The 57,671-nt window shown below is 29.8% G+C and carries 56 protein-coding genes and 1 riboswitch (2 of these 57 cut by a window edge); of the genes, 4 read left to right on the top strand and 52 right to left on the bottom strand.

The genetic code is table 11. The features are described 5' to 3' along the window. The 19 genes from fliD to AYC61_RS17740 form a co-directional block, all read right to left on the bottom strand. On the bottom strand, nucleotides 1-44 hold the 5' portion of the coding sequence (fliD, locus tag AYC61_RS17650; protein WP_066505890.1) for a flagellar filament capping protein FliD. The gene continues 1,606 nt to the left of window position 1, outside the view; 44 of the gene's 1,650 nt are visible here — the first part of the coding sequence; the start codon lies at nucleotides 42-44; its stop codon lies off the left edge, out of view. Nucleotides 45-73: 29 nt separating this feature from the next. Continuing rightward, nucleotides 74-439, bottom strand: a complete 366-nt coding sequence (locus AYC61_RS17655) for a flagellar protein FlaG (RefSeq protein ID WP_066505893.1) — start codon at nucleotides 437-439, stop codon at nucleotides 74-76. A gap of 262 nt (nucleotides 440-701) precedes the next feature. Next, nucleotides 702-1,943, bottom strand: a complete 1,242-nt coding sequence (locus AYC61_RS17660; RefSeq protein WP_066505900.1) for a flagellin N-terminal helical domain-containing protein — start codon at nucleotides 1,941-1,943, stop codon at nucleotides 702-704. A gap of 121 nt (nucleotides 1,944-2,064) precedes the next feature. Continuing rightward, nucleotides 2,065-2,307, bottom strand: coding sequence for a carbon storage regulator CsrA (csrA, locus tag AYC61_RS17665; RefSeq protein ID WP_066505902.1), 243 nt, complete (start codon nucleotides 2,305-2,307; stop codon nucleotides 2,065-2,067). Next, the gene (gene fliW, locus AYC61_RS17670) at nucleotides 2,291-2,761 is read right to left on the bottom strand and encodes a flagellar assembly protein FliW (protein ID WP_066505904.1); all 471 of its coding nucleotides are present in this window, start codon (nucleotides 2,759-2,761) and stop codon (nucleotides 2,291-2,293) included. The genes csrA and fliW overlap by 17 nt, the downstream gene beginning before the upstream one ends. 23 nt (nucleotides 2,762-2,784) lie before the next feature. After that, nucleotides 2,785-3,336 (bottom strand): DUF6470 family protein, encoded by a 552-nt coding sequence (locus AYC61_RS17675; RefSeq protein WP_066505906.1) that lies wholly within the window; start codon nucleotides 3,334-3,336, stop codon nucleotides 2,785-2,787. Nucleotides 3,337-3,345: 9 nt separating this feature from the next. Next, nucleotides 3,346-4,380, bottom strand: coding sequence for a flagellar hook-associated protein FlgL (gene flgL, locus AYC61_RS17680; protein ID WP_066505916.1), 1,035 nt, complete (start codon nucleotides 4,378-4,380; stop codon nucleotides 3,346-3,348). 23 nt (nucleotides 4,381-4,403) lie between these two features. Further along, nucleotides 4,404-5,936: a flagellar hook-associated protein FlgK gene (gene flgK / locus AYC61_RS17685; RefSeq protein WP_066505923.1), complete on the bottom strand. Its 1,533-nt coding sequence runs from the start codon at nucleotides 5,934-5,936 to the stop codon at nucleotides 4,404-4,406. A gap of 29 nt (nucleotides 5,937-5,965) precedes the next feature. After that, nucleotides 5,966-7,984, bottom strand: a complete 2,019-nt coding sequence (gene flgK, locus AYC61_RS17690) for a flagellar hook-associated protein FlgK (protein WP_066505926.1) — start codon at nucleotides 7,982-7,984, stop codon at nucleotides 5,966-5,968. A 19-nt stretch (nucleotides 7,985-8,003) separates the two neighbouring features. Beyond that, nucleotides 8,004-8,495 carry a flagellar protein FlgN gene (locus tag AYC61_RS17695; protein ID WP_066505928.1) on the bottom strand — a complete coding sequence of 164 codons (492 nt, stop codon included), beginning with the start codon at nucleotides 8,493-8,495 and terminating at the stop codon, nucleotides 8,004-8,006. Between the two features lie 12 nt (nucleotides 8,496-8,507). Further along, on the bottom strand, nucleotides 8,508-8,774 hold the full coding sequence (flgM, locus tag AYC61_RS17700) for a flagellar biosynthesis anti-sigma factor FlgM (RefSeq protein ID WP_066505930.1): 267 nt from the start codon (nucleotides 8,772-8,774) through the stop codon (nucleotides 8,508-8,510). 196 nt (nucleotides 8,775-8,970) lie between these two features. Continuing rightward, nucleotides 8,971-9,378, bottom strand: a complete 408-nt coding sequence (locus AYC61_RS17705) for a TIGR03826 family flagellar region protein (protein WP_066505932.1) — start codon at nucleotides 9,376-9,378, stop codon at nucleotides 8,971-8,973. Nucleotides 9,379-9,509: 131 nt separating this feature from the next. Then, complete coding sequence (locus AYC61_RS17710; RefSeq protein ID WP_066505933.1) at nucleotides 9,510-10,256, bottom strand: ComF family protein; 747 nt, start codon at nucleotides 10,254-10,256, stop codon at nucleotides 9,510-9,512. A gap of 21 nt (nucleotides 10,257-10,277) precedes the next feature. Beyond that, complete coding sequence (gene recD2 / locus AYC61_RS17715; protein WP_066505935.1) at nucleotides 10,278-12,515, bottom strand: SF1B family DNA helicase RecD2; 2,238 nt, start codon at nucleotides 12,513-12,515, stop codon at nucleotides 10,278-10,280. 271 nt (nucleotides 12,516-12,786) lie between these two features. After that, nucleotides 12,787-13,479 (bottom strand): RloB family protein, encoded by a 693-nt coding sequence (locus tag AYC61_RS17720; RefSeq protein WP_066505937.1) that lies wholly within the window; start codon nucleotides 13,477-13,479, stop codon nucleotides 12,787-12,789. 2 nt (nucleotides 13,480-13,481) lie between these two features. Further along, on the bottom strand, nucleotides 13,482-14,831 hold the full coding sequence (locus AYC61_RS17725) for an AAA family ATPase (protein WP_066505945.1): 1,350 nt from the start codon (nucleotides 14,829-14,831) through the stop codon (nucleotides 13,482-13,484). 375 nt (nucleotides 14,832-15,206) lie between these two features. Continuing rightward, on the bottom strand, nucleotides 15,207-15,491 hold the full coding sequence (locus AYC61_RS17730; protein ID WP_066505947.1) for a hypothetical protein: 285 nt from the start codon (nucleotides 15,489-15,491) through the stop codon (nucleotides 15,207-15,209). Nucleotides 15,492-15,607: 116 nt separating this feature from the next. Next, nucleotides 15,608-16,795 carry a methionine adenosyltransferase gene (gene metK, locus AYC61_RS17735; protein WP_066505949.1) on the bottom strand — a complete coding sequence of 396 codons (1,188 nt, stop codon included), beginning with the start codon at nucleotides 16,793-16,795 and terminating at the stop codon, nucleotides 15,608-15,610. A gap of 123 nt (nucleotides 16,796-16,918) precedes the next feature. Next, nucleotides 16,919-17,033, bottom strand: a riboswitch (SAM riboswitch). Between the two features lie 123 nt (nucleotides 17,034-17,156). Then, entirely contained in the window at nucleotides 17,157-17,597 is a 441-nt protein-coding gene (locus AYC61_RS17740) for a COG2426 family protein (RefSeq protein WP_066505952.1), read from the bottom strand. 313 nt (nucleotides 17,598-17,910) lie between these two features. Between AYC61_RS17740 and AYC61_RS17745 the strand changes: the two genes are divergently transcribed. Together AYC61_RS17745 and AYC61_RS17750 are read left to right on the top strand one after the other, a co-directional pair. Further along, nucleotides 17,911-18,621 carry a tRNA 2-thiocytidine biosynthesis TtcA family protein gene (locus tag AYC61_RS17745; protein ID WP_066505958.1) on the top strand — a complete coding sequence of 237 codons (711 nt, stop codon included), beginning with the start codon at nucleotides 17,911-17,913 and terminating at the stop codon, nucleotides 18,619-18,621. Between the two features lie 148 nt (nucleotides 18,622-18,769). Continuing rightward, nucleotides 18,770-21,592, top strand: a complete 2,823-nt coding sequence (locus AYC61_RS17750) for a phosphodiester glycosidase family protein (protein WP_066505962.1) — start codon at nucleotides 18,770-18,772, stop codon at nucleotides 21,590-21,592. An 87-nt stretch (nucleotides 21,593-21,679) separates the two neighbouring features. Here the strand turns inward: AYC61_RS17750 and AYC61_RS17755 are convergent, their stop codons facing one another. The 11 genes from AYC61_RS17755 to AYC61_RS17805 all read right to left on the bottom strand — a co-directional run bounded on the left by AYC61_RS17755 (nucleotide 21,680) and on the right by AYC61_RS17805 (nucleotide 34,322). Continuing rightward, the gene (locus tag AYC61_RS17755; protein ID WP_066505964.1) at nucleotides 21,680-21,892 is read right to left on the bottom strand and encodes a hypothetical protein; all 213 of its coding nucleotides are present in this window, start codon (nucleotides 21,890-21,892) and stop codon (nucleotides 21,680-21,682) included. Between the two features lie 476 nt (nucleotides 21,893-22,368). After that, complete coding sequence (locus AYC61_RS17760; RefSeq protein WP_066505974.1) at nucleotides 22,369-23,811, bottom strand: S-layer homology domain-containing protein; 1,443 nt, start codon at nucleotides 23,809-23,811, stop codon at nucleotides 22,369-22,371. Between the two features lie 205 nt (nucleotides 23,812-24,016). Beyond that, nucleotides 24,017-25,036 carry an SDR family NAD(P)-dependent oxidoreductase gene (locus tag AYC61_RS17765; RefSeq protein ID WP_066505983.1) on the bottom strand — a complete coding sequence of 340 codons (1,020 nt, stop codon included), beginning with the start codon at nucleotides 25,034-25,036 and terminating at the stop codon, nucleotides 24,017-24,019. Nucleotides 25,037-25,229: 193 nt separating this feature from the next. Beyond that, entirely contained in the window at nucleotides 25,230-26,111 is an 882-nt protein-coding gene (gene galU / locus AYC61_RS17770; protein WP_066505991.1) for a UTP--glucose-1-phosphate uridylyltransferase GalU, read from the bottom strand. 250 nt (nucleotides 26,112-26,361) lie between these two features. Next, entirely contained in the window at nucleotides 26,362-28,665 is a 2,304-nt protein-coding gene (locus tag AYC61_RS17775; protein ID WP_242866832.1) for an ATP-dependent DNA helicase, read from the bottom strand. 329 nt (nucleotides 28,666-28,994) lie between these two features. Continuing rightward, the gene (locus AYC61_RS17780) at nucleotides 28,995-29,300 is read right to left on the bottom strand and encodes a rod-binding protein (protein WP_066506008.1); all 306 of its coding nucleotides are present in this window, start codon (nucleotides 29,298-29,300) and stop codon (nucleotides 28,995-28,997) included. 19 nt (nucleotides 29,301-29,319) lie between these two features. Further along, entirely contained in the window at nucleotides 29,320-30,114 is a 795-nt protein-coding gene (flgG, locus tag AYC61_RS17785) for a flagellar basal-body rod protein FlgG (protein WP_066506011.1), read from the bottom strand. Between the two features lie 24 nt (nucleotides 30,115-30,138). Further along, nucleotides 30,139-31,215: a flagellar hook-basal body protein gene (locus AYC61_RS17790; RefSeq protein ID WP_156456519.1), complete on the bottom strand. Its 1,077-nt coding sequence runs from the start codon at nucleotides 31,213-31,215 to the stop codon at nucleotides 30,139-30,141. Between the two features lie 163 nt (nucleotides 31,216-31,378). Continuing rightward, a complete protein-coding gene (gene mreB, locus AYC61_RS17795; protein WP_066506020.1) occupies nucleotides 31,379-32,398 on the bottom strand; it encodes a rod shape-determining protein in 1,020 nt (339 codons plus the stop codon). 659 nt (nucleotides 32,399-33,057) lie between these two features. After that, entirely contained in the window at nucleotides 33,058-33,312 is a 255-nt protein-coding gene (gene spoIIID, locus AYC61_RS17800; RefSeq protein WP_066506023.1) for a sporulation transcriptional regulator SpoIIID, read from the bottom strand. Between the two features lie 149 nt (nucleotides 33,313-33,461). Continuing rightward, a complete protein-coding gene (locus AYC61_RS17805; protein WP_066506026.1) occupies nucleotides 33,462-34,322 on the bottom strand; it encodes a M23 family metallopeptidase in 861 nt (286 codons plus the stop codon). A gap of 212 nt (nucleotides 34,323-34,534) precedes the next feature. Here AYC61_RS17805 and spoIID point away from each other — a divergent pair, with 212 nt between their 5' ends. After that, nucleotides 34,535-35,536 (top strand): stage II sporulation protein D, encoded by a 1,002-nt coding sequence (gene spoIID, locus AYC61_RS17810; protein ID WP_066506028.1) that lies wholly within the window; start codon nucleotides 34,535-34,537, stop codon nucleotides 35,534-35,536. A gap of 416 nt (nucleotides 35,537-35,952) precedes the next feature. Here spoIID and murA read toward each other — a convergent pair whose 3' ends face one another. The 19 genes from murA to AYC61_RS17905 all read right to left on the bottom strand — a co-directional run bounded on the left by murA (nucleotide 35,953) and on the right by AYC61_RS17905 (nucleotide 53,600). Continuing rightward, nucleotides 35,953-37,203, bottom strand: a complete 1,251-nt coding sequence (murA, locus tag AYC61_RS17815) for a UDP-N-acetylglucosamine 1-carboxyvinyltransferase (protein ID WP_066506449.1) — start codon at nucleotides 37,201-37,203, stop codon at nucleotides 35,953-35,955. Nucleotides 37,204-37,383: 180 nt separating this feature from the next. Next, nucleotides 37,384-38,163 carry a YwmB family TATA-box binding protein gene (locus AYC61_RS17820; RefSeq protein ID WP_066506037.1) on the bottom strand — a complete coding sequence of 260 codons (780 nt, stop codon included), beginning with the start codon at nucleotides 38,161-38,163 and terminating at the stop codon, nucleotides 37,384-37,386. A gap of 519 nt (nucleotides 38,164-38,682) precedes the next feature. Beyond that, nucleotides 38,683-39,081: a F0F1 ATP synthase subunit epsilon gene (locus AYC61_RS17825; protein ID WP_066506040.1), complete on the bottom strand. Its 399-nt coding sequence runs from the start codon at nucleotides 39,079-39,081 to the stop codon at nucleotides 38,683-38,685. A 33-nt stretch (nucleotides 39,082-39,114) separates the two neighbouring features. After that, on the bottom strand, nucleotides 39,115-40,518 hold the full coding sequence (gene atpD / locus AYC61_RS17830) for a F0F1 ATP synthase subunit beta (protein WP_066506042.1): 1,404 nt from the start codon (nucleotides 40,516-40,518) through the stop codon (nucleotides 39,115-39,117). A 41-nt stretch (nucleotides 40,519-40,559) separates the two neighbouring features. Continuing rightward, the gene (gene atpG, locus AYC61_RS17835; protein ID WP_066506045.1) at nucleotides 40,560-41,414 is read right to left on the bottom strand and encodes an ATP synthase F1 subunit gamma; all 855 of its coding nucleotides are present in this window, start codon (nucleotides 41,412-41,414) and stop codon (nucleotides 40,560-40,562) included. 46 nt (nucleotides 41,415-41,460) lie between these two features. Beyond that, entirely contained in the window at nucleotides 41,461-42,975 is a 1,515-nt protein-coding gene (gene atpA / locus AYC61_RS17840) for a F0F1 ATP synthase subunit alpha (protein ID WP_066506048.1), read from the bottom strand. Then, on the bottom strand, nucleotides 42,975-43,538 hold the full coding sequence (locus AYC61_RS17845; protein WP_066506051.1) for a F0F1 ATP synthase subunit delta: 564 nt from the start codon (nucleotides 43,536-43,538) through the stop codon (nucleotides 42,975-42,977). Before AYC61_RS17845 ends, atpA begins: the two co-directional genes overlap by 1 nt. Then, nucleotides 43,526-44,032 (bottom strand): F0F1 ATP synthase subunit B, encoded by a 507-nt coding sequence (gene atpF, locus AYC61_RS17850; RefSeq protein ID WP_082760043.1) that lies wholly within the window; start codon nucleotides 44,030-44,032, stop codon nucleotides 43,526-43,528. The genes AYC61_RS17845 and atpF overlap by 13 nt, the downstream gene beginning before the upstream one ends. A 119-nt stretch (nucleotides 44,033-44,151) precedes the next feature. Beyond that, nucleotides 44,152-44,421 (bottom strand): ATP synthase F0 subunit C, encoded by a 270-nt coding sequence (gene atpE, locus AYC61_RS17855; RefSeq protein WP_066506056.1) that lies wholly within the window; start codon nucleotides 44,419-44,421, stop codon nucleotides 44,152-44,154. Nucleotides 44,422-44,486: 65 nt separating this feature from the next. Beyond that, on the bottom strand, nucleotides 44,487-45,167 hold the full coding sequence (gene atpB, locus AYC61_RS17860; protein ID WP_242866833.1) for a F0F1 ATP synthase subunit A: 681 nt from the start codon (nucleotides 45,165-45,167) through the stop codon (nucleotides 44,487-44,489). A 244-nt stretch (nucleotides 45,168-45,411) separates the two neighbouring features. Further along, on the bottom strand, nucleotides 45,412-45,792 hold the full coding sequence (locus AYC61_RS17865) for an ATP synthase subunit I (RefSeq protein ID WP_066506062.1): 381 nt from the start codon (nucleotides 45,790-45,792) through the stop codon (nucleotides 45,412-45,414). Between the two features lie 46 nt (nucleotides 45,793-45,838). Next, the gene (locus AYC61_RS17870) at nucleotides 45,839-46,075 is read right to left on the bottom strand and encodes an AtpZ/AtpI family protein (protein ID WP_242866834.1); all 237 of its coding nucleotides are present in this window, start codon (nucleotides 46,073-46,075) and stop codon (nucleotides 45,839-45,841) included. A 710-nt stretch (nucleotides 46,076-46,785) separates the two neighbouring features. Beyond that, nucleotides 46,786-47,904: a non-hydrolyzing UDP-N-acetylglucosamine 2-epimerase gene (gene wecB / locus AYC61_RS17875; RefSeq protein WP_275935265.1), complete on the bottom strand. Its 1,119-nt coding sequence runs from the start codon at nucleotides 47,902-47,904 to the stop codon at nucleotides 46,786-46,788. A gap of 55 nt (nucleotides 47,905-47,959) precedes the next feature. Then, complete coding sequence (locus AYC61_RS17880; protein ID WP_066506072.1) at nucleotides 47,960-49,027, bottom strand: MraY family glycosyltransferase; 1,068 nt, start codon at nucleotides 49,025-49,027, stop codon at nucleotides 47,960-47,962. Between the two features lie 790 nt (nucleotides 49,028-49,817). Continuing rightward, complete coding sequence (locus tag AYC61_RS17885; protein ID WP_066506074.1) at nucleotides 49,818-50,306, bottom strand: deoxycytidylate deaminase; 489 nt, start codon at nucleotides 50,304-50,306, stop codon at nucleotides 49,818-49,820. An 86-nt stretch (nucleotides 50,307-50,392) separates the two neighbouring features. Beyond that, complete coding sequence (upp, locus tag AYC61_RS17890; RefSeq protein WP_420806818.1) at nucleotides 50,393-51,004, bottom strand: uracil phosphoribosyltransferase; 612 nt, start codon at nucleotides 51,002-51,004, stop codon at nucleotides 50,393-50,395. A gap of 58 nt (nucleotides 51,005-51,062) precedes the next feature. Next, the gene (gene rpiB / locus AYC61_RS17895; RefSeq protein WP_066506086.1) at nucleotides 51,063-51,512 is read right to left on the bottom strand and encodes a ribose 5-phosphate isomerase B; all 450 of its coding nucleotides are present in this window, start codon (nucleotides 51,510-51,512) and stop codon (nucleotides 51,063-51,065) included. 327 nt (nucleotides 51,513-51,839) lie between these two features. After that, on the bottom strand, nucleotides 51,840-52,544 hold the full coding sequence (locus tag AYC61_RS17900; protein ID WP_066506097.1) for a low molecular weight protein arginine phosphatase: 705 nt from the start codon (nucleotides 52,542-52,544) through the stop codon (nucleotides 51,840-51,842). A 3-nt stretch (nucleotides 52,545-52,547) separates the two neighbouring features. Continuing rightward, complete coding sequence (locus AYC61_RS17905) at nucleotides 52,548-53,600, bottom strand: L-threonylcarbamoyladenylate synthase (RefSeq protein WP_066506101.1); 1,053 nt, start codon at nucleotides 53,598-53,600, stop codon at nucleotides 52,548-52,550. A 170-nt stretch (nucleotides 53,601-53,770) separates the two neighbouring features. Here AYC61_RS17905 and AYC61_RS17910 point away from each other — a divergent pair, with 170 nt between their 5' ends. Next, entirely contained in the window at nucleotides 53,771-54,499 is a 729-nt protein-coding gene (locus AYC61_RS17910; protein WP_066506106.1) for a ZIP family metal transporter, read from the top strand. A 117-nt stretch (nucleotides 54,500-54,616) separates the two neighbouring features. Here AYC61_RS17910 and AYC61_RS17915 read toward each other — a convergent pair whose 3' ends face one another. The 3 genes from AYC61_RS17915 to prmC all read right to left on the bottom strand — a co-directional run. Beyond that, entirely contained in the window at nucleotides 54,617-55,795 is a 1,179-nt protein-coding gene (locus AYC61_RS17915) for a cation:proton antiporter (protein ID WP_066506109.1), read from the bottom strand. Between the two features lie 246 nt (nucleotides 55,796-56,041). Further along, entirely contained in the window at nucleotides 56,042-57,112 is a 1,071-nt protein-coding gene (prfA, locus tag AYC61_RS17920) for a peptide chain release factor 1 (protein ID WP_066506111.1), read from the bottom strand. Nucleotides 57,113-57,442: 330 nt separating this feature from the next. Then, nucleotides 57,443-57,671, bottom strand: partial view of a peptide chain release factor N(5)-glutamine methyltransferase gene (gene prmC, locus AYC61_RS17925; protein WP_066506113.1) — the end only. Its footprint extends 659 nt past the window's final position; only the last 229 of its 888 coding nucleotides appear in the window; its start codon lies beyond the right edge, outside the window; the stop codon is at nucleotides 57,443-57,445.

Genomic DNA, 57,671 nt, shown 5'->3' on the forward strand with positions numbered 1-57,671 from the left:
TCAATGCCTGAAGCAAGTCCGCCTATTCTAAGACTAGAATTCATACAAACACCTCTTCTCTATTATATTCTATTTATATCTTTTCATCAACTAATATACCTGCAACTTCTAGCAACTTGGCTACCATATCAAGTGTTTTTTCCGCCGGAATCTCTCTTATAACCTCATTCTTGACAGTATCTATAACTTTCACCATTATCTGCTTTGTCTTCTCGTGTATAGAAAACTCCAATCTCCTATCATATACTATTACACTTTTATTTGCTTGTTCTATTGCTTGTATTATGTCTTGTTCTTCTACTGATTCTTCTATAGTTTTATTTTCAGGGTTAGCTTTACTAGATATTGAACTTGATGGAATATTAACCTTTATATCTTCATCTAATACACTTTGTACTTTTTCAATACTGTTTGACTCTAAAGCACCTGTAATTCTCATAAAAATCCCTCCATAAATTAACTATATATTTATATATCGGTCTAGATGCTTAGAACCTTGAGTGTTTATTTAATTTATTAATATTTTTTGATGTATATATTTTACTAATCAACGATAGAGATGATATTCGACGAAACTAAAAGGTCTATACTTTCCTATGTATTAGAAAAAAGAGACTCTGGTTATTCCAAAGTCTCTTTTTGTATACTTTTTTCAGTTTTTATTGATTATTCTAGACTATACTTCTTTATGAATTCTCAGCTTATCTTAATAACTGAAGTACTCCTTGAGGAGCTTGGTTAGCTTGAGCAAGCATAGCTTGAGCAGCTTGTTGTAAAATATTATTCTTAGTGAAGTTCATCATTTCTTTTGCCATATCTACGTCTCTGATTCTTGATTCTGCTGCTTGTAGATTTTCTGATGATGTATCTAAGTTTTTGATTGTGTGCTCTAATCTATTTTGGCTAGCACCTAACTTAGCTCTTTCAGCAGATACTTTTTGAATTGCTTGATCTAATACTTTAACAGCAGTTCCTGCTTGAGATTTTGTTCCTACTTGAAGAGTTCTAACGCCTAAAGTATCAGCTCTCATATCGCTAATTGAAAGATTTAATGTTTGACCTTGATTTGATCCAATTTGGAAGTCAGCACTTCCATCAGCACGCTTATCTTTAGCTTCTGTTGTAGTACTAATGTTTGATAAAGCATTAGATGCAGCTTCTTTTCTTATGCCTGCAGAACTCTCTATTTCAATGGAAAGTCCATTAATCTGTGCAGCTGTTCCGGCAGCTGCAGATGTAATTACCATTTGACCACCTGCCGTTGCTACTGATGCAACAGATGCATCTCCTGCTATTTCGTCTGTTAAAGTACTTAAAGTCTCAGAAGTGATATCAGTAATAGTATAAGTTGCACTCTTTTCAGTTCCATTTACAGACCAAGTAGCTGTAAAAACATCCCCATTAGCTAGCTGTAAATTATTACCATTGGCATCTACTAAACTATCTAATGTTGTAGCATCTGCCATTGTTGATTCTAATGATCCAGTTAATACATGTGTTGTCGCAGCACTTACTGCTGAGCCCATATCGCCATTTAAAAGTTTCTTCGTATTAAACTCTGTTTGTTCAGCAATACGTTGAATTTCTTCTCCCAATTGATTTACTTCATCTTGGATATTCGTCCTATCTTCTGTAGTATTTGTATCATTTGAAGATTGTATTGATAATTCTCTCATTCTTTGCATAATCGCTTGAGTCTCATTCAAAGCACCTTCAGCCGTTTGAATTAAAGAAATACCATCTTGAGAGTTTCTTGAAGCTTGGTTAAGACCTCTAATTTGTCCTCTCATTTTTTCTGAGATTGCTAAACCAGCTGCATCATCACCAGCTCTATTAATTCTAGAACCTGAAGATAATTTCTCCATTGATTTTGAACCCATTGAGTTAGCAACACCCAACTGACGATGTGTATTCATTGCCATAAGATTGTGATTAATTCTCATTTTTATTCCTCCTTGAATTTTATTCATTGGCATCCATGCCAAATTTATTTTATACCTTGGCCAAGGTATTTTTTCTTTCATATATTATATCGGATTGTTTATTATAAACTTTAATATATTTTTAAATATTTTTGCTGTTTCTTTCAAAAAATTCTTTTAGTGTCTTCATATTCCCTTTATTATTCTTAGCAGCTGCCTTATTAGCGTCTTTTATATCCTCATATATTTCTTTTCTGTATATTTCTATTTCTTTGGGTGCTTTGATACCCAATTTAACCTTGCCATCAACAATATCCATTACTATAACTTCTATTTGTTTATTTATCATAATGCTCTGTTCTTTTTTTCTAGACAATATCAGCATTGTTTTGCCCCCTGTTTTGTTCTTTTAGAGCTTTTAAGATAGAAAATTTCACTGGATAATCGCTACTTTCTATAATCATTTGCTTGGCAAGCTTAGTCATGGTATTTATTATAACAGGTGCTGCTAAATTTGCTGTCATTTTGTTAACATCCTTTGGTACAACTATTATACTATATATTACTACGTCATTAACTCTTTTTATTTGTAATAGCTCCTGTACAGCCTTTGGTATGTCAAATTCATAGTCTTTTTTAAATATAAAAGGATTCATTATTGTAAATGAAAGATTTGCATCTTCCACTGATTGAAGATATTGAAAGGGTATTTCTTCTTCTGCTGCATTTATTATCACATATTTTGTTTTGTCTTCAAATCCTAATAGCCCTTTTGGAAAAGCTATTATATCTTCTTCTTTAATATCAATTTTACCAAAAAATTTAGTTTGAATCTCCAAGAAAACACCTGCTTTCTAATCAATTATTTTTTTTCGTCAATAAATCTTATCTCTATATTATTTTTTTGTCTAATATAGATATCTACTTTACCTCTATTTAAATTTACTATCGGTTCTTTTCTCTCACAGTTTATATCAGTAGTACCCATATTCCACTTAATATTTATATAACCTGTCACATCAATTTTAGGTCTGCTTCTAGGCATAGTTATCATGTTGAATTCTTTTTTAGGTCCATGACAGTTTTTTGTAGCTAGTTCTGTAATTGCATTAGGCATACCTTTTTTTATATTAGCTAATCTATTACCGTCTTCTACTCGCCTTCTTATACCTTCTATTGCTTTTTGTTTTGAATATTGTGAATTATCTTTTGATAAATCTATATTATTTTTTAGCCCTGATTCTGCAAAGCATTGATATTGATCTATTATTATTCTGGGTTTTTCACTAGTGACTTCAAATGATGTATCTGTGTGTTGTATACTTAATTTACCTTTTGGCTGGCGAATTTGCATTTGAGATTTTGTTGTATTTATACCTATTAACGCATTAGTTGAGTTTATACTAAGCTTCATTTTTTACACCTACCTTAGAAAATCAACTAATGTTGGCTGTATTATCTTAGTCCCTACAGCTAGTGAAGCATTGTAAACACTTTCTTGCATCTTAGAATTCATGATAGTTTCTGCCATATCTATATCTTCATTGTCTGACATCAGTTTTGTAAATATTAACTCTTCATCATCCATTCTGCTTTGCGTCATTTCTAATCTGTTACATTTTGCTCCAATTTCTGCTCTTAGTGATAAAACATTTTCGTTTATAGCATCAAGTCTTCCTAAATCTTTATCTAATCCATCATGGTCATCTGCATCCATAGTAGCTTTAATATCATCAAATAATGCTATTAAGTAACTTTTGTCTGTAGTTGCATCTTTCTCTGATATATTGTTGGTTTTGTCTATTTTATATCCTTTAACATCATCTGTATAACTGGGTGTATCCAATGAAGAACCATCATATTTTCCAAATAACCTAATTCCTACTGTGTTAACTTTTATTTGATCTGAAACACCTATGTTGTATATACTAACCTCATCATTGCTAAGCTCCGACATGTCTGTTACTCCTGCACCTATTGAGCCATTTTTATAGTTAGTCAATTTATAATATCCATCTTTATCTAATAGATCTGTATCTGTTTTATAACCTGTAAAAATACTTCTTCCTGCATATGTTGCATTTGAAACCTTTATTAATTGTTCTTTTAGTTGACCAATTTCTTCAGATATTTTTTGCTTATCTGATGGTGAATTTGTTCCATTTAGAGCTTGTACTGTCAATTCTTTTGTTCTTTTCATAATCTCTCCAACCTGAGTAAGAGAATCTTCTGTTACTTGTAACCACGATATACTATCATTTAAATTCCTTTTATATTGAGCTATTCTTGATAAATCCGTATGATATTTTAAGCTTTTTGATACTCCAATAGGATCATCTGAAGGTAGTTGAAACTTCTTACCTGATGAAAGATTCTGTTGTGTTTTATCCATTCTACTTAAATTAGTATTTAAATTATTCATCAAGTTCATAACTAACATATTATTTGTAATTCTCACAATATCTCTCCCCTTTACTTCATCTATCTCCCAACTAAACCAAGTCTGTTTATTGTGATATCATAAATTTTATCTATTGTTGTTATTATTTTCGCTGAAGCTGTATATGAATGTTGGTATCTAATCAAGTTTGATGTTTCTTCATCCATTGATACTCCTGATATGGATTGTCTTCTTTTCACTATGCTTTTCAAAATGGTTGATTGATTTTCTTCCATCCTGATAGCCTGCTGACTGTCTACTGATAATGTAGATATAATAGATTGAATGAAGTCTTCTGGTTTACCCTTTGGTGCATCATTACTATCAAAGAAATGTTTATCATCTCTGGTTTCTATCAGTTTTAGTATAGTTTCTTTATCCTCTACGCCATCACTATCCTTTGAACCTGCACAAATATTATTTAAATCGGCTTGAATATCCATTGATAAGCTTATGTTATCTGCTCTAACATTATCCTTTATATACTGATTCATATCAGCTACTTTTGCAGCATCTGAATAATCCATTCCACTATAAAACTCATTTGAAGTTTTATTATCTATTGTAAAAAAGAAAATATCGCTTTCTCCTTCTAGTCCCTTACCTTGATAATGAATTTCATTGAAACGCTGTACCATTTTTTGTGCATACTGGTTTAATCTTTTTATGTAAAAAGGAACTCCTCTATAACTATTTCCTTCTCCATCGCCATCTCTAAGCTCTAATAGAGATTTGATTTCACCTGATTCTAAATTAACTGCTTCTCCACTACTCTCCCACTCGACTTTTACTAATTTTTCTTTTGGGTTCCAAGGATTATCCATTAATGCAGGAGGGTACTTGATTTTACTAACCATATCATGTTCTATTAGTGTAACACCTTTGATAGTTACTGTATATTTGCCATCAATTTCTTTTGCATTGACATTTACCAGTTTTGACAACTGATCAACTACTAAATCTCTTTTGTCTCTCAAGTCATTTGCTATTGATCCGTCCATTTCTAGAAAGTTTATTTCTTTATTTAAATTACTAATTTGCCCTGCATAATCATTTACTTGTTTTATTTTAGTCATAATTGAAAAATTTAATTCTTTTTGAGAATTATATAGCTTACCAGCAGTTTCGTTTAAATGTTTTGTTAGAGCTATAGACCTTTCTTTAACTAGATTTCTGCTTGCTGAATCACTTGGATTTGTACTCAATTTTTCTAATGCTGTATATAATTCGTCAAGATTTTTATTTAAGCTATTATCAGATGGCTCATTAAAAATATTTTCTATATCATTTAAGCTCTTTTGCTTCATCTCCCACTGTCCATGATTACCCTGCTCTGTCCAGTATTTAAAATCTACAAAGTCATCTCTTACTCTCCTTATACTATCTATTGTGGTTCCTCCACCTAATAAACCTGTACCTGCTAAATAGTGTGGTGAAAGAGCATGTTGAACACCTTTTTGTCTTGAATAACCTTCTGAATCCACATTAGCTATATTGTGATTTGTTATATAAAGACTTTTTTGACTTGTCAATAATCCTGATACTGCTGTACTAAAACCTATCCATCCGGACATAATAACACTCCATTTCTTATATATCTATTTTATCTACCAACTACTCCCAATCCGTTTACAATTCTATCAAGCATCTCATCTACAGCATTTACTACTCTTGAATTAGCTGCATATGAATGTTGAAATTTAAGCATATCTGTCATTTCTTCATCTAGTGAAACTGAAGATATTGCTTGTCTTTTACTATCTACTTCATTTCTTAACATTGTTTTGCTTTCTAAAAAGCTTTTTGTAGTACTTGCTGTTACTCCAATATCAGATATTATATCTCTAAAATAATCATCTGAATTTAGACTTCCAAATATATATGCATCTCTAAGATTGTTAATCTGAGCAGCTATTTTACCATTCCCAAGTTCTAGCGCTGTGTCGCCTGCTACTATATTATTTAATTCTGATAAATTTGGATTTAATTTTATATTTCCTGCTTGTATAGGCAAACTAGAATCAGCTGCAACAAAAAAATCTTCTCCGGGATTACCATCAAGTGTAAATCCTTGCTTGTGAATATAGTTAATATTTCTTGCGAGTGTATTTACAAAAGTATTTAGCTTCTGTTTTATAGAAGGTATTATTTCATCAAAAGACTCTACATTACCCATCATAACACTTAGATTGCTTGTTGATAATTCAGAAAGTTCTACACCTAGCTCTCCAGCTGCTGATTTATCTATATCTATAAAACTGCCTCCTGTTTTGTCAGTTATATATTCCCAACCAACTTCTCCAGTATCTCCTAATTTTCTATATTTTTCTTTTGAAACTACATTTGTGGAAATACCTAAAGCTTTTAAATCACTTATATATGATTGAGCATCAGCTAAATCTATAACATTACCATCTCCACCAATACTTTCATCACTTATTACTACCAGCTCTTTTAGTGAATTATCCGAATAAGTCATGCCTTTTACTAAGTTCACAACCTCATTGAAATTTTCTGCATCTTCTGGTTGTGTAGTAAAGTTAGCTGTTATATCTGTTTGAAAATCTGTGGTTATCTCTTTGGCCGGCGCATCACCAAATGTTACAAATTTAAACACTGGCTCTAGTCCACGTTTTTTCATATCTTCTTCGTATGTATTTATTATGTCATTTACCTTTGTCATATCTGTAGTTGTTAAATCTACTGCTATGACCACATCTACTTTTTGTTTTACTGTACCGTTACTTTTTTCAATTATTGTTTTAGCTACATTTCCTCTTGAACCTAAAACACCTGCAATTTCTCCATTTTGAATATCAACCATTGTATCATCATCAGACCAGTAGATATCAAAAAATGAGCTGCCATTTGTTTTTAACTTGAGATCATTCACATTGCCAGCCATTACTATATGTCTGTCACATATCCTTACATTTACAGCTCCAGATTCTGTCTCATAACAATCCATGTCTACAAGCTCTGATAATCTATCTAGTAGTCTGTTTCTTTCGTCTCTATAATCATTTGCTGTGACAAAATTTGATTCGTATTTCTTTATTTTTTCATTGATTTCAGCTATTCTATGAGCTATATCATTAACTTCTTCTACTTTATTCTTTATAGTATTATTGAGATTAACCTGTAAATCATCTAAATGGTCAGAATAATGATTAACTGTATCTATAAGAGCTTCTGCTCTTTCTTTTATCAAGCCTCTAATAGTTAGATTTGATGGGTCTTTTGATAACTCGTCCCAACTATTCCAAAACTGATCCATAACTTTTTGAAGACCTTCATCTGACATCTCATTCATTATACCTTGAACCTGCTCTAATACTTCATTTCTTGAATTATAAAAACCCAAAGCCCCTGAATGTTCTCTGTATTTTAAATCCAAGAATTCATTACGTATTTGTCTAATTTCTTGAACATCAACGCCAGTTCCTATTTGAAAGTTGCTATTTGATAAAGTTTTATATGAAGATGTAGTTTGTATAACCTGTTGCCTAACATAATATGGATTGTTTACGTTAGCTATATTATGTGCTGTTGTTTCTAGTGCTTTGTTGTTTGCATATAAGCCTGATATAGCTGTAGATAATGTTCCTATTATATTTGCCATAACATCATTAACCTCCCAACTATGCCTTTACATCAAAAAGACTCTTATTTTGCTGTACAAAATTATTATCCTTTTTATTATAAACATTTCCTTGCTTAGTATTTGTTAAGAGGTTTATATTTAAATTGATATACTCTAACGCATCTCCTATCAAGGTATTATTTAAATCATTCTTTTCTTTAATCTTATCTAAAACACTGACTATCTTTCTTTTAATCACTTCCAAATCTTCTTTGTCTTGCTTGCTCAATTTGTCTATTATGTTAGTTATATTACTGTCTATACTAAGTCCAAGACTATTCCTCAATTTCATAGCAATATCTTCTCTTATCTGCTCTAAGTTTGCAATCTTGAGTATTTGGTTTTCTTCTAATTTTGTTATTTCGTCTAATTCTTTAATTTTACCTTCTATTATTACTTGTGTTTTATTTTCTGTCAATTTTAATAATTCTTCATAAACTGCGTACTCTTGGTTAAGAATTTTTTTTAACTCACTTAGTAAAGCTTGCACTGTTTTCACCACCTATGAAAATATATTATCTACTATTTTTCGAACATCTACCTCGTACGTACCGTTTTTTATTCTGTCTTGGATTTCTTTGACTTTTTCCTCTCTTATCTCAGGAACTTCTTTAAAAGCTTTCAATGCATATTGAAATTCTAATGCTTTAGAAGACAACTGTATTTCATCTTTTTTATTAGTCTTAGATACCTTGCTAATACTCTTGTTATAATCATTCTTTGAATATATTTTATAAGCTTTTTGAATATGCGAATTAAATATTTTCATTAAAAACACCCCATCTTGACAATATACTCTATAATTAATATCGTCATAGATAAGGGTGCACTTTAGTTTTTTTATTATATAATTAACATTTTTGTTTTTTATCTATAGGAAATAATATACTTCTCTATAATATAATTTTCGTTATATAAAAGGTAAAATCTAAATTAAAAAAAATATATAATCAAGGATTTTGCTTTTATTTCAAACGTCTAGTTACATACATTTTTTCTTGAGAACTCTTATTGCCTTTTTTAGTTGTTTTTTTCTGCTTAATTGAACTATTTAACTCATTCTGTATCTCTACAGCACATTTTTCACAGAATCTGCCCGTATTTATAGCAACTCCACATCTTTCACATGCTAAGATTAAATTATTGTTATTATTCTTTATCGCTAATCTTCCTTCTCTAAGATATCTTAATATTTTTTTAGTATTAACTCCAGTATCTTCTGATATTATTGGTATTGTCGCTGATGGATTATCATATATGTATTCTCTTACTTTTTTAAATTCTTCTTCTTCTTCCTGTCTGCATTTTAAACACATACTAAATCCATCATATTTATATATCTTCCCACATTTTTTACAATTACGAACGTCCATATAACCTCTCCTTTCCTCATTCGGCTTATCTTAATGGATTCCATTCAATTTATTTAGTAATTTCTATGTCAATATATTTAAATCCTTTAATTTTTTATATAAAATTTATAAACCTTTAGGCTGCGACTATTTTAATTATATTCATTATGTCCTATTGCTAACGTTAGTACATAAACTTTCTTTGCACCACTTTTTAATAATACTTTACAACACTCATTGATAGTCGTGCCTGTTGTATATATATCGTCAACTAATAATATTACTTTATTTTTAATATGATTATTGTTTTTAATACTAAAAGCATTTTTCATGTTATTAATTCTATCAGCTCTTTTTAATTTGTTTTGTTTTTGTGTATCTTTAATTCTTAATAGAGTTTTTGCATCATGAGGTACATTAATGTATTTTGAAATGTATTTACTAAGAAGCTCCGCTTGATTAAAACCCCTTTCCAACATTCTCTTTTTATTAAGTGGAACGGGTAATATTAAATCAAATTTTATATCTGTATTTTCATATAAATATTTTACCATAATTGAACCTAAGGCTTTATACATATATGCCCTTTTTTTATACTTGAAATTATGTATGCATTCTCTAGTATAATCTTCATATATTAATGGAGACATGTTTTTTATAAATAATTTCTGTTTATTAATACAATCATGACACAAGTCAGGTATATAGCTGGGCTTTAAAGGTCGTCCACATATTTCACATCTCTTATTCGATACAAATACTAATTTCTCCAAACAATCCTTACAAATATGGTTGTCTACCTCTTCTGAATGTTTATTGCAAAGTAAACATAAATTATCCTCTGGAAAAATCAGCTCTAAAATTGTATTATAAAAATCTTTTATAAATTTTATAATCATTGTATTACTCCATAATATTATCTATTCCGATATATTATCATTCATAAACATATCGAAAAACATTTTCAACCTATCTTTCAAACCAGAATATCTCTTTGTAATTCTATTATTTTCTATCATCAAGTCCATGTATCTTTTCATGCCTACCAATACAACCAGTTCTTTGCTTCTTGTTATGGCTGTATATAATAGATTCCTTGTTAGTAACATTGGTGGTCCCCAGCTAATTGGTATTACTACTACTGGGAATTCACTTCCCTGACTTTTGTGTATTGTTGTTGCATATGCTAATTTTAGTTCATCTAATTGACCAAATTTATATTTAACCTGTTTGTTTTCATCAAACAAAATTGTTATTACACTCTTCTCTTCATCAATATCAGTTATGTACCCAAAATCACCATTATATATCCCTTCACCTTCAACTACTTTCCCATAATTATTGATTTTCCATTTTATTTTATAGTTATTTTTTATCTGCATTACTTTATCTCCAGCTCTAAAGATTATATCTCCATATTTCTTTTCAGGCTTATCCTTAGAGTAGGCATTCAACGCTGCTTGCAATTTTGAATTAAGAGCATTTACTCCTACATCTCCCTTTTTCATAGAAGTAAGCACCTGTATATCTTTTAAAGCATCATAACCATTGTATTTTGGTAATCTTTTGGTACACAATTCAATAACTGTATCTACTATTTGATTATTTGCTTCTCTTGACATAAAAAAGAAATCTTTATCTTTTACATTTAAATAAGGCTTTTCACCTTTATTGATTCTATGAGCATTTACTACTATCATACTCTCTCTTGCTTGTCTAAAAATTTCATCAAGCTTAACTACTTTTACTATATCACTATTTATTATATCTCTTAACACATTACCTGGTCCTACCGAAGGTAGCTGATCTACGTCTCCTACCAGGATCAATCTAGTACCAGCTACTATTGCCTTTAACAGATTGTTCATCAATAAAATATCAACCATTGAAACTTCATCTATTATTATAACATCGCTTTTTAATGGATCTTCATCATTTTTTGCAAATGACATAGCAATTTCATCATCTATATAACCATATTCCAGTAATCTATGTATTGTCTTTGCTTCTCTGTTTGATGCTTCTGTCATACGCTTAGCAGCTCTTCCTGTTGGTGCACCTAAAGATATAGTTTTTTTGTTTTTCTCAAAAATTTTAATGATACTATTTATTGTTGTAGTTTTCCCAGTACCCGGTCCACCAGTTAGAACCATTACACCATTTTTCAGTGCTTGTTTAATTGCTTCTTTCTGTTTTTGTGCAAAATAAAAATTATCCTCTTCTTCCATTGCCGATATTTCTTTTTCTATATCTGTATCTATCTCTTCAACCTTTGCTCTTGAAAGCTCTACTAGTTTTTTACTAACATTTGCTTCAGCTGTATAAAAAGGCATGTAATATACTTTGATATCATCTACAGACATCTCCAGCTTTATTTCTTGTTTTAATGCTAAAGAAGTAAGCGCTTCGTCTATTAACTCTTCATCAACTCCCAGTAGTTGAAATGTTTTATCTATTAATTCTTGCTTTGGAACATATGTATGCCCTGATGAAGAGTAATTAATCAAGGTATATTTAATCCCTGCTGAAACTCTATATATTGAATTGCTGTCAATACCCATATTTATTGCAATCTTATCAGCTAATTTAAAGCCAATACCGTGTATAGTTTCAGTAAGCCTGTATGGATTTTCTTTAATTACAGATACAGCTTCATCACCGTATTTTTTATATATTTTAACTGCATATCCAGTACTAATCTCATATTTTTGTAAAAATATTATTACATCTCTCAAGTTTCTCTGCTCAGCAAATACTTCTGCTATTTGTTCAGCTTTTTTAGAACCAATGCCTCGTATTTCTGTAAGTTTTTTGGGATTATATTGTAATATATCTAACGATTCTTTTCCGAATTTTTCTACTATTTTTTTAGCCATTTTGGGCCCAATACCTGGTATCAAACCTGAAGATAAATATTTCTCTATCCCATTTAAGGTAGATGGAACTACCTTTGTATAAGACTGTACTTTTAACTGTTGTCCAAATTTTGAATGATAATCCCACTGTCCTTGAACTTCTAGAGTATCTCCAATATTAATAATAGGAATACAACCTACTATAGTGACAATATCATCATCAGTTTCTATAACAGCCACAGCATAGCCATTAGCTTCATTTTTAAATATTATTTCTTCAACAGTACCCTGTAAACTTACCAAAACACACCCTCCAAAAGCTCTTTTCCATTGATTCTTAGCTAAGTTCTATAATCATTATACGTATTGTTAAAATTATTATATCATATTTTCAAATTTTATAACAACGGAAGCAATTACGTAGTAATTGCAACACACCGTTTCAACGAAGCGCAAGAAAGTTTCTATAAACCTTGTATACTTCACAACAAATCGCCAAATAATAAATTAGCTAATGAGTCTAAACATTGTTTCATTACTTCAATCTAAAATTTTACTCAACTACTATTCAAATTTAACCAGTCTTCATTCTATAAATAAGTTTGCTAATATTAGACCCTAATTCGTTATTTATATCTTCTATTGTCTGTGCATAAAAAGTCTCATTCTTTATTGCTTTGTCTATTCTATCAATATAAGCTTCAAACTCAACTGATGCTTTATCAAAACCGCTATAACCATGTTTCTGTAATATCTGAGATAATTCAAAGCTTGCATAAGAATGTCTATTAGAAACCCTTTTATTTTTCAAAAGCTTTTTTTTATCAATCTCATGTATTTCATCAAAATGCAGCAACAGCCAAAACTCAAAGCAAGGATTAGTAAAACCAATATTAATATTATTTTCTTTCGCTCCATTTATAGCATAGCTTATATGTGCCTCAGGCCATCTGTCTTTATCAAATATCATCCATAATTCGTCTAAATCTTCAAGATATAATTCATCTGAGCTTTCATTAATATATTCTAAATAATATTCTATCAAATGGTTAGGAGAACTAGACCCGTCATCAGGACTGCGTTTTAGCACTTCTATAGTTATTAAATTTGAAACACCTATATGTTTTTTATTTTTGGCTAACCCTTCAAAGTATGATGCTTCTGTCTTTTGCCCTTCAAAATACAAAATGAATCTCTTTTTCATAGACTTTAATTCTCTATCTTCTAAAGTTCTTTCTGTGACTGGCAATTTTGTTAGTCTCGGCATGATTACTCCTCCAAATTTAATCTGTCAAATGTCCCGAATAACGGTACTGCACCGTATCTACCTTCTAAGTATGATTTTTCAACTCTCCTATCATATCTTTCTTTGAAATCTTCAAGTGAGAACAATTTAGATATACAGTTTTTGTCACGTTCTACGAACCATAATTCATCTCTTCTGAGCAAATTTAAATCCATAAGTACTGAAGCATGTGTTGATACTATTAATTGTGAGTCTTTGTTTGAACCTAATTCTAAGAATAACTCAACAAATTTCTTTACTAGATTAGGATGTAAACTCCTATCTAGCTCATCTATAATATATATATTTTCTTCTTCAGGTGCTAAAACTAAATTCAACAAATCAATTATTCTTTGAGTTCCATCAGATTCATCTATTAAATCAAATAAAGCTTCTATATTGTCATTGGAATGAGCAAAAACATATTTTTTTATTTCTACTTTATCATCATTTAATATAATCTTATAATATTGATTAGACACTCTAACAGTTATACTTTTTGATTTATTATTTTCTTGCATCTTTGCCTCTTTTAAATCTAAAATCAATTTATTAATCGTTTTTTTTGGTAAATTCCTAGCTAATTCATCAGCTTCAACATTAATAAAAGATATGCCTAATATACCCGTATCTAAGTCGTTTAGTAATTTACCTAATTGGTCTCTCTTTATATCATCACTAAAAAAATCCAAGCTTCCTATTGGTTCATCTGGCTTAAATATTCTTAAATTAAATTTAAACCAATTATATATTTCTTTAATCACATAAAGCTGTGAATGAGAGCTTAATTTTTTTGTACCTATCTCTTTTAATAATAAGTCACATGTTGATCCTTCAACATCATTTTTGTACACATTAAATCTAATTTTTTCTTGGGCATCTTTTATATTTAGTGATGTTTTTATCTTGTTATCATCTCTTTCAAACATCATTATTTCATTTTTACTATCAGTGATATCATAAAGCCATTCACCTTTAATTTCTTTGCCTGATATAAGATATGATATTCCGTATGCATAAAATTTATTGCCAATTTTTATTTCAAATTCGAATCTGGTTTCTTTCTCCTTATATAACGAGTCTAACCTATAATAGTCGGTAACAGACAAACTTTCTATTCCTTCTATAATTAAAACCTTAGCATATTTCATAGATGCGATTAGATTAGATTTACCAGCTGCATTAGCTCCATAGATAGCCGAAAAACGTAATAGCTTTATATTATCTTTATTGTACAACCTTTCATTGAAATGTTTTGAACTACCCGGTACCATGTTGAATGTCTCTAAGGTTTTAAATGATCTAAAATTTTCAACAGAATATCTTATTAACATATACCATCCTCTCCTTTATACTCATATTGTATGTGATATTTTCTCAAGCATCAACTATTTTTACTTGTTTTTTAGCTTAAAAATTATCATTTTTTAAAATAAGAGAGTTTTTTTCTCTTTTGTGCTCAATATAATGTTTTTAATCAGTTTTCAAATCATTTTGATATAGAAGTTATTTATCTATAGTATTCTACAAATATGAAACTCACTATTCATTTTCACTCATAGGAATAAGCGAATTAACAAAAAATCATAGATTCTATTCTCTATTCATGAGTAAGTACCTCACATAAAAATACACAAATTTTAGTTTCAGCTTGTAATCCGATTTGGATTCTCTGCATAAATAAATAAACTGACGAATACTTCATCAGTTTATTTATCAATATATTTTATTTCTAATCTGTTTTCAGCTACTAGCTTCTTTGCAATTTTCTCTGCGCGAACGTCTTTTTCTTCAAATATTAAACATATATACGAAAATTTATCTTTTACCATTCTTAATATATACTCTAAAGTTTCAGGTTCTTCTACATATATACATATTTTGTCTTTGATGTGCTTTTTATAGGAGTAATTATATCCTATTTCCATGATGAATTGTATTATTCCATATACAAAAAAAACATATATAAAAGCAGAAACCAACAAAATAAGCAATGTATCACCTTCCTTTAAAAAGTCATTATCTAATCCACTAGAAGTTTGAAATAAACACTATACAAAAACATGGATTGTTACATTATACTCATGATGTTGGTTTTTGGTTACTGTTTTTAGATATTTGCTTGCTCTTTTAATAGCTCTGCTTTGTCAGTTTTTTCCCATGGTAAATCTATATCTATTCTACCAAAATGTCCATAAGCTGCTGTTTGTCTGTATATACCTCTCTTTAAATCTAAGTCTCTTATAATAGCTGCCGGTCTTAAATCGAAATTAGCATTAATAAGCTCTTCTATCTTTTCTTCTTTTATTTTGCCTGTTCCAAAGGTATCTACATATATTGATACCGGATAAGCTACACCTATTGCATAAGCTAACTGAACTTCACATTTATCTGCTAAACCTGCTGCAACAATATTTTTAGCTACATATCTTGCTGCATATGCTGCTGATCTATCAACTTTTGTTGGATCTTTCCCTGAGAAAGCTCCTCCTCCATGACGAGAGTAGCCACCATATGTATCTACTATGATCTTTCTACCTGTCAAACCTGCATCTCCTTGAGGTCCACCAATTACAAATCTACCTGTTGGATTTATTAGATATCTTGTGTTTTCATCTAATAATTCTGCTGGTACTATCTCTTTTATAACCAAATCTATCAAGTCTTTTTCTATAGTTTCTAATTCAACATCTGGGCAATGCTGTGTAGATATAACTATTGTATCCACTCTAGCAGGCTTATCATCATGATATTCTACTGTTACTTGTGTTTTACCATCTGGACGAAGATAGTTTAGTTTACCGATTTTTCTAATCTCTGTAAGTCTTCTAGCTAATTTATGTGCTAAAGAAATTGGTAATGGCATTAATTCAGGAGTTTCGTTACATGCAAAACCAAACATAATACCTTGATCTCCAGCTCCTATCGAATTAATTTTATCTTCCATTTGTCCCTTTTTACTTTCAAATGCTTCATTTACTCCCATAGCTATATCAGGTGATTGTTCATCAATAGATGTCAATACTGCACAAGTGTCTCCATCAAATCCATACTTTGCTCTTGTATACCCTATATCTTTTATAGTTTGTCTTACTATTTTAGGTATGTCTACATAACATTTAGTAGATATTTCTCCAGATACTAAAACCAAACCTGTTGTTACTGATGTCTCACAAGCTACTCTAGAATTAGGATCCTTTGATATTATTGTATCTAGTATTGCGTCTGAAATTTGATCACACATTTTGTCAGGATGTCCTTCTGTAACGGACTCAGATGTAAATAACCATTTTCTCATAAAAACCCTCCTATAATTTAATCAAAATAGAAATCTATAAGTCATGTTTCTTATATTGTACTTATTTAAATTTCCCCAAAAAAACTAAAATCTCTTCCAAAGGAAGAGGTCTATTTAAGCACTTCCTCATCTCTCAGATTTAAATCTGTAGGATTTAGCACCTTCACTATTATAGCTTAAATAATAGTCGGTTGCCGGGCTTCATAGGGCCTATTCCCTCAGCCTCTCTTAATAAGGTTTCTTTATTCAATTATTATACAAGCTTCTTTTACAATGATAATAACACATTATTTATCATTTTGCAATAGTTTTAATTAAATTTTTACATTTTTTATATCAAATGTTTAGTTTTACTTTATTTTTATAATAATCCAATACTCAACAAATAAACTATTATACCTGAAGTAACCACTCCAGCACATATTGAAATCATTGCATCCTTATATTTTACTTTTAATAATGATGCAGCTAGACAACCTGTGTACACTCCTGTTGATGGTATTGGAAATGCTACTAGCAAAAATAAACCAAGCATCTCATACCTTTGTACTCTCTTGCTTTTCTTTAATGTTCGATTTCGCAAAAAAATAACATATTTTTTAAAAAATTTTATATTATAGAAAAATTTCAATAATGGTTTTAAACCTTTCAACAATAATGGCACTATTATACAATTGCCCAATATACTAAACAATAAACTGTAAATAGGACAAATGCCCATAACTATACCTAGTGGTATTGCTCCTCTTAATTCAACTATTGGCACTGCTGACATAAATAGTACAATTATATATTTTTTCATTTATATTAATACCTCATAAATTAATATTAAAAACTACCTACTTACTATATGCAAAAAATTCAACCTGTATGATTATCTATTGTAAGTATATATATCCAAATGAATGTTATTAATCATTTAGAAATTAATACTTTATAAATTTTCTCTAACATCTCAAAAATATCATATAAAAAATTTTTTATCAACCTTTCTTTTGCGACTATCATTAGTAACTTACCTTTCTTTTTAATTTTTTTGTAATTGATTTGTAATACTAATATAATAATAATTGATTATAATTAAAGTGATGTACTGTATATGAAAGGACGATATCATGAAAAAAACATTAGGCGCAATAAGAAAAGCAGTAAAAGAGTATAATTTAATAAATGATGGTGATAAGGTTGCAGTAGGGGTTTCTGGTGGTAAAGATAGTATGGCTTTGTTATATGGTCTAAGATTATTTCAACATTTTAGCCCTGTTAAATACGAATTGCAGGCTTTTACTCTTACTCTAGGTTTTGATAATTTTGATTTGACACCAATCAAAGAATTCTGTGAAAAGATTGATGTAGCTTATCAAATCAAGGAAACTGAAATTGGTAAAATTGTTTTCGACATTAGAAAAGAAAAGAATCCATGTTCTTTATGTGCAAAAATGAGAAGGGGTGCTTTGCATGATCTCATTATTGAAAATGGATGTAATGTATTAGCTTTAGGACATCATGCTGATGATGCTATTGAAACTTTATTTCTAAGTATGTTGTATTCAGGGAGGATAAGTACATTTTTGCCTAAAACATATTTATCAAGAAAAGACATACATGTTATTAGGCCAATGATCTACTTACCTGAGTACGAAATCAAAAATGCTATCATTAGGCATAATATTCCTACAGTTAAAAGTCCTTGTCCTGCTGATAAGAATACTAAAAGAGAAGAAATGAAAGAACTTATGAAACATATAAATAAACTGGTGCCTGATGCTAGAGATAAGATTATCACTTCTATGAAAAACAAAGAACAGTTCAATCTATGGTTTTAAGAAATATAGAAATATAAATCATCCTGATTTTTCATATAAGTAAGTGACTCACAAAAATCAAGATTTGGGTTCACTGCTCATGATTTTCTATGAATAATCTAGGATCCTAATAAGATGAAGTAATTTTAATGGTAAAGGATGTGAAACTATGAATAATGCACTTAAAAAGTTTTTATCTACTCTAGCTATATCTATTTTCCTAATTACAAACTCATGTAGTACATATGCACAAGAACAGTTTCTCATATATCAAGATAGACAAGAAAAAATTGTTTCGAGTGGACTTATACATGAAAGTATCAAAAAATTCACATCAACAGGTTGGGTTAACATCAATGTTTTAAGGGTTGATTTGTCAGATAAATATACAAACATTAAACCGCTATATGACAAGGATGGAGTTATAGAAAAAGATACTATAAAAGGTATGGTTGTTGATTCTGGCGCTATAGCAGGAATTAATGCAGATTATTTTTACACTGACCATTTTTCAACACCTATTGGTCCGATAATTGATGATAATAAGTTTATATCATCTCCTAATAATTCAGCCAAACAATTTCCAGTATTCTTTATGGATGATAATAAAATTCCTTCTATTGATTTTTTACAATGGAATATGAAAGTAATCCCTCAAGATAAAGAGCCACTTACTGTTTACTCTATAAACAAAGACAGTAATACATTTGAAGGTATTGTCATGTTTGATAAGAATTGGTCAAACAAGACCATTGGAAATAGATATTATCCAAACACTACTGAGGTCGTGATAGAAAATGATACTGTTATAAGCGTTCAAACTGGACATGCCCCATTAGATATGCCTGAAAATGGTTATGTACTTGCTGGAAGAAATTTCGCGGGTGAACAATTACTGCAAAATTTTAAGGTTGGTGATAAGGTAAATCTTCAAATTAATGCATCAAAAGATTTAAATGAAATTTCTTCAGCAGTTGGTGGCGGCGCTGTTCTTGTTAAAGCTGGTAAAATAGCTGATAATTTTACTATTGACATAAAAGGAAACCAACCAAGAACCGCATTAGGTATTACTAAGGATAAAAAACAATTAATCATAGCTGTAGTTGATGGAAGACATACTTCTTACAAGGGTTTGACACAAACTGAAATGGCAGATTTAATGATTCATCTTGGAGCATATGATGCAATCAATTTTGATGGAGGAGGTTCTACTACTATGGTTTTATCTTCACTTGATAAAGATACTCCTGTTGTAGTTAATTATCCATCTGATGGCAGTCAAAGAAGAGTAATAAATGGAGTCGGTGTCTTTAATGATGCTCCACAAAAATCTCTAAGTAAAATTGAGATTATATGTAATAATACAGACATTTTTGTTGATACTTCAAGAGAATTTTTTGTTAAAGGCTATGATAGGTACAATAATCCTGTACCTGTTGATCAAGATTCTGTTAAATATTATATAGAAGATACAAAAGGTTCACTTAAAGAAAACATATTTACACCACATGAAGTTGGCACAGGAACTATAATTGCTAAATATAAAAATAAAAAAGCAGAAATAGAAATAAACGTATTAAACAGCGTTAAAGAAATTCAAAGCGATCAATACTACTATAGTGTAGATGTTGATAGTGAAATTGTTTTAGCGGATTTGTTGAAAAATGTATATGGACTTAATGATGAAGGTTATTCTAGCAAGATAAATGTAGAAGATATCCAGTGGGATGTATTTGGTGATATCGGTAGCGTAAAGGATGGTGTGTTATATACATCTAAAACACCAAATTCTGGTGTTTTGACTGCTAATATAGGCGATGCAGTTAAAAATTTTAAGTTTTCTGTTGGTTATGTTATGAAGATGCTTGAAGATTTTGAAAACACTAACGGCTTATCTTTTACAAGCTATCCTAACGTTGTTCAAGGAAATATAAAAACATCTTCAAAAAGTAAAGATAGTACTCATTCTTTAAAATTGGAATATGATTTCACAAATTCTGAAGATACTCAAGCTGCCTATATTGAATTAAAAAATGGTGGTATTAAACTAGAAAATAAGGCTGATAAGTTAGGTCTTTGGGTTTATGGTAATCAAAAAAATCATTGGTTAAGAGCTGAAATTTATGATAGTAAAGGTAACCTTCACAGGCTGAATTTGGCAAATGATATTGACTGGAAATATTGGAAATGGGTAACTGCTGATATTCCTTCATATATAAGCTATCCTATAACTGTTAAAAGAATTTACCTTGTTGAGACAAACCCTCTTAATATGGATAAGGGTTATATATTAGTTGATGGTTTGAAATCTCTATATCATACACCTTATTCCTATGAAACTAAGGCTCCAGAGGAAACTATGATAAAAGATGTAAAAGAAAAATTATTAGATATTACTGATGGTGGATATAAAGCTATTATAACAACAGGAGTAAATAAATTAGATACTTTGTTAGACTATCAGATAGCTAATAATTTAAATAAAGCATTAAACACCTCTAATATCAATATAGTACTAAATAATCTGCCTGATAGTTTTGCTAATTTAAATAGTGAAGCTACTCTAAACCCTAAAACTGGTTTTTCTGGATATTCAAAAGGAAGTGCTATGTTTATTCAACTAAACGATTTAAATGGTGGTATTAGACAAGCTAATCCGTATCAATGGACAGAATTTTTAACAACATTACAAAATACAGATCAAGATAATATTATTATTTCACTACCAAAACCTGTTTTTGGAGATAATGGTTTTTCAGATTCTATGGAAGCAGAGCTGTTTCACAGAGTATTATTAGATTATAAGAAGGATAAGAATATTTGGGTTGTCCAAACTGGTAGCTTTAATAAAACTCAATTTAAAGATGGTATCCGCTATATTTATATAAATGATAAATATTCTGCTGATAATGTTTTTGATATGAAATATCTAACTTTTACTGTTAAAAACAAAGAAGTAACCTACTCTTTCCAAAATTTATTTGATAATTAGTTCATATAACTTTCCATAGTATGCTGTACTGAATTATAAGCAGAAATCTAAAATCTAATAGCTGTAGTCATTGTTGTTTGACTACAGCTATTTTGATTGCTTATCAATTCGTATAAATCTATTATTCAAAAATTCGTTCTTATCTTCAACATCTTCATTAATATTATCAGTTTTTATATTAGGTTCTGTTTCTGTATTTTCTGTTATTAATTCATTAACGTCTGATTGTATGTAAATTATTATTCCTATAACTAGTATCATTAAAAATATTACTCCTATTGAATATATGTTTTTTCTCATTTTTCACTCTCCTCATAATATATTTTTTCCAATGACGTCTAATTTATACATACAGCAAATCTTTATTCATTATAATCCCAGATTATTCATAGAAAATAATGAGCAGTGAAACCAAATCTATGATTTGGTGTGAATCACTTACTCCTAAGAATGAATTGAGTAATGAGTTTCATATTATACAATGAATAGGAGATACAATTAACGCTTATTCAATAAAAGATTCATTAATAAAGTTCTTTCTGATTAGTAGATGTTCATAGAATCCTAGACATACCAACTTGTTATACCTACTAATTCTCTGAAAACTTTTAATCCAAAAATTTACAACATATTATTTGTGCTTTATATGAATAATCAAGGATTATATTTCTATTTTCATAAATCATTGCAAATAAATAACCCTGATTATTCTATTATGTGAATAATCAAGGTTAAGTACTTAAAAAACTGAAGGACTATCCTTCAGTTTTTTATGGTCAATTATTATCATTTTTATCTATATATTCTAATAATTGTACTATTATTTTGCTTGCTTCTTGTCTTGTAAGCGGTCTATCTGGATTAAAGTTGTTTTTATTGTCTCCATGCATTAAATTTTTACCATATACATTCTTTACATAGTCTAAATTCTTAGACGTTATTTTGTCTATGTCTTTATAATCAAGTTCTATATCCATATGAATTGCATCAATACCAATTATAGTACTTAAAATCATAGCCATTTCTTCTCTTGTAATATTATAACCTGGTCTAAATTTATTATCTGTAAATCCGTAAAAATAATTTTTTGCTGTGATTGATTTTACATAATCTAAAGCCCAAGGTTTTATCATATCAACATCTTCGTATGGTAATTCAATATCTGTTTTTTCTAATTTAAGTGCCTTTGCGATCATGACACTAAACTCTTCTCTTGTTATATTCTTCTTTGGATAGAAATGATCATTCTCACCAGTTATTACCCCTAGTTCTTTTAATTTGGCTATATATTTCAAACCCCAACAATTTGATACATCTTTAAATGGTGCTTCGATAGCAATACCAGTTTCATCTATTAAATCGCCTATTTTAATAATCCAGTTACCTGCTACCCAACCACTCAAATCTGTATCTTTAAGTTTAACATTATACCAATAATATCCAGATAAAAGTTTAGGCTCATCAATTACATACAAAATATCTTCTGGTGCTAGACTTCCTTTTTCTTTGCCAGCAGGTTCCTTTCTTATTTTAAGTGAATTTTGGACATTAACTGATACGATATCGCCTTTTTGGTATTTTACTACATCTCCATAGTGTACATCTTTTGGCGAAGCGTAAATTTTGTTTTTTTCCGGAAGTCCACTTTTAGGTAAAAGCTTATTATTAAATTTAGTGATAGTCTGATTGTATTCTTTTTCTGCTATCATATACACTAAATCCTGATAAGCATATTTTTTCTTACCGGTATTCGGATTGTTACTTTCACTCCAACCATTATACGCCCATAAAGCAAAATACCAATGCTCTAAAATATTTGGATCCATATCTTTAAACCTTGGCAGCTTCCTTACACATGTATCCCATTTTCTTAACAACATTTCAGCACCAGCTTCAATATTATAATTAATATCATATTTCAATCTATTTGTATCGAATCCAGCACCTCTATTATTAATTTGCATTACTCCAATACTTCCTCTTGAACCTGTATATACAGATCCATCTGTATTATATTGCTTAAAAACACTTTCAACTCTAGCTACAGATTTTAATATCACTGTAGGTATACCTCGCTTCTTAGCAACCTCATCTATTAATCTTTCAAGTTCCTTCCTTGATGGATTTTCTCTTTTGACATTGCTAGATGCTAAAGTTATATTATTCGTACAAGTTAAAAGAAAGCATGCCACAAAAAATATAACGATTTTCTTGTACATTGTTTTCCTCCATTCTTTTTTTCCTCTTTAAATTTCGGTACTCTGTTCAGATTATTAAATCCATGATTAGTCTGGATTGAACATAATCTTATTTTATATAAAGTATAAGTGTTTGAAAAGTCCTATTTTAAAAAATTATCGTAATTGTGTCCAAATTTTCCACACTTACAGGTTATTATTGTCTATAATAACAAATTTTATACATTTATTGTAAACTGATATTGTAATATTTATAATACCACTGTATAAATCTATCTAAGCCTTCTTCTATAGTTACCTCTGGCTTAAATTGTACAGCATCGAATAAATCATCTACATCTGCATATGTTTTTTGTATGTCTCCAGCATGTATAGGATAATATTTTATTTTTGATTTTTTATTTAATTTTTTTTCTAGTAACTCGATTAAATCCATCAGCTTTATTGGTTTACTATTACCAAGATTATAAATTCTGTACCTAGCACAACTAACAGACGGATTATTTTGCTGTTTATAAAATTCTTTTAGACCCTCAGGCGGTTTATCCATTATTTGAATAATTCCTTCAACGATATCATCTATATATGTAAAATCTCTTTCCATATAGCCATAATTATAAACTTTGATGACCTTATTCTTTATTATTGAATCTGTAAAATGGTAAACAGCCATATCAGGTCTGCCCCATGGTCCGTAAACTGTAAATAATCTAAGTCCTGTTACAGGTAATCCATACGTATAACTGTAAGCATGAGCTATTAATTCATTAGACTTTTTGGTTGCTGCATACAAGCTTGCAGGATGATCCGTATTATCATGTTCTGAAAATGGATAATTTGTGTTAATACCATATACCGAACTTGATGAAGCAAAAACTAAATGTTCAATTTTATAATTTTTACACTCTTCTATAATATTTGCAAAGCCAACAAGATTTGAGTCAATGTATGCCTTCGGATGGCTTACACTATATCTTACACCAGCCTGTGCAGCTAAATTAATAACTATAGAAATATCAAACATTTCAAAAACTTTTTTTACCGACTTTTTTTTACTAATATCTATAAAGGCAAACCTAAAATGGTCATGTTTTTTTAATATATTTAACCTATCCTTTTTCAACTTTACATCATAGTATTCATTTAAATTATCTACACCTATTACATTATATCCTTCTTTTAACAATGTCTTACTTACATGAAACCCTATAAAACCTGCACTTCCGGTAACTAATATAGTTTTCATAATAACCTCCTCTAACTTAATCTTATAGCCCAAGCTATATTAATTACTATGCAATTGATTTTGATTTTATTTGCAGTAAATAAAATTTTTACTTTCTCGCTTAAATAAAACTCCACTTACCTCATTCCTAGGAGTAAGCGATTCACATCAAATCAAGATTTAAGTTCTCTGATAAAAAAAATGAATCAAAGACCTAAGTCCTTGGTTCATTTTTTAATAAATGTATCAAATATTCCTTAAATTCATCTTTTATACTATCCTTTCTTAATGCAAATTCAACCATTGCAGTTAAGAAGCCCATCATATTTCCCACATCATATCTTTTGCCTTCGAAAACATATGCATACATACATTTAGTAATACTTAAGGTTTTTAATGCATCGGTTAATTGAATTTCTCCTCCTGCTCCTTTTTTGGTGTATTTAAGTATTTCAAAAATTTCTGGTGTTATTATATACCTTCCTAGTATAGCTATATTTGAAGGAGTAGTATCTACTGAGGGTTTTTCAACTAAATCATCTATTTTATAAAGTCTATCATCTATTTTATTGCCTGATATAATTCCATATTTATAAACCTCGCTATGAGGTACTTCTTGTACTCCAATAATGCTAGTATTGTATTTCTCGTATGCATCAATAAGCTGCTTAATACATGGTTTTTGAGGAGACCATACTACATCATCTCCTAGTAATACAGCAAAAGGCTCATCTTTAATAAAGGTTTCACCACAGTATATAGCATGACCTAAACCTTTAGGTTCTTTTTGCCTTATATAATGAATATTAGCCATATTCGATATATCCTGTACCATCTTTAAAACATCTGTTTTTCCCTTCTGTTGTAAAGTCATTTCTAATTCAAAACTTTTATCAAAATGGTCTTCTATAGCTCGTTTATTTCTTCCTGTTATAATTAATATATCTTCTATTCCTGCCTCAACTGCTTCTTGAATTATATATTGAATAGTAGGAGTATCTACTATAGGGAGCATTTCTTTAGGCTGAGCTTTTGTTACAGGTAAAAATCTTGTGCCTAATCCTGCAGCGGGTATTATAGCTTTTTTGACTTTCAAAAAAATCACCTCAATGTTCTTATATGACATACTATTTATATAAAGATATAAATGTTACATACAAAAAATGTTTATTGATGCTAATTTTTATCTATAAACTCCTACAATTATACCGAGTATCATTTATTTTTCTATGAACATTTAAGGTTTCTTATAAAAATAAATAAACCCAGATTATTCATAGTTATACTAATAATCTGGGTTAGTAAATTTATATTTTCCTATTAAAAAACAAATATTAAGTTTTTAATCATCTTAGATATTTAACATTCCAATGCTTTGGAAACATTTTTTTATAGCTATTATAAGCAAATCTTTCACCTATTAAAAGCACTGTTCCCTTATCATCTTCTGTACGAATTACCCTTCCTACTGCTTGAAGCACTTTATTCATACCCGGATACATATAAGCATATTCAAAGCCTTTTGAATTTTTTTCATTAAAATAATCTCTTATTATATTTCTCTCAAGACATATCTGTGGTAATCCAACTCCTACTACTATTGCACCGCTTAGCCGATCTCCTTTTAAATCTATTCCTTCCGAAAACAATCCTCCTAATACACAAAAACCTGCTAATGTTTCTGTATTATTTTCATTGAACTGCTTTAAAAAATCCTCTCTTTCTATTTCACTCATATTATTACTTTGAACTATTACATTAACTTCTGGATTTCTCTCTATAAAAATATCAGCTATATTGTTCATGTATTTAAATGAAGAAAAAAATATAAGGTAGTTCTTTTTATTATTAACTATTTTCTCTATATTGCTCACTATTAAATCCTTTGTTTTATCCCTATCTTTATATCTTGTTGAAATTTGATGTGCGATGTAAAGTTGTAGATTATCAGGATCATATGGACTTTCTAGGTACATTGTATAGTCTTGTTCGTTTCCTCCTAAAATATCTCTAAAATATTCTAGGGGTGTTAATGTAGCTGAAAAGAAAACTGATGATTTTCCACGGTTAATGCACATGGATAACATCAATGATGGATCTTGGCAAAAAAGCTTTAACTTTACGTCTTTTTTGTCCTTCTCTACATATGTTATATATTTTTCATCATAAAATTCTGATATTTTTAAAAATGAATACACATCAAAGTAAAGCTCTAATAGCTCATTATAATAGTCAGCTTTTTGATTCTCTGATAACCATTCTTCTAGTTCTCTACTGAGCTTCATCAATATATAATATAGTTCATCTGGTTCACTACTTTGGATATGATAATTGTTGTCACCACATTGTTTTTTCATTGTTAACATAAATGAATTAACTTTATTTAAATGCTTTATGATTTTAGGCTCACTGTCTTTTATCTTTCTTTTCAAATCCAAAAAATCCTGTTTGTTTAATTGTGCAGAATACATTTCTCTTGCTCTATCAACCAAATTATGTGCTTCATCTATCAAGAATGTATAATTGCTTTCATCCGTTTCAAAAAAACGCTTTAAATACACTATTGGATCAAATACATAATTATAGTCACATATTACACAATCTGCCCATATAGCTAAATCTAATGCAAATTCAAATGGACAAACTTTATGCTTGTTTGCATATTGCTCTATAACAGTTCTTGATAAATCATCTTCATTTCTAATAATATCTAGTAGTGCTTCATTGATTCTGTCAAAATGTCCTTTTGCAAATTTACAGTCATCAGGATTGCATTTGCATTCATCTAAAAAACATATTTTTTCTTTGGCTGTTAGTGTAATTGTCTTAAACCTCAAATCTTTTTTTCTAAGTACCCCAAAAGCTTCTTCTGCTGCTTGTCTTGTAATAGTCTTAGCTGTGAGGTAAAACAATTTTTCTCTTAAGCCTTCTCCTAAAGCTTTTACCGCTGGAAATATAGTTGATATAGTTTTTCCTATACCTGTGGGAGCCTCTATAAATATATTCTTTTTATCCTTTATCGATCTATACACACCAACTGCTAGCTTTCTTTGACCTTCTCTGAAATTTTTAAATGGAAAATCAACTGTTTTAATTGACTCATTTCGTACTGTTTTCCATTCTTGAAGCATTTTAGCCCATACAATATATTTATTTAATACATCATAAAAAAACTCTTTTAAGTCTTTTTTCGTATAACACTGTTTTATTTTTTTAATTGCACTTGTTTTTATATGAAAATACGTTAATTGAACTTCTATACTATCTAAATCATTTTGTAACGAATATATATAAGCATATGTTTTAGCTTGAGCCCAATGTAATAAATTAAAATTTTGATCTATCTTTTCTAATTGAATTGCTGTTGATTTTATTTCATCTATAATTACTAAATCATCATCTTCCTCTGGTATAATTATTCCATCCGCTCTACCTTCAACAACAAATATAAACTCTTCTAATTCAAACTCATGTTTTAAGCAAACCTCTGCTTGGTAGTTACTTTTTTGCATCCCTTGAACTTTTTGATGAGCTTTAGTCCCTTCTACTGCTCTTACACTTGATTTAAACCTGTTATCTAAATCACCATGTCTAAGCACTAATTCAACTAAATTTCTGACAGATATTTTTATTTTATTTTTATCATCCATAATATCTTCCTATCATATATAAACCAAATTTAAAATCATCTTCTAATAACAATATTATACTATATATTTTGTTTTTATCTTATGTCTTTGCACAAAAAATATAATTCATACAATGTAATTGTTAATATTACTGTTTATGTCTCAAAACACAAAAAATAAAAATATGATTTGGATATAATATTAACATATATCAAACCATATTAATAACTATTTATATGAACCTCATTCTTCGAATGTATAAGCGATTCACACTAATTTAAAATTTAGGTTCTCTGCTCATAATTCAGAACTATACACCATATTATCGGGAGCTATATGAATAATCAGGGTTAAATCCTATTTTTCATATTTTCAAATAATACCTTTGCAAGTCCAATCCCTTGACCTTTATTTGTTAAGTCATCAGCAAGTTTTTCAGTATACATCTCTTCAAACATTTTTCTTGCGGAACTTTTTTGTACAAGACCACCATCTCCTACAGTCTTGTTCATTTCTTTCAACATAATATTAAGAAATAAAGATTCAAAATTTTGACATGCTTTCATGAGTGCTTGTTCTTCTTTGTTTTTTGAAGAAGCTTTACTATTATATACAGTTTTTGCTACGTAATTATTATTAATATTTAAATTGTCCATGATTATCTCCTAAATTGGTTTATCTTTTTAAGTTATTAGTTAATTGCATCATTTCTTCTGATGCTTGTATTGATTTAGAACTTATCTCATAAGCTCTCTGTGCTGTAATCATTTTAACCATTTCTTCTACTATCTCAACATTTGAGGTTTCTAAATAACCTTGCTTGATTTTACTTGTCATTTCTTCACCATCTAATGCATTAGTTTCTCCAGATGCACCTGTAGCTTTATATAAGTTTTGTCCATCACTCAAAAGACCCTCAGGATTCATAAATGTTACAAATTTAATTCTCGCAATATCTACTATAGCACCTTCTTCATCTCTGCCAGTAATGTTACCCATTTCATCTATTGTTATATCTTCTAAATCATTACTGATTATTATATCACTATCATCTTCGCTTGCTAAATAATAACCATTAGAGGTTACAAGTTTTTTTTCATCATCTTCTATACTTAATTTAAACGAACCATCTCTTGTATATCTTTTTTCTCCATTTGGTAATATTACTTCAAAAAAGCCTTTTCCATCTATACCTAAATCAAATGTACCATTTGTAGGCATTATATTACCTTGTCCAAAGCTTCTAGTTGTAGCAACAGGCATTACTCCATGTCCTACTTCTAAATTTACTGGTCTACCACCATCATCACTTAAATTAGATCTCTTCAATGCTTCATACATTAAATCTTTAAATTCAAGCCTTTGAGCTTTATATGAAGTTGTATTAACATTTGCTAAGTTATTTGATATGGTATCTATATTTAACTGTTGTGCCTTCATTGCTGTAGCAGCTGTCCATAGTGAACGCATCCGAAACTCCTCCTTGTACTATTCTTATACTCTACCTATTTCATTGGCAGCCTTTGAAAGCATTTCATCCAAAGATTTTATTACTTTCTGATTTGATTCATAGTTTCTCATCACATTTATTACATTAACCATCTCTTTGATAGAGCTAATATTCGAATGTTCTAAATACCCTCTGAGTACATTCCCTTCAAATGGCATTTCTTCAGCTTCCATTCCTTCTTCTATTTTATAAAGACTATCTCCACATTTTCTTAAGTGCTCAACATTCTTAACGTTAACTATATCTAGCTTATCTATAACTTCACCATCTTTTATTATTTCACCATTTTCATTTATCAAAAAGCTGTCACCTTCAGGTATTATTGACCCATATTGCCCTAATACAAAATATCCTTCTGAAGTGATTATTTCTCCCAAATTATTTAAAGAAAACGAACCGTCTCTAGTATATCTAACACCTTGTGGCGTCTGTATTTTGAAAAATCCTTTACCTTTCATACCAAAATCTAATGAATTACCAGTATTGTATAATTCTCCTTGAGAAAAATCTGTTGCAATGTTGCTTAATCTAACGCCTCCACTTGTCGTACCTATTACATCAAAACTAGGGAATGTAACAATATTATCTATTTTTTGACCATCTGAATATATATTCCCCATTTTGTCTATATCGAAATTTTCTTTGTTAACTATTATAGGTCCTTTTCTACCAAGAATATAACTCTTCCCATTTGTGTTCAAGGAGTTGTCCGAATTTCTACTAAAAGTTCTTAAATACCCTTCTTTGTCAACAGTAAATTTTATCTCTCTTGCATATCCATTTCCAGCATCTGTTTTTACTTTGAAATAACCTGAATTTATGGATGCAGTACAAATAAAATCTTCATCCTTTTGATATTTTACACCTTTAAATTTTTCATGGTTATCCATATCAAATTTATCATTTATTTTACTTAATAATATTTCTGGAAATGCTTCAGTAATAACTACATCCTTCTTGTAGCCATTTGTGTTAGCATTTGCTAAGTTGTTAGATGTTACATCTATTTTTTTTTGGTTTTGTAACAATGATGTAGTTGATATATATATTGACCTGAACAATGAAGTCACTCCTTCTTTCTATCGCTATTACTATAATCGGTACAAATAGGATTGAGCTTTAATATTTTTTTACAAAATCTATATTAACTATATCTTATCAAAATATACTGTCCAATTTCTATAAAAAAATATTAATAGGTCTTAGTTCCTAATAGTTTTTATTCTATCTTCTAGCATTATCTGTTATTAAACTTGTTTCTAACATATCAATCCATTCTAATGATTTTCCAGTACCCTTTGCAACACATGATATAGGTTCTTCTACTATTGTAACCTTTGTCCCTGTTCTTTCTGATATTAGCTTATCTAATCCATATAACAGCGAACCTCCTCCTGTCATTACCATACCTTTATTGCTAATATCTGCTGCAAGTTCTGGAGGAGTTCTTTCTAATACAGAATGAACTGCATCAGCTATTGCAGTAACTGGTTCGTATAATGCTTCTTCCATATTTGAAGATCCAATCTTTAATGTCGTTGGTAATCCTGTTACAAGATTTCTACCTCTAACATCCATGAAAGCTTCTTTTGTTCTCTTATACGCAGTTCCTATGTTTATCTTCATTCTTTCTGCTGTTCTTTCACCAATCAACATACTATGTTTTTTCCTCATATATCTAATAATTGCTTCATCAAATTTGTCTCCTGCTATTTTTATAGATCTACTTACAACTATTCCTCCTAAAGAAATCACTGCTATATCGGTAGTTCCACCGCCCATATCTATTATCATATTTCCATCTGGTTGTGTTATATCTAATCCTGCTCCTATTGCTGCTGCTATTGGTTCTTCTATAAGATATGTCTTAATTGCTCCAGCTTGATTACTTGCATCTATTACTGCTCTTTTTTCAACCTCTGTAACACCACTTGGTACGCAAACAATAATTCTTGGTTTAAAAAAACGTCTTCCTGCTGACTTATTAATAAAATGTCTTAACATACGCTCAGTTATTTCATAGTCAGAAATAACACCATCTCTAAGTGGCCTAATCGCAACAATATTACCTGGAGTTTTTCCAAGCATTTGTCTAGCTTCTTCTCCTACTGCTTTAAGCTTCCCTGTATTCTTATCAATAGCTACTACAGATGGTTCTTGAAGCACTATTCCTTTTCCTTTAATATAAACTAAAACACTAGCAGTACCTAAATCAATTCCTATATCTGCTCTCAAAGAAAACATTTACAGCCCCCCACTTTCAATCTAATAATAAAATGTATAATAAAGTCGTATTTCAACAAACCTTACGAATATAGGAACACATTAAATTTAAAAGTATCATAAAGAATTAAAACCGAAATGTATTTAAAATCCAAAATTATTCATAAATTAATATTTTAACCCTGATTATTCATATAACTCCCGATAATATGCTGTAAGTTTCTGAATTAGAAGATTTCAGTGAATTCGAAGGCATACCGAGTTGGTATGTCGAAAATTTAATGGATATCTTATAACAAGGATATTATTAATGAATCTCCTCTTCAGTTAAATCATAGGAATAAGCGATTCACACCAAATCAAGATTTGGGTTCACTGCTCATAATTTTCTATGAATAATCTGGGTTTCTATATGTAACTTAATATTAATAAACTACAACTCATCTTTGTATGAGTAAGCATTCAAACCAAATCAAGATTTGAGTTCTCTGCTTGTAATAATTCGGATAATTTGACAAAATATGATTTTATAATCATACTTATGTAGTAAATTAGTACTATTTATTTTATTTCTATAGATTTGGCTTATATTCCTCTATTTTGAATTAAATATATGACAAAAAAATTACCCCTCAAAATGAAGGGATAATTTCTATTGTATTTAATTTTCTTCCTTTTCTTCATCCACTTAAGGATTTGTATTTCATCTTTGTTGCTATACCGCCTCTAATGTGTCTTTCAGCCTTATTCTTATCTAGAACTTCTTTAACCTTCATAGATATAAGAGGGTTTATCCTTGGAAGGCGTTCAGTTACATCTTTGTGCACAGTGCTTTTACTAACTCCGAAAATATTGGCCGTTTGTCGAACGGTTGCCTTTTCTTTTATAATATATTTTGCAATCTCTAATGCTCTTTCCTCTATATAATCTTTCATATGTCTAAACCCCCCTTGCCATAGGTATTATTTATTTTTTACATTTTATGCTTATAAAAATCATAATAGAACACTTATTGGACTTAAATTATCCCTGATTATTCATATATATAAATTTTGTTCACATTCATAGTACTTAATTTCTATTATTAATTTTTTTTGTTGATAAAATCAGGTAAGTACTTTTGTGGGTCAACATATTCGCCATTTAATATTAGCTCAAAATGTAAATGTGGACCCTGTACTAACTCAAATCCAATTCCTTTTCCAACACCACTTATAGGATCACCTTTTTTTACTTGTTGCCCTTTTTTAACCATTTTATCTGTTGATAGACAAGAATATTTGCTTATTATTCCTTGCCCATGATCTATAGTTATAGTTATTCCTAATTCATCATTTGTATTTACATCAATTACTTTACCATCTAAAACTGCTTTTACTACATTTCCTTGTCTAGCTTGTATATCAATACCATTATGTATACACCATTGCTCTAATGTTTTTGAATAAACTAAACTATCATTAGCAAATTCTTTTGTAATTGTTCCTACAACAGGTACAATAATAGTCTTCAATACTTTCAATTGGTTTTTTTCGCTTTTATCAGCAGCGACAACCTCTACAGCTTGTTTCTCTTTTGTCTTTTGTTTTGAAGCCTCATCTTTTATATTTTGCAAAGATTCATCAGCTTCATAAACTTTATTGTCTTCTTTGGCATTTACTTGATATATAGGATTATTAATAGCTTCATCATTTTCATCATATGTGCTATAATCACTAAAAATATTTTCTATGTCCTTTTTTTTGTCATTTAATTCAACCTGTGTATTTTCTTTTAAGCTCTTATATCTCTTAATATTTTGCTTAGAAACAAATACCGAGGTTATCGCTACTATGCAAATACAAATGAATAGTACAAAGTAAAAGCTTTCATTGCTAAACTTTGTTTTAAACTTACCAACTAGTTGTCTTAATTTTCTTTTGTCATTGTAATTATTTTCATCCAAGTTTCTCCCCTCCGATTACAACCAATAATTTCTTTATTATTATTTCCATTAAATTATATATTATACAATTGCATCAAATTTTTTTAAATTCTTTTAAATAAAATCATTTAAAATTCTTTTTCTAAACTTTTATTATCTTTATCATCTGTAATAAAAGTATTATTTTTTGAATAAATATTATATATATAGTAACTAGCGAAAAGGAGGAAGATATGAAAAACATATTTGCAGTTATATTGTTTATATTATTTATTACTATAATAATTCCAATAGGTGTCATGCAAAGTTGTGATATCATTATTGGAAACAAGGATATTATAGATGATTTAGATGATTTAGAAGATTTAGATGAAAATATGATTATTAGTCTATATGATACAAAAACACAAGTAGTATTTGAAATTCCTCTTGAAGAATATATAATGGGTGTAGTTGCTGCAGAAATGCCTGCTCAATTTGATTTGGAAGCTTTAAAGGCTCAAGCTGTTGCAGCTAGAACCTTCGCTCTATATAGGATTAATAAATATTCTGATGGCCACCCAAGTCATCCTGATGCTGCTTTATGCAACGGTATACATTGTCAGGCATGGTTATCAAAAGAGAGTCTTGAAAAAGCTCATGATAAAAATTGGATGCTTGAATATTGGCCTAAGATACAAAAATCTGTATTAAGTACTAAGGGTGAAATTTTAACATATGAGGGTAAACTTATTGAACCTCTTTTCCATTCGGTTAGTGGTGGTATTACTGAAGATTCAGAAGAATACTTTGCATCAAAAATGGAATATCTCAGAAGTGTTCCCAGTCCATATGAAGAAGGCGCTCCTAGACTCCATGGTAAAATTGAATTATCTATTGATTCTTTTATTAATAAACTTGAAAACAAATATCCAAACATACATCTCACTCCTGATAATATAAAAGATAAAATCATCTTAGTTAATAAAAGCAACTCTGGTAGAATAAAAGAAGTTAAAATAGATAATGAAACTGTTTCTGGTAGGGATTTAAGAGAATTATTTAATTTAAATTCAACAAATTTCAAGATTTATGTATTAACCGATAAAAACGAAATTCAAATTGAAACAGTTGGCTTCGGTCATGGTGTAGGAATGAGCCAATGGGGTGCAAACGGTATGGGTAAGAAAGGATATACTTATACAGATATACTTAAACATTATTATACAGGTATCAAATTAGAACAAATGTATTAAACTTAATAATCCAGATTATTTATAGAAATTATAAACAGTGAACTAAAATCTATAATTTTATGTGAAGCACTAACTCCTGAGTAGAGAACAGAAATCTATGTTTTCTTGTGAATCACTTCCTCCTAGGAATGAAATGAGTAATGAGTTTCATATTAGAGAAGAATAAGAGATTCATTTAATAAATATCCTTCTGATTATAAATTATCTATTTAATACGGGCATATCAATTCGGTATGTCTTCGAATTCACTTGAATCTTCTAATTCAAAATTATACATCACACACTTGGGGAGTCATATGATATCATGGATAATTAATTTGGAACTATCTACATACGAATAACCTAGTTTTAGTTCTCTACTGAAAAAGGCTATCTCACTATAGAAAGATATCTTTCTATCTTGAAACAGCCTTTTTTTAAACTCTAAATATATTAGCACCTAAATTTGAAAGTTTTTGTTCTATGTTCACATATCCTCTGTCTATATGATATATATCAGTAATTTCTGTACTTTCACTGGAAACTAATCCAGCTATTATTAATGCTACGCCTGCTCTTAAATCTGTAGCTTTTACAGGTGCTCCTGTTAATTCCTTAGTACCTTCTATTATTGCACTTCTTCCATCGATTTTTATTGCTGCACCCATTCTTCTTAATTCATTTACATGCATAAATCTGTTTTCAAAAACCGTCTCTACTATAACACTTGTTCCTTTTGCTACACCCATTAACGCCATGAATTGAGCTTGCATATCAGTTGGAAACCCTGGATAAGGTAATGTTTTTACATCAACTGCTTTAATAGGGTTATTGCCAATTACTCTAACTTCATCAGTACCTTCAATCACTTTAACATCAGCTTCTCTAAGCTTCGCTATAATTGGTTTTATATGACTTGTAAGTACATTTTGTATGATCACATCACCATTTGTTATAGCTGCTGCAACCATATATGTTCCTGCTTCAATTCTATCTGGTATAATAGTATGTGTACAACCTTTAAGCTCACTTACTCCATTAATTCTTATTGTATTTGTTCCAGCTCCATTAATTTTTGCTCCCATATTGCTTAAATAATTTGCCAAATCTACTATTTCAGGTTCTTGTGCTGCGTTTTCAATTATAGTCTCTCCCTGTGCTAAAGATGCAGCCATCATCACATTTTCAGTAGCTCCAACACTAGGAAAATCCATATATATCCTGCTGCCAACAAGTTTATCTGCCTTTGCATCAATATACCCATGACCTAAGGTAATATTAGCACCTAATGCTTTTAGCCCTTTTAAATGTAGATCTATAGGTCGAGAACCAATAGCACAACCACCTGGTAAAGAAACTCTCGCCTTCCCTTTTCTTGCTAATAATGGTCCTAATATTAAAAATGATGCTCTCATTTTCCTCATTAACTCATATGGTGCTTCACTCTTTAACAATAAAGCTGAGTTTATTTCCAATGAATCATTTGATAACCACTTGACTTTTACCCCCAAAGAGGCTAGTACCTGACAAATTACTTCAACATCCATAAGCTTTGGAACATCTTTTAAAATACAACACTTATCTGTTAATAACGATGCTGCTATTATAGGTAAAGTAGAATTTTTAGAGCCGCTTATTCTAACTGTGCCTTTGAGAGAGGGGCTTTTTTTTACGATTATTTTTGACATCCTTCCCTCCTTATTGATATTTAACCCTGATAATTCATAAAATATCATAATCAATTACTCCTATAAAAATATTTAATAGGAAATTCATTGATAAGGTTCATCTGTTTATAAAATAACAATTAAATACTAAACTTATTGAAATTTTTATGTTAAAATTATATGAATTATCAGTATTTAAATCTAATAACCTGTAGTTATTAGCGGTGTAGCCATCCATATATATGTTTTATCTTCATATTCACTATATCTCATAGCTACATTTAAGTTCATTTTTTTATTACCACTAAATATATAATTTTTTATTTGTGGAGAATATGCTGACACACTAATCAAAGAATCATCATTTAACCCTTCAACAGCTTCAGCATTAATAGAATTTAGAGCTTTAAAAACTGTTTTATATCTTCTGCTCATATTTAATTCTCCCGTATAAGTACCTGTAATGCAAGTAGTAATTAGTGGCTGAGTTTCAAATTGTAAGAATATTTCCATTATCTTATCATTATATTGTTTCATTTCGTCAATATTTTGAGTATTTATGTCAATACAAAGACTTGTTTCTTCTTCATCTTTATTCTTATATGTTGATATTATTAAGGTAATGTAATTGCCATTTTTGTCTTTACCATAAGTTAAGATTTGTTTTTGCTCATCATTGTCTATTGTTTCTGTATGATAAGTTTCTTCAAGTTCTAATCTGTTGTTTTCATCATCTTGTTTTCCAACTATATCTAACTTATTGAAAATATCACTATTATATTTCTCTAATTCGTGCATGTCCAAAAAGCTATCAATTATTTTATCTGAAGCATTAATACTTACTTCCAAGAATTCAGCTTCTGTTGCACCAAAAGATGTAACTATCATATCTTCCTCATTGTTTTCAATTAATCCATCTGCACTTGTGCAGTTAATACAACATAAAAACATTATTATCATAAGTCCTAAAATCTTTTTCATAAAAACACCTCCTATGTTAAACTTGACTATACTAATTGAAGATTTCTTTCTCTTCTTTTTAATGAGGGAAAATCCAAAGTTTTAAATGCTAAAGGGGGACAAAACATTTTAAACTTTAAATCTTTCCCTCCTTATAAAGTATTAACAAAATTGAGGTGTCTTTATACATTTTTATATTTATATTTTTGATATTTTTTAAAAAATTTTTAGATACTTTATCTATCTACAATTTTATTATGAACAATTATCTATATGTGTATTCTTTTTTTATTTTAATACTAGAAGTAAACACTTTTATTTAAAACTAAACATAGAAATTTAATAAATACTTCCTAATGAGTAAAAATAAAAGTTTTTGTTTTCTACTCAAAATCATAGATTTGGGTTATCTATTTTGTTGATTTTGGGCTTATATGTTTTTATTATTATATGAATTTATCTATTTTTCCCAGCAAACAAATGAACCGTCCCCTTGTTTGGGTGCGCTACAAATAAAAAAACCGAGATTGTCTCGGTTTTTTACTCTGCTATTCTAATTCTGTTAATAGCTTTTTTAAGTGCTATTTCAGCTCTTGCTACATCTGTATCTTTATTTTCTTTTTTTAATCTCTCTTCAGCTCTTATTTTGGCTGCTTCAGCTCTTTTTACATCTATATCTTGAGCCCATTCAGCAGCATCAGTTATTATTGTTGTCTTTTCTTTCTCAACCTCGATATATCCAGAAGCGATTGACGCTTCTCTCATTTCACCATCTATTTGTACTTTAATTTTTCCTATACCTAATACAGTAACTAATGGAACATGATTTTTAAGTATTCCTATATCACCCTCTGTTCCTCTGACAATAATCATTTCTACGTCATCTTCAAAAAATTTCTTGTCAGGAGTTACTATCTCTAATCTAAATTTTGATGCCACTATATCACCTCCAACTATTTTGAGGTTTTAATTTTATTGGTTTGCCATAGCTTTAGCTTTTTCTGCCGCCTCATCTATAGTACCTACATATAAGAAGGCTGCTTCTGGTAAATCATCATGTTTACCTTCTAATATTTCTTTAAAGCCTCTTACAGTTTCTTTTATTGGTACATATGCTCCTGGAATACCTGTAAACTGTTCAGCTACACCAAATGGTTGTGATAAGAAACGTTGAATTCTTCTTGCTCTTGCAACTATAATCTTATCTTCTTCTGAAAGTTCATCCATACCAAGTATTGCTATAATATCTTGTAATTCTTTTTGTCTTTGTAATATTTCTTGCACGTCACGAGCTACTTTGTAATGTTCCTCTCCTATTATAGCAGGATCCAAAATTCTAGATGTAGAATCTAATGGATCAACTGCTGGATAAATACCAAGCTCAACTATCTGACGTGAAAGAACTGTTTTGGCATCAAGATGCGCAAATGTTGTAGCTGGTGCAGGGTCAGTTAAGTCATCTGCTGGTACATATACTGCCTGTACTGAAGTTATTGAACCCTTCTTAGTAGATGTTATTCTTTCTTGTAATTGTCCCATCTCTGTTGCTAATGTTGGTTGGTATCCAACCGCACTTGGCATACGTCCAAGAAGTGCTGAAACCTCAGATCCAGCTTGAGTGAATCTAAATATGTTGTCAATAAACAACAGAACGTCCTGTCCTTCTACATCTCTAAAATGCTCTGCCATAGTTAAACCAGAAAGCGCAACACGCATTCTTGCTCCAGGCGGCTCGTTCATTTGACCAAATACAAGTGCTGTTTTATCAATAACACCTGATTCTATCATTTCATAATAAAGGTCATTACCTTCTCTAGTTCTTTCTCCAACACCTGCAAAAACAGAAAGTCCACCATGTTCTTTTGCTATGTTCCTGATTAACTCTTGAATTAATACTGTCTTACCAACTCCTGCTCCTCCGAACAGTCCTATTTTACCACCTTTTGAATATGGTGCAATAAGATCAACTACTTTAATTCCCGTTTCAAATATTTCAGTTGTTGTCTGTTGGTCTTCAAATTTTGGTGCTAATCTATGGATAGGAGCTCTTTTAGTAGCTTTTGCTGCTCCTCTTTCATCTATAGGTTCTCCTAGTACATTAAACATTCTACCAAGAGTCTCTTTTCCTACTGGAACTGATATAGGATTACCCAAATCTACTGCTTCCATTCCTCTAGTGAAACCATCTGTAGATTCCATAGATATACATCTTACAATATCATTACCTATATGTTGTGCTACTTCAACTATTATTTTTTTGTCGTTTAATGGTATTTCAATAGCATTTAATAGCTTTGGTAAGTTGTCTTCATCGAATCTTATATCCACTACCGGACCGATTACCTGAACAACTTTTCCAATATTGTTTACAGCCATGTATTTCAACTCCTTTCATCTCTGGCAAGTAATTTTATAGTTTATTCAAGTGCACCTGCTCCTCCTACTATCTCTGAAATTTCCTGAGTAATAGCTGCTTGACGAGCTCTGTTATAACTTAATTGAAGCTTATCTATCATTTCTTCAGCATTATCCGTAGCTGATTCCATAGCCGTTCTACGAGAACCCTGCTCACTTGCCGAGGATTCGATTAAACCTCCATAAATAGCACTATATATATACTTTGGTATCAAGTAACCTAATACTGCTTCAGGTGAAGGTTCATACTCTACCAAGGTTCTTTTTGACTTATCTTCACTTTTAAGATTTTCAGCCGGAAGTAACTTTAATACTTTAGGTTGATACGTCACAGTACTAACAAAGCTTGTATACACAAGATTTATTTCATCTATTTCTCCATCTTTATACAATTTTAAAGCTAGAGAACCAATTTTTAGTGCATCTGCGTATGTTGGATTCTCAGAAATTTGTGTGAAGGACTGTTTTATATCATAGTTCCTTCTTTCAAAATAAGATTTAGCTTGTGAACCAATACTTATGATAGCAATTTCACTTTTGTCTCTATCACTTTTTTCAACAAGCTTCAATACATTACTATTATATCCACCACACAAGCCTCTATCTGAGGTCAGAACAATATAAAGCACCTTTTTTACATCTCTCTTAGTTAATAAAGGATGTCTTACACCATCAGTATTTGATAATATATCATTTATACTTCTAACAACTGTATCAAAATATGGTCTGGTTTTTTCAAGTCTACCTCTAGCTTTCCTAAGCTTTGCTGACGAAACAAGCTCCATGGCTTTTGTTATTTTTTTAGTATTTGAAACACTTCGAATACGTCTTTTTATATCTCTCATTCCTTGAGCCATTGTATCACCTCCATCTCCCTTTAGGAGTTAAGCTTGCTATTGATAACTACATAGTTACCTTGAAATTTGCTTTGAATTCTTCTATAGCTTTTATCAGCTCTGCTTCAATGTCTTCTGTAAGATTTTGTGTTTCAATAATTTTTTGACCTACCTCAGGGTAATTATTGTCCATAAATCCTAAGAATTCATCTTGGAAAGCAGTTATTTTTTCAACTGGTATATCACTTAGATGCTTCTTAGTAACGGCGTATATCATCATTACTTGTTTTTCAACAGGTACTGGTGAATATTGTGGTTGTTTTAGTATCTCCATAATTCTTTCACCTTGAGCAAGTGTAGCTTGAGTATCAGGGTCTAAATCTGAACCAAACTGAGCAAAAGCCGCAAGTTCTCTATATTGTCCTAAATCAAGTCTTAACGTACCTGATACTTTTTTCATAGCTTTAATTTGTGCTGATCCACCAACACGAGATACTGATAATCCCGCATTAACAGCAGGTCTCTGTCCAGCATAGAATAACTCAGACTCTAGGAATATCTGACCATCTGTTATGGATATAACATTTGTTGGTATATATGCTGAAATATCTCCTGCTAGAGTTTCTATTATTGGTAGAGCTGTTATAGAACCTCCACCATATTTATCGTCAATTCTAGCTGCTCTTTCAAGTAGTCTTGAATGCAGATAGAAAACATCACCTGGATATGCTTCACGTCCTGGTGGTCTTTTTAGTAACAATGACATAGTACGATATGCAACCGCATGTTTAGAAAGATCATCATATACAATCAAAACATCCTTACCATTAAACATGAATTCCTCTGCCATAGTAACTCCTGCATATGGTGCTATATATTGAAGTGGTGCTAGCTCACTTGCACCAGCTGTTACAATAATACTATAGCCCATAGCATCATTCTGTTCTAAAGTCTCTGCAATCTTTGCAACAGTCGATTTTTTCTGTCCTATTGCAACGTATATACAGATAACATCTTTACCTTTTTGGTTAATAATAGTGTCTATTGCTAATGCAGTTTTACCTGTTTGTCTGTCTCCTATTATAAGCTCTCTTTGTCCTCTACCTATTGGAATCATTGAATCTATTGCTTTAATACCTGTTTGAAGTGGTACTGATACAGATTTTCTAGCAATTACACCAGTTGCTTTTGATTCTACAGGTCGAAACTTATCAGTATTAATAGGTCCTTTACCATCTATTGGCTGTCCTAAAGCATTAACAACTCTACCTATCATAGGATCTCCAACAGGAACCTCTACGATTCTCTCTGTTCTTTTAACTACATCGCCTTCTTTTATATTTTCATCAGAACCTAAAAGAACACAACCGACATTATCCTCTTCAAGGTTTAATGCCATACCATAAACATCACCTTCAAACTCTAAAAGCTCTCCAGCCATGCAATTTTCTAATCCATGAATCCTAGCTATACCGTCTCCAACTTGTATAACAGTACCCACATCTACAACATCAAGCTTTCTTTCATACTTTTTTATTTGCTCTTTTATAATCGAACTAATTTCTTCAGGTCTAAGGTTCATCAGTTTTTCACCCCTATCTTTGCAACTTTTATGCTGTTAAGTATACCTTGGATTTCGTTTAATTGTCCTTTAACACTAGCATCTATAACTCTATCACCAATTCTAACTAAAACTCCACCCATTATGTTATCATCAATAATATTTTGTAGTATAACCTTGCTATTTAATTTTTTAGAAAGGTTATCTTGAAGCTTAAGTATTTCATCTTTTGTCATTTCAATAGCTGTTATAGCTTTTGCTTCTATTATTCCCTGCTCTTTATTAGACAATTGTATATATTCTTTTTTTATATCATCTAGATATTTTTCTCTACCTTTATCTATAATAATATACATAAAATTCAATATTTCTTTTGAAGCCTGTTTTTTTAATAATGCATCAACAATATCCTTCTTTTCATTCTTAGATAGTTTTGGATGTTCAAAGATCACTTTTAATTTAGGTTCACTTTGAAAAATATCATTTATTGAAGATATTTCTTCTTTAAATTCATTTAATTTATCCATTTCTAAAGCTACTTCGAATAAAGCTTCTGCATATCTTTTTCCAACTAATTGCGCCATTTGCTTTCCCCTACCTCATTGATAAATTTATTTATCATATTTTTATGGGTTTTTTCATCAAGCTTTTGTTCAACAACTTTTGTAGCTGCCATCATTGCAATAGTTACTACCTCTTGTTTTAAATCCTCAGCTGCTTTTTCTTTCTGTCTTTCAATTTCTTTATTTGCCTTATTTAAAATATCGTTAGCATCTACCTTAGCATTTGCAACGATTTCTTCTCTGATTTGATCTCCTCTTTTTCTAGAAGCTTCTACGATTCCTTTAGCTTCATTTTTAGCTTCACTAATTTTCAGCTCATAATCTTTTCTTAATTCTTCAGCTTCTATTTTCTTATTTTCAGCAAACTTAATATCTTTTGCTATAGCTTCTTTTCTATCATTTAGCATCTTAGAAACTGGTTTGTATAACTTGTATGCTATAACAGAAAACAAAAATATAGTTGCCAATATTTGCAAACCAAAGTTTACTATATCAGGTAACACATTTACTTGCATTGGTTGTGCCTCCTTTCCTTAAATATGCGGAGTAAATCTATTTGAATTTATTTTATTATTTACTACAACAAGAGATGGGAATGTACCCATCTCATAAGTACATTCATACTAAGCATATCTTATAACGCACCTAGTAATGGTCTAACAAATAGTAATATTATAGCTATAACTAAGCCATAGATACCAGTTGTCTCTGCAACCGCTTGACCAAGAATCATAGTTTTTATGATATCTCCTTGAGCTTCAGGTTGTCTTCCAACTCCTTCAGCAGCTTTACCAGCAGCATAACCCTGTCCTATTCCAGGTCCTATACCTGCTATCATAGCTAAACCAGCACCAATTGCTGAACATCCTAATATGAACGCTTCATTACTAATACCTTGTATCATTTATGTTTCCTCCTTTTTAATTATCAATTTTATTTTTTTAACCACTAAATTATGGTTTTTTTACATTAATCATCCATTGCCATAGATATAAACACCATAGTTAACATCATAAATATGAAAGTTTGTATTAAACCTGAAAAAATATCAAAATATGCATGGAAAACAGGTGTTATTAACGGTGCCACAAGGCCTAAAGCTGAATATAGTAAACCCATAATTATAACACCACTTAATATATTACCAAACAAACGGAATGATAAAGATACTGGGTTTGCTAATTCTCCCAAAAGATTTAATGGAAATAATAAGAATACCGGTTCAAAATATCCTTTAACATATCCTTTTAATCCTTTTGATTTCAACCCATAATACTGAGTTAATACAAATGTAATTATAGCCAAAGCTAAGGTAACATTATAGTCTGATGTTGGAGGTGTAAATCCTAGAAGACCGAAAAGATTAGCTACAGCTAAATACATCGCTAATGTTAATATGTATGGAGCAAATTTCATCTTATCTGGTCCCATGGTACTGCTTACTAAAGATTGTATACCTTCAACTACTATCTCAATAATATTCAAAATGCCTTTTGGTTTTTCATTAGGCTTAGCTTTTTTTGCTTTATTGCCTACATAAATTGCAAATATAGAAAGTAAAATAACTATTACCCATGAATTAACTACTGAGTCATGAATATATATTTCCTTGCCAGCCATTTCAAAAACAATACCCATTTTATCACCCAAGTTCATAACCTCCTTTCATAAAAAAATATTATTCTCTGATTATTCATATCTTATAGCAATGTAGAATTTTTTATTTATGAATAATCTGGAATTATATATTAAAATATAATTAATAGCTAAATAAGCAATTAATTTGCTTTAATATTAAGTAATTTTTTAATGTTATATATTTCACAAATAGTTTTTATATTATAATTTCATATTATATCAAAATTTTTAATAAATAATCAAAATTATTTTATTTTTATTTTTTTTTTAATATTAAATCAATAAATGTATCTGATATTATAACTAATTTCACCATGAAAAATCCTAAAATAGTTGTAAAAAGATTTATATAATCTGCCTTAGCAGCAATTATTAGTACCACTCCATAAATTATGTATCTTATAATATAGTTCCCCATTACGTAACCCATAATACTCTTTGGGTTCATTTGTGTTGATTTTGCTAAAGTTATCGACATTAATCTAAAATTTAAAACATTAATTGTAGAACCAAAAACTATTCCATATACATATTGCTTAGGTTCTCTAAAAACAAAAAATGATATTCCTATTAATATTAAGTTAATAATTACTACTCTTTTTAATATAGTTTTGAAAGTATTCTCTAATAGGCTCAAATTATCACCTCATAATATTTCTAAAAGTTTGTTAAATATACATCAATCATTTTTTATCACTATTTGTACCCTTAGTAGCAATTTTATATAAATTCATAAAGGAAATTATTATTCCTAGTATTGTAAATACACACAGAAATATAATATCTATCCCTAGTAGCTTATCTATGTAATTGCCTAAAAATACTCCTCCAACTATCGGCACTAGCATAGATATGCCTATTTGGCTTACTAAAGCTAAATTCCGTAAAATTTGAGCATAGCTTTTCTTTTTCATCATCATAATTTTCAACTACTTTCCGTACCATTCGTATATTATATATTAAATATTTCAATTTGTAAATTGTGCAAAATTTATCAGTTAAAATATTTTATCAGTTTGACCAATTATTATTATTCTAAATGTTATAATACATTTCTTTATTACTGCATTTCAATAAAATTTATTTAAATTTATAATTTCAAATAAACTCAAAACAACTTTTCAATCTATTAAACTATTTATAGAAAATAAAATACTAAAATCAGAGAACTATAATCTGAATGAATTACTTCAATGAAGATACCTGTTTATAAGATACCATTAAATGGAGGGGATCTCACCTTGGTATACCTTCGAATTCACTAAAATTATGACTGCAAAATTATAATTTAAATATAGTCTTATCTGTTTTAACATAATCAAGGCAATTTTAAATCTAGATATTTTGATATTTTGCTCTAATTAAATAGAATTTAATTACTAAAGAAATATTACTTTTCTTTTTGTCCAAAATATATTCCATATCTTTAGTATAGTACTTTATTAATACTATATGTCAAGGATATTTTTAAATAGTTTAAATTTCTTGTCAAATTTTATATATTCTTTGCAAAAATTATAAGGCACAGTTCCCCAAATATGATGATGGTTATTTTGTGCCTCTTTTGTAAAGTATCTTATATTTACAATTTTATTTTGATAATTTATTTAAATTCTAATATTATTACCTTCTATTCAAAGCTTTTAATTATTATATCAACTATCCTCTCAGCAGATTTTCCATCCCCATATGGGTTGACAGCGTTAGCCATCATGTTATATGCATCTTCATCATTGATTAATAAACTCATGTCCTTATATATATCCTCTTTACATATACCTGATAATTTAGCTGTACCTGCTAATATACCTTCTGGTCTTTCTGTTTCATTCCTAACAACTAATACAGGTTTACCTAAAGATGGAGCTTCCTCTTGTATTCCACCTGAATCAGTTACAACCATATAACATTTTGATATCAAATTAGCAAAAGGCTTATAATCTAAAGGTTCTATAAGATGTACTCTTTCTAAATCTTCAAGGTATATTTTGGCTATTTCTCTTACCTTTGGATTAAGATGAATAGGAAATACGACTTCTACGTCATCATTTTCTAATACTATATCTTTAACAGCACTAAAAATATTATGCATTGGCTCACCAATATTTTCCCTTCTATGTGCTGTTATTAATATTATTTTCTTATTTTTATAATCAAGATTGTTTAATATATCATCTTCAAATTTATATTCATCACAAATAACTTCAAACAAAGCATCTATGCATGTATTTCCTGTTATGTATATTTTCTTTTCATCGTAACCTTCTTTTAGCAGATTTTCTTTATTCTTTTGAGTTGGAGCAAAATGATAATCTGCCAACACCCCTGTAAGTTTACGATTTGCTTCCTCTGGATAAGGTGAATATAAATCACCACTTCTTAATCCAGCCTCAACATGTCCTATCTTTACCTTATGATAAAATGCAGCTAATGCTCCAGCAAACACTGTTGTTGTATCTCCTTGTACTAACAATACATCTGGTTTTTCTTTTAAAATCACATCTTCTAAACCTTTTAACGATCTATTTGTCACTTGGGTTAGCGTTTGTCCATGTTCAAATATATTCAAATCATAATCTGGTTTAATATCAAATATATCTAAAACTTGATCAAGCATATCTCTATGCTGAGCTGTAACACATATTTTATGATCTATTTGTTCATTTTTGTCTAAAGCTTTAACTATAGAAGCCATTTTTACAGCCTCTGGTCTAGTACCAAAAACTGTGAGTACTTTTATTATACGCATAAATTTACCCCTTCCGTATCTATATAAAAATGAGCAAGCATTTTTCTGCTGCTCATTAATTACGTCCTGATTTTTGCTTAATTAAGTCTACCAAACTCATTTGAATAATGAGTAGTAAAATTCCTCCAGTAATCATTCCTAATACAAATGTACTTTTTTCTACATTCATACCTGTTAATACAAGTGCTAGACCACCTAATGCCATACCAATAAAGTATAACACAAGTACGGTTTGTTTCTGACTTAAACCTTTATCTAAAAGTCTATGATGCAAATGACCTTTATCAGCCTGCATAATAGGACGTCTGTTTATAAATCGTCTTAAAATAGCAAAAGCAGTATCAAATATAGGTATCCCTAATATTATAACCGGCAATACAACTGATATAGTTGTAAAGCTTTTCATAACACCCTTTACGGATATAACAGCTAACATAAAACCTAAAAATAATGCTCCTGTATCACCCATAAATATCTTAGCAGGATTAAAATTGTACGGTAAAAATCCAAAAGCTGCACCAGCTAAAATTGCTGATATTAGAATTATACCTGTATAAAAAGGAAATATATCTACAAATGTTGATGCTACAAACATCAATGATATTGAAGCAATCCCTGCAACTCCAGCTGCTAAACCATCAAGTCCATCAATTAAATTTAAAGTATTAGTTATACCTACAATCCAAAAAATTGTTATAGGTATAGATAAATAATTAAGATTTATGATTTCTCCACTAAATGGTTTTGAAATAAAGGATATTTTTATCCCTCCCCAAATCAAAACACCTGCTGCTGCTATTTGACCTAATAGCTTAATCTTTGCAGGTAAATTTTTAGTATCATCAATTATACCAGTAACTGCTATTATAGTACCACCAATTAATATGCTAATTAAACTTTTGTCCATTTGTATGTATCCTGCAAAACTAAATATTATTATACTTAGTACCGTAGAAACATATATAGCTAAGCCTCCAAGCCTAGGAATAGGTTTTTTATGAACTCGTCTCTCATCTTTTGGTATATCTATTGCTCCTAATTTATACGCTATTTTTTTTGCTAATGGAGTAGTTATATACGATATTAATAATGCTACTAAAAATGGTATGACATACTTAGTCATTATACCACTCCTTCTATTTACATAAATTGATAATTCACCTTTTGACAAAAAGTCTTCATTAAGATTTTACTTTAATTTAAAAATAAAGTCAATTATCTTAATCTTTATTATTTATAGCTGTAAATTATTGTTGCTAAATAGCATTGTCAAAAATAGATACAATATGAACTAATACGTAATGGTAAATGTATTAAAATCATTTTTTAATATTTGGGTATCAAATAACATTAGAACAATAATATTATTGTTATTATAGCCATTTATAGATTTTTTATGACCTATAAAATATTACCTTTTTAACATTTAATTGTTTTAAATGTAATATCAATATTACTACCTTCACAAAATTATTTTTCTTTAAATACTTAAATTATGAAGATCATTGTAATAAAAATTTAATAATAGTAAGCCTAGATTGTCCATTTATATTATGGACAATATGTCAATATTTGTTTTTTTGCACACTCCTATAAAGAAACTATTACAGTATATATTATTACTTGATGTATAAAAGTAATTCTTTAATAAAAAAGTCTTCCATAAGAAATAAGATGGAAAACTTCAAATATAATTCTAATACGTTTATATCTAGATTATTCATAGAAATTATGATCATTGAGTTTCATATTAGAGAATGAATATGAGGTACAACTCAATATGTCCTTGAAATCACTACAATCTTCTATTTAGAATATTACAGCATATTAATTAAGCGTTATATGAATAATCAAGGTTAAATATTTTAAATTTTATTATCATAACTAACTCTATTTATATTAAAATTTCATCATTAATAACCCATAGTATCACTAAGTGAATCGTCATTTTGAATCCATTCATCAACATCTATAGTCCTAAATTCATCTTTTGAATCTCTTATGACAACTTTCTTTATCCCTGCATTAATAATCATTCTTTTACACATAGTACATGAATTTGCGTTCTTTACAAATTCTCCTGTTTGCACATCTCTACCTACTAAGTATAAATCTCCTCCAAGCATATCTCTTCTACTTGCAGATATAATACAGTTTGCTTCAGCATGAACGCTTCTACATTTTTCATAGTTTTGTCCTCTTGGTATATTAAGCTTTTCTCTTATGCAATAGCCTAAGTCTGTACAATTTTTTCTTCCTCTAGGTGCACCTGTATAACCAGTAGCTATAATCTCGTCATTTTTTACTATTATAGCACCATAATTACGTCTAAGGCATGTACCCCTTTCTAATACAGTTTGAGCAATATCTAGATAATAATTATATTTGTCTCTTCGCTTCATTTTATTCACCCCACTTTATTTATAATGATGTGAAATTTAACCAAATTTGCTTAAAAGGCAAAAGCTCCTGCTTTTGCCCTTTAACACTATTTTGTTCCGAATAATCTATCTCCTGCATCACCTAAACCTGGTATTATGTATGCATGGTCATTAAGTTTTTCATCAACACTTGCAACATAAATATCAACATCAGGATGTGCTTCTTTAACAACTTCTATTCCCTCAGGAGCAGCTATTAGACAAACTAGTTTTATACTTTCAGCTCCTCTATCTTTTAAAAAGCCTATTGCTGCACTAGCTGAACCGCCAGTTGCTAACATTGGATCAAGTACTATTAGTTCTCTTTCATTAACATCACTTGGAAGCTTACAGTAATATTCTACAGGCTTTAAAGTTTCAGGGTCTCTGTATAAACCAACATGACCAACTCTAGCAGCTGGTAACAAGCTTAACATACCTTCTACCATACCTAATCCTGCTCTTAATATTGGTACTAAGCCTAATTTTTTACCAGATATTACTTGTGATTTTGTTTTAGAAACAGGGGTTTCTATTTCTATTTCCTCAAGATGTAAATCTCTAGTAACTTCATATGCCATTAACATAGAAACTTCTTTTACTAATTCTCTAAATTCCTTTGAACCAGTATTCTTATCTCTAATAATAGTTAATTTATGTTTAATTAACGGATGATTCATTTCAACAACTTTTGCCAATATTAAAACCTCCTTTAAAAAATCTACACTCAATCTTGTATTATATCATATTATTGCCTTCTATGTCACTAATTTTATTTACTCTTCTTTCATGTCTTCCACCTTGAAACTCCGTATGACACCAAACATCAACTATTTCAAGTGCTAAATCTCTGCCTGTAACTCTACCACCTAAAGCTAACATATTAGCATTATTATGCTCTCTTGACATTCTTGCCGAATAACAATCTCCACATAATGCACATCTTATCCCTTTAACTTTATTTGCTGAAATAGATATTCCAATTCCTGTTCCACAAACTACAATACCTCTTTCACATACTCCATCAATAATTGCTTTAGCTGTTTTATATCCAAACTCAGGATAATCTACAGACTCACTAGAATTTGTTCCACAATCTACTACCTCTATGCCCTTTTCCTCAAGATGTGCTTTTATAATCTCTTTTAATTCAAACCCTCCATGATCACTACCTAACGCTATTTTCATTACCCATTCCTCCCCTTCTATATTTATTAATTAGCTAGTTGCATAAATCTACACCTAATGAAACGCATATTTAAATATATTGAAGCAACTTAATTTCCTTTATGATTAATTGTAAAAACTACCAATATAGTCACTAGGGAAACATATAATGTTTCTTTGAAAGTGTGACTTCAAGAGTTCGTTTCTTCATCGCTTTTACTTAAATCAAAAGAAACGAGCTCTTGTCGGAACCGTCAAAGATTGTTAGATGGTTCCCCTCACCAAAAACTTATGAGCTTAAATAATAAAAATACTCGTATTCATTTGATTTTTTATTTACAGCTATCTTTAAATTTCATCAAGCTTTCCACCTTCAATTATGGCTTCTAATGCCTTTCTTATCTCATCAGCACTCATTCTATAGTCATCTACAGGCAAGCCAAATGGATCACTTATATCCAGCTTTGAAAGCTTTGATCGAAGCTTTATTATCTTTGCTTTATCATCCTCTAACTCTTCTTCTATTTCCTGCTCCCATTTTATTATTGCATTATCTATTGATTGAATTTGTAATAATAGTTTTTCTTGCTTGTCCTTTAAGGCTTTTATTTCACCTATTCTTTCTTGCATTAACCTTTTTCTTGCATTGTTAATTTTTGTATATATCTTATTGATTTCATCTAAAATTTCATCATGTTTGACATTTTCTAGAGCAAATTCTTTTAAAGTAAATACTTTACCTTTAGCCTTTGATGTCAATTTTAACAATGCTTCTTTATGATGCTGTGTCATTGTCAATATTAAATCTGCTTCTTCTATTTTATCCACATCAAGTCTTTGTGATTTATGATTTGACAAGTCTATGCCTTGTTCCTTCATTACACATATAGCTTGAGTAGTCGCAACATCATTGTCAATTGCACATAAACCTGCTGATTCTACATGTATATGCTCATATTTAGAACCTTTTTTCTGTAACATATCTTTTAGTATCGCTTCTGCTATGCTACTTCTACAAGTATTACCTGTACAAACAAACAGAATTTTTTTCAATATTTAGTCCTCCTTTGCAGTTATAATATTGCCTCCTGCAGATTTGTTCAATCTATTCATTATAGCTGCTCCTATTCCATCATCATCTATTGCTTCAGCTAATATAATATCTACTTTCATATCATCAAAATTTCTCAGTGCTTTAAATAAATTGCTAGCTATTGTTTCTGGATTTAATCTATCGCCGACATTTATTGTTAGTTTTCCCTCATATAATTTTTCAGTTTGATTTGTAGCCATTATGCCAACCTTTAATCCTTGTAAACTATATTCATTGTATAATAACTCAATCCTTTTTTGAATATCTGTAACCATACCTTGTATTACATATACTTTTGCATTTGGTGCATAATGTTTATACTTCTGTCCAGGTGATTTTGGTATAGCACTGCTATCATGTAGCGCCGGATCCATCTTTACCTCAGAAAACAGGTTCATTAAGTCCTCTCTTGTAATGCCACCTGGTCTTAGAATAGTTGGTATACCAGTTGTTATATCAACTACAGTAGACTCCAATCCTACACCTGTGAAGCCTCCCTCTATTATTGCATCTATTTTACCAGTCAAGTCTTCTTTTACATGTTTAAAAGTTGTTGGACTAGGTTTTCCAGATAAGTTAGCACTAGGTGCTGCTATGGGTAACTCACTCTTATTTATAAGATCTAATGCAATCTTGTGATTTGGCATTCTTATAGCTACTGTTGGTAGCCCTGCAGTAATACTATCGGGTACAATTTTACTTTTATTAAATATTATGGTGATTGGACCTGGCCAAAAGCTTTCCATGATTTTATATGCTTCTTGTGGTATTTCTTCTACTAGTTTTTCAACTTGTTCTAAATTAGCTACATGAACAATTAATGGGTTATCTGATGGTCTTCCCTTAGCTTCAAATATTTTTGATACTGCATTTTCATTGAGGGCATTAGCTCCAAGTCCATAAACTGTTTCTGTTGGGAAAGCAACTATTCCCCCCTTTTTTATAATTTCGCTTGCTTCTGTAAGCTTATCCTCTTGAGGGTTATCAGGATTTATTTTAAATATTTTTGTATTCATCATTATACCTCACGTTCTTATCACTTATGTATATTTTACCTAATTACTAAATATATATTATATATCATTACAATTATTAGGTCTATATTACCTTTATATTTCTTTATAAATTTTTTATGTAATATTTTACTTATAAGTTAATTTAATATGTTTTTAGTTGGGAGATTTATATGATATATCTATATGTAAATACACTAATTGGTTTTTTAGTAGGTGTACTTGGTACTACAATGGGAGGAATAATAACTCTATTAATAGTCAAATCAAGTCATAAATTAAACAATTTTCTTTTTGGCTTTACTGGCGGTCTAATGTTAAGCGTTGTAATATTCGAGCTTTTACCTGACAGTTTTGATATTTGTGGTAGTAAATATACTATTATAGGTGTTGTAATAGGAATTATGTTTGTTAAGCTCACATCTACAATAATCAATTCTATTGGCTTTAAAAATAAGTTGCTTAAAGTTGGTTTCTTGATGAGTATTGCTATTGGAACGCATAATCTACCTGAAGGTATAGCTATAGGTTCGAGTTTGACAAATAACATTACTATTGGATTAACAATAGTATTAATCATGATTATACATAATATACCTGAAGGAGTAGCTATGGCAACACCTCTAAAAATTGGTGGCTTTTCAGGTTATAAATTAATTGGTTTGTGTATAATTGCAGGTTTACCAACAGGAGTAGGTGCTTTTATTGGTTCTTTTTTAGGAAATATATCTGATGAGTTAATGTCTATTTGTTTTTCTTTTGCTGGCGGTGCTATGCTATATATAATTTGCAATGATTTGATCCCAGCATCTATAGAAAATAATAAAATATTTTGTTCTTTTTTAGGAATAACTACTGGATTGTTTTTTGGATTTATTATTATAAATTTTTTGAGCTTATAAATTCTTTGATAATATGAAACAAAAAAATTTGAAATTTGTTAATAATATTAATGTTCAAAAAACCAGCCTAAAGACTGGTTTTTTGTATTTTACTATTTGCATTATATGAAATATATTCTAAGCAAGTTTATCATTTTCTACTGTATCATTTTTATAAACAATTTTAAGAAGTATTGGTGTAATAATTGTTGATACTAATACTAACAAGATTATTGATGTAAAAATATCATGACCTATAACCTTAAGCTTTAAGCCTAAACTTGTAACAATTAATGCTACCTCCGCTCTTGGTATCATACCTATACTTATTTGAAAAGACTCTTTCAAATTAAATTTTGATACTCTTGCACCAATTAAACATCCAATAACTTTTCCAAATATAGCAGCTAATATTATTCCAACGCTAAGTAATATGGAATTACCAATGCCGTGTAATTGTACTTTAAGCCCTATATTTACAAAAAATATTGGTGTAAACAATGCATAAGCTATATTTTGTATTTCATGCGATACTCTATTTCTGTGTGGTGTCGTAGAGAAAATTACTCCTGTTATATATGCGCCTATTATTGCAGCTACACCCATTTCTTCAGCTATGAAAGCTAAAAAGAAACAAAATATAAGAGCTGATGTCAATAATCTGCCATCACGTCTCATGATGTCTGAATATTTGGTAATAGTTTTTGAGAAAACGATTCCAAGTATTAAGGCAATAACAAAAAATGCTATTATCTTAAGTATAACAAAAAGTATACTTGTACCTTCAGCAGGATTTATAGCGCTTACAACTACTGCTAACAATATTATACCAACTACATCATCTATTATAGCAGCACCAAGTATTGCCATTCCTTGCTTGGTTCTCAATCGATTTAATTCTCTTAATGCCTGTACAGTTATACTAACACTTGTTGCTGTCAAAATAACACCAACAAAAAGTTGTTCTTGAAAAGTTGAGTTAGCTTTTAATAAGTAAACAACCCCCATTCCAAATATAAAGGGAAAGATAACTCCTCCAATAGCTATAATTGCTGATGATTGCCCTGATGCTTTCAAGTCATCTAAGTCCGTTTCCAAACCAGCTATAAACATCAATAAAATAACTCCTATCTCTGCCATATGATTGATAAAATCTGTTGCAGAAACAAGGTTTAAGACAGAGGGTCCTATAATTAATCCTATAAGAATTTGCCCTAAAACTGCTGGTTGTTCAAGTTTTTTACTAATGTAACCACCAATATTTGCAAATAACAATATTAGACCAATTTCTAATAAGAATAATGCGCCTTCATCCAATTAAATCATCTCCTATTTATGCTAATAATAACCCTTAAAGCTATACCTTATTTAACACATTAGACGATAGCAATATTATTTACATTTTTAGTTTTCCATATTACAATCTAACTATTAGTATTAATTTAGGTAAATTACATCAAAAAAATTTAAAGTGGTTTTAAATAAACCACTTTAAAACACCCAATATTAAGTATATTACTTTATATATCTTTTTTCAAATGTAATTACAGATATTTAACAATTTTATCTTTCTACGCTTTTTAGTTTTTCTGCTTGATCTGTAGTGATTAATGCATCTATCATTTCATCTATATCACCATCTAAGAATGCATCAAGTTTATAAATAGTCATATTTATTCTGTGATCACTTATTCTACCTTGTGGGAAATTGTAAGTTCTAATCTTAGCACTTCTATCTCCTGTACCAACTTGGCTCTTTCTCGCTTGTGCTATTTCTGCATTTTGTTCAGATTGGTACTTTTCATATAATCTAGCTTTCAATACCTTAAATGCTTTATCTTTATTTTTAAGCTGAGATTTTTCATCTTGCATTGCAACAACTATACCCGTAGGTATATGAGTAAGTCTTACTGCTGAGTCAGTTGTATTAACACTTTGTCCTCCATTGCCTGAAGATCTGTATACATCTACTCTTACTTCAGAAGGCTTAATTTCAATTTCTACATCGTCAACTTCTGGTAAAACAGCTACTGTTGCAGTAGAAGTGTGTATTCTACCACCAGATTCAGTTGCTGGTATTCTTTGCACCCTATGAACACCACTTTCAAACTTTAATCTGCTATAAGCTCCCTTACCTTTAATCATCACAATTACTTCTTTAAAACCTCCAACTCCTTGCTCATTAGAGTTCATCATTTCTACCTTCCATCTATTCCTCTCTGCATATCTAGTATACATTCTAAATAAATCTCCAGCAAAAATACCAGCTTCGTCTCCACCTGCACCTGCTCTAATTTCAAGTATAACATTTTTCTCATCATTAGGGTCTTTAGGTATTAACATTAATTTAATTTCTTCTTGTAATGATTCTATTTTTTCAGTAAGTTCAACAACTTCTTGTTTCACCATTTCTTTGAAATCATCTTCTAATTTATCTTTTAACATTTCTTTTGCATCATCTAATTGCTTATTTGCATCTTCATACTCAGAATACTTTGCAACAATTGGCTCTAATTCAGCATGCTCTTTAACATATTTTTGCCACTGCTTTGTATTGCTAATAATTTCTGGGTCACTTATTTTCTTATTTAAATCTTGATACTTTTCCGAAAGAAATTTAAGTTTTTCCAACATATTTTCACCTCAAAATCCTATATCATCTAAATTTATATTATAGCATATTCTCAGGAAATATACTATTAATTATACGATGTTCTCATAAATACAAAGTTCTAATTTAACCCTGATTATTCATATAACTTTATATATAATATGCTGTAAGCTTCTGAATTAGAAGATTTCAGTGAATTCGAAGGCATACCGAGTTGGTATATCAAGAATTTAATGGATATCTTATAAACAGAAGGACTACATATTAATGAATCTCCTATTCAGTTCCTTCATAGGAGTAAGCGATTCACATAAAATAATAGATTTTAGTTCACTGCTCATAATTTTCTATGATTAATCTGGGTTTAATACAGCTATTACAACCCTATCCAAATTTGCTAAATCTTTTATAACTTCTACATTTTTATATTCACCAGTCTCTTTCAATAATTTTTTCAAATCCTCTCCTTGATTCCATCCTATTTCAAATGCAAGCACTCCGTTTTTAGCTAACAGTTTAGGAGAAGCTGTTATTATTTCTCTATAGTATTCTAATCCATCTAATCCTCCATCTAATGCTAAT

It is taken from the genome of Abyssisolibacter fermentans, assembly GCF_001559865.1.
GTDB lineage: Bacteria > Bacillota > Clostridia > Tissierellales > MCWD3 > Abyssisolibacter > Abyssisolibacter fermentans.

Coding starts and splice junctions, on each gene's coding strand:
- atpA (WP_066506048.1), bottom strand. CDS start 42,975: ATGAACCTTAGACCTGAAGAAATTAGTTCGATTATAAAAGAGCAAATA.
- atpF (WP_082760043.1), bottom strand. CDS start 44,032: ATGCAAGTAAATGTGTTACCTGATATAGTAAACTTTGGTTTGCAAATA.
- flgG (WP_066506011.1), bottom strand. CDS start 30,114: ATGCGTTCACTATGGACAGCTGCTACAGCAATGAAGGCACAACAGTTA.
- AYC61_RS17745 (WP_066505958.1), top strand. CDS start 17,911: ATGAAAAAAACATTAGGCGCAATAAGAAAAGCAGTAAAAGAGTATAAT.
- upp (WP_420806818.1), bottom strand. CDS start 51,004: ATGAATCATCCGTTAATTAAACATAAATTAACTATTATTAGAGATAAG.
- AYC61_RS17710 (WP_066505933.1), bottom strand. CDS start 10,256: ATGATTATAAAATTTATAAAAGATTTTTATAATACAATTTTAGAGCTG.
- AYC61_RS17760 (WP_066505974.1), bottom strand. CDS start 23,811: ATGTACAAGAAAATCGTTATATTTTTTGTGGCATGCTTTCTTTTAACT.
- AYC61_RS17775 (WP_242866832.1), bottom strand. CDS start 28,665: ATGGATGATAAAAATAAAATAAAAATATCTGTCAGAAATTTAGTTGAA.
- murA (WP_066506449.1), bottom strand. CDS start 37,203: ATGTCAAAAATAATCGTAAAAAAAAGCCCCTCTCTCAAAGGCACAGTT.
- AYC61_RS17880 (WP_066506072.1), bottom strand. CDS start 49,027: ATGACTAAGTATGTCATACCATTTTTAGTAGCATTATTAATATCGTAT.
- AYC61_RS17705 (WP_066505932.1), bottom strand. CDS start 9,378: ATGGACGTTCGTAATTGTAAAAAATGTGGGAAGATATATAAATATGAT.
- AYC61_RS17765 (WP_066505983.1), bottom strand. CDS start 25,036: ATGAAAACTATATTAGTTACCGGAAGTGCAGGTTTTATAGGGTTTCAT.
- metK (WP_066505949.1), bottom strand. CDS start 16,795: ATGAGAAAATGGTTATTTACATCTGAGTCCGTTACAGAAGGACATCCT.
- AYC61_RS17910 (WP_066506106.1), top strand. CDS start 53,771: ATGATATATCTATATGTAAATACACTAATTGGTTTTTTAGTAGGTGTA.
- AYC61_RS17725 (WP_066505945.1), bottom strand. CDS start 14,831: ATGTTAATAAGATATTCTGTTGAAAATTTTAGATCATTTAAAACCTTA.
- AYC61_RS17820 (WP_066506037.1), bottom strand. CDS start 38,163: ATGAAAAAGATTTTAGGACTTATGATAATAATGTTTTTATGTTGTATT.
- spoIID (WP_066506028.1), top strand. CDS start 34,535: ATGAAAAACATATTTGCAGTTATATTGTTTATATTATTTATTACTATA.
- AYC61_RS17845 (WP_066506051.1), bottom strand. CDS start 43,538: ATGGCGCAATTAGTTGGAAAAAGATATGCAGAAGCTTTATTCGAAGTA.
- spoIIID (WP_066506023.1), bottom strand. CDS start 33,312: ATGAAAGATTATATAGAGGAAAGAGCATTAGAGATTGCAAAATATATT.
- AYC61_RS17780 (WP_066506008.1), bottom strand. CDS start 29,300: ATGGACAATTTAAATATTAATAATAATTACGTAGCAAAAACTGTATAT.
- atpG (WP_066506045.1), bottom strand. CDS start 41,414: ATGGCTCAAGGAATGAGAGATATAAAAAGACGTATTCGAAGTGTTTCA.
- AYC61_RS17740 (WP_066505952.1), bottom strand. CDS start 17,597: ATGAAAAAATATATAATTGTACTATTTATGTCAGCAGTGCCAATAGTT.
- AYC61_RS17870 (WP_242866834.1), bottom strand. CDS start 46,075: ATGATGATGAAAAAGAAAAGCTATGCTCAAATTTTACGGAATTTAGCT.
- AYC61_RS17885 (WP_066506074.1), bottom strand. CDS start 50,306: ATGAAGCGAAGAGACAAATATAATTATTATCTAGATATTGCTCAAACT.
- AYC61_RS17655 (WP_066505893.1), bottom strand. CDS start 439: ATGAGAATTACAGGTGCTTTAGAGTCAAACAGTATTGAAAAAGTACAA.
- atpE (WP_066506056.1), bottom strand. CDS start 44,421: ATGATACAAGGTATTAGTAATGAAGCGTTCATATTAGGATGTTCAGCA.
- AYC61_RS17675 (WP_066505906.1), bottom strand. CDS start 3,336: ATGAAGCTTAGTATAAACTCAACTAATGCGTTAATAGGTATAAATACA.
- AYC61_RS17750 (WP_066505962.1), top strand. CDS start 18,770: ATGAATAATGCACTTAAAAAGTTTTTATCTACTCTAGCTATATCTATT.
- flgM (WP_066505930.1), bottom strand. CDS start 8,774: ATGAAAATATTTAATTCGCATATTCAAAAAGCTTATAAAATATATTCA.
- atpD (WP_066506042.1), bottom strand. CDS start 40,518: ATGGCTGTAAACAATATTGGAAAAGTTGTTCAGGTAATCGGTCCGGTA.
- mreB (WP_066506020.1), bottom strand. CDS start 32,398: ATGTTTTCTTTGAGAGCAGATATAGGAATTGATTTAGGTACTGCTAGT.
- rpiB (WP_066506086.1), bottom strand. CDS start 51,512: ATGAAAATAGCGTTAGGTAGTGATCATGGAGGGTTTGAATTAAAAGAG.
- AYC61_RS17660 (WP_066505900.1), bottom strand. CDS start 1,943: ATGAGAATTAATCACAATCTTATGGCAATGAATACACATCGTCAGTTG.
- AYC61_RS17905 (WP_066506101.1), bottom strand. CDS start 53,600: ATGAATACAAAAATATTTAAAATAAATCCTGATAACCCTCAAGAGGAT.
- AYC61_RS17720 (WP_066505937.1), bottom strand. CDS start 13,479: ATGCCGAGACTAACAAAATTGCCAGTCACAGAAAGAACTTTAGAAGAT.
- flgK (WP_066505926.1), bottom strand. CDS start 7,984: ATGGCAAATATAATAGGAACATTATCTACAGCTATATCAGGCTTATAT.
- prfA (WP_066506111.1), bottom strand. CDS start 57,112: ATGTTGGAAAAACTTAAATTTCTTTCGGAAAAGTATCAAGATTTAAAT.
- csrA (WP_066505902.1), bottom strand. CDS start 2,307: ATGCTGATATTGTCTAGAAAAAAAGAACAGAGCATTATGATAAATAAA.
- wecB (WP_275935265.1), bottom strand. CDS start 47,904: ATGCGTATAATAAAAGTACTCACAGTTTTTGGTACTAGACCAGAGGCT.
- flgK (WP_066505923.1), bottom strand. CDS start 5,936: ATGTCCGGATGGATAGGTTTTAGTACAGCAGTATCAGGATTATTGACA.
- AYC61_RS17755 (WP_066505964.1), bottom strand. CDS start 21,892: ATGAGAAAAAACATATATTCAATAGGAGTAATATTTTTAATGATACTA.